This is a genomic window from Sinomonas terrae (assembly GCF_022539255.1).
Taxonomy (GTDB): Bacteria; Actinomycetota; Actinomycetes; order Actinomycetales; family Micrococcaceae; genus Sinomonas; species Sinomonas terrae.
The window spans coordinates 167973-221533 of the sequence record NZ_JAKZBV010000001.1; the positions used below are offsets into that span (position 1 = coordinate 167973).

The 53561-nt window shown below is 67.5% G+C and carries 66 protein-coding genes (1 of these 66 only partly in view); 42 read left to right on the plus strand and 24 right to left on the minus strand.

Going from position 1 to position 53561, the window contains the following annotated elements:
• Nucleotides 1-135 precede the first annotated feature (135 nt).
• Both L0M17_RS00810 and L0M17_RS00815 read left to right on the plus strand, forming a co-directional pair.
• Entirely contained in the window at nt 136-306 is a 171-nt protein-coding gene (locus L0M17_RS00810; RefSeq protein ID WP_241050334.1) for a hypothetical protein, read from the plus strand.
• Between the two features lie 510 nt (nt 307-816).
• Nucleotides 817-2490 (plus strand): HNH endonuclease, encoded by a 1674-nt coding sequence (locus L0M17_RS00815; RefSeq protein WP_241050336.1) that lies wholly within the window; start codon nt 817-819, stop codon nt 2488-2490.
• A gap of 108 nt (nt 2491-2598) precedes the next feature.
• Here L0M17_RS00815 and L0M17_RS00820 read toward each other — a convergent pair whose 3' ends face one another.
• A complete protein-coding gene (locus L0M17_RS00820; RefSeq protein WP_241050338.1) occupies nt 2599-2778 on the minus strand; it encodes a hypothetical protein in 180 nt (59 codons plus the stop codon).
• A gap of 143 nt (nt 2779-2921) precedes the next feature.
• On the opposite strand from L0M17_RS00820, the gene L0M17_RS00825 reads away from it, so the two are divergent.
• Both L0M17_RS00825 and L0M17_RS00830 read left to right on the plus strand, forming a co-directional pair.
• On the plus strand, nt 2922-3233 hold the full coding sequence (locus L0M17_RS00825; RefSeq protein WP_241050339.1) for a sigma-70 family RNA polymerase sigma factor: 312 nt from the start codon (nt 2922-2924) through the stop codon (nt 3231-3233).
• 46 nt (nt 3234-3279) lie between these two features.
• Nucleotides 3280-3522 carry a hypothetical protein gene (locus L0M17_RS00830; RefSeq protein ID WP_241050341.1) on the plus strand — a complete coding sequence of 81 codons (243 nt, stop codon included), beginning with the start codon at nt 3280-3282 and terminating at the stop codon, nt 3520-3522.
• A 17-nt stretch (nt 3523-3539) separates the two neighbouring features.
• Here the strand turns inward: L0M17_RS00830 and L0M17_RS00835 are convergent, their stop codons facing one another.
• Entirely contained in the window at nt 3540-5426 is a 1887-nt protein-coding gene (locus L0M17_RS00835) for a transketolase (protein WP_241050343.1), read from the minus strand.
• Nucleotides 5427-5610: 184 nt separating this feature from the next.
• Here L0M17_RS00835 and L0M17_RS00840 point away from each other — a divergent pair, with 184 nt between their 5' ends.
• Genes L0M17_RS00840 through L0M17_RS00850 form a run of 3 tightly spaced genes read left to right on the plus strand, consistent with a single transcriptional unit; the run spans nt 5611 to nt 7510 of the window.
• Nucleotides 5611-5901, plus strand: a complete 291-nt coding sequence (locus L0M17_RS00840; RefSeq protein WP_241050345.1) for a flagellar FlbD family protein — start codon at nt 5611-5613, stop codon at nt 5899-5901.
• A gap of 11 nt (nt 5902-5912) precedes the next feature.
• A complete protein-coding gene (locus tag L0M17_RS00845; RefSeq protein ID WP_241050347.1) occupies nt 5913-6713 on the plus strand; it encodes a motility protein A in 801 nt (266 codons plus the stop codon).
• The gene (locus tag L0M17_RS00850) at nt 6710-7510 is read left to right on the plus strand and encodes an OmpA/MotB family protein (protein WP_241050349.1); all 801 of its coding nucleotides are present in this window, start codon (nt 6710-6712) and stop codon (nt 7508-7510) included. The genes L0M17_RS00845 and L0M17_RS00850 overlap by 4 nt, the downstream gene beginning before the upstream one ends.
• Nucleotides 7511-7537: 27 nt before the next feature.
• Here the strand turns inward: L0M17_RS00850 and L0M17_RS00855 are convergent, their stop codons facing one another.
• From L0M17_RS00855 to L0M17_RS00885, 7 genes are all read right to left on the minus strand, one after another.
• A complete protein-coding gene (locus tag L0M17_RS00855) occupies nt 7538-8242 on the minus strand; it encodes an alpha/beta fold hydrolase (protein ID WP_241050351.1) in 705 nt (234 codons plus the stop codon).
• A gap of 7 nt (nt 8243-8249) precedes the next feature.
• Nucleotides 8250-8450: a tautomerase family protein gene (locus L0M17_RS00860; RefSeq protein WP_241056265.1), complete on the minus strand. Its 201-nt coding sequence runs from the start codon at nt 8448-8450 to the stop codon at nt 8250-8252.
• Between the two features lie 102 nt (nt 8451-8552).
• The gene (locus tag L0M17_RS00865; protein ID WP_241050358.1) at nt 8553-10958 is read right to left on the minus strand and encodes a beta-xylosidase/alpha-l-arabinosidase; all 2406 of its coding nucleotides are present in this window, start codon (nt 10956-10958) and stop codon (nt 8553-8555) included.
• A 23-nt stretch (nt 10959-10981) separates the two neighbouring features.
• Entirely contained in the window at nt 10982-11968 is a 987-nt protein-coding gene (locus tag L0M17_RS00870) for a Gfo/Idh/MocA family protein (protein WP_241050360.1), read from the minus strand.
• Nucleotides 11953-12900, minus strand: coding sequence for an aldo/keto reductase (locus L0M17_RS00875; RefSeq protein ID WP_241050362.1), 948 nt, complete (start codon nt 12898-12900; stop codon nt 11953-11955). Before L0M17_RS00875 ends, L0M17_RS00870 begins: the two co-directional genes overlap by 16 nt.
• Nucleotides 12897-13982 (minus strand): NAD-dependent epimerase/dehydratase family protein, encoded by a 1086-nt coding sequence (locus L0M17_RS00880; RefSeq protein ID WP_241050364.1) that lies wholly within the window; start codon nt 13980-13982, stop codon nt 12897-12899. Before L0M17_RS00880 ends, L0M17_RS00875 begins: the two co-directional genes overlap by 4 nt.
• A 97-nt stretch (nt 13983-14079) precedes the next feature.
• On the minus strand, nt 14080-15111 hold the full coding sequence (locus L0M17_RS00885) for a LacI family DNA-binding transcriptional regulator (RefSeq protein WP_241050366.1): 1032 nt from the start codon (nt 15109-15111) through the stop codon (nt 14080-14082).
• A 140-nt stretch (nt 15112-15251) separates the two neighbouring features.
• Between L0M17_RS00885 and L0M17_RS00890 the strand changes: the two genes are divergently transcribed.
• On the plus strand, nt 15252-15995 hold the full coding sequence (locus tag L0M17_RS00890; RefSeq protein WP_241050368.1) for a GolD/DthD family dehydrogenase: 744 nt from the start codon (nt 15252-15254) through the stop codon (nt 15993-15995).
• A 28-nt stretch (nt 15996-16023) separates the two neighbouring features.
• Here the strand turns inward: L0M17_RS00890 and L0M17_RS00895 are convergent, their stop codons facing one another.
• Nucleotides 16024-16275 carry a hypothetical protein gene (locus L0M17_RS00895; protein ID WP_241050369.1) on the minus strand — a complete coding sequence of 84 codons (252 nt, stop codon included), beginning with the start codon at nt 16273-16275 and terminating at the stop codon, nt 16024-16026.
• Nucleotides 16276-16279: 4 nt separating this feature from the next.
• Nucleotides 16280-16438 carry an NmrA family NAD(P)-binding protein gene (locus L0M17_RS00900; RefSeq protein ID WP_308196782.1) on the minus strand — a complete coding sequence of 53 codons (159 nt, stop codon included), beginning with the start codon at nt 16436-16438 and terminating at the stop codon, nt 16280-16282.
• A 148-nt stretch (nt 16439-16586) separates the two neighbouring features.
• Here L0M17_RS00900 and L0M17_RS22095 point away from each other — a divergent pair, with 148 nt between their 5' ends.
• Nucleotides 16587-16721 carry a hypothetical protein gene (locus tag L0M17_RS22095; protein WP_255731691.1) on the plus strand — a complete coding sequence of 45 codons (135 nt, stop codon included), beginning with the start codon at nt 16587-16589 and terminating at the stop codon, nt 16719-16721.
• A gap of 15 nt (nt 16722-16736) precedes the next feature.
• Here L0M17_RS22095 and L0M17_RS00905 read toward each other — a convergent pair whose 3' ends face one another.
• From L0M17_RS00905 to L0M17_RS00915, 3 genes are all read right to left on the minus strand, one after another.
• Complete coding sequence (locus tag L0M17_RS00905) at nt 16737-17030, minus strand: DUF4193 family protein (protein WP_241050370.1); 294 nt, start codon at nt 17028-17030, stop codon at nt 16737-16739.
• 108 nt (nt 17031-17138) lie between these two features.
• Nucleotides 17139-17720 (minus strand): carboxymuconolactone decarboxylase family protein, encoded by a 582-nt coding sequence (locus L0M17_RS00910; RefSeq protein WP_241050372.1) that lies wholly within the window; start codon nt 17718-17720, stop codon nt 17139-17141.
• Nucleotides 17707-18039: a hypothetical protein gene (locus L0M17_RS00915; RefSeq protein ID WP_241050374.1), complete on the minus strand. Its 333-nt coding sequence runs from the start codon at nt 18037-18039 to the stop codon at nt 17707-17709. The genes L0M17_RS00910 and L0M17_RS00915 overlap by 14 nt, the downstream gene beginning before the upstream one ends.
• Nucleotides 18040-18272: 233 nt before the next feature.
• Here L0M17_RS00915 and L0M17_RS00920 point away from each other — a divergent pair, with 233 nt between their 5' ends.
• From L0M17_RS00920 to L0M17_RS00980, 13 genes are all read left to right on the plus strand, one after another.
• The gene (locus L0M17_RS00920; RefSeq protein ID WP_241050376.1) at nt 18273-19199 is read left to right on the plus strand and encodes a flagellar motor switch protein FliM; all 927 of its coding nucleotides are present in this window, start codon (nt 18273-18275) and stop codon (nt 19197-19199) included.
• On the plus strand, nt 19196-19888 hold the full coding sequence (fliN, locus tag L0M17_RS00925; protein WP_241050378.1) for a flagellar motor switch protein FliN: 693 nt from the start codon (nt 19196-19198) through the stop codon (nt 19886-19888). The genes L0M17_RS00920 and fliN overlap by 4 nt, the downstream gene beginning before the upstream one ends.
• A complete protein-coding gene (gene fliO, locus L0M17_RS00930; RefSeq protein WP_241050380.1) occupies nt 19889-20344 on the plus strand; it encodes a flagellar biosynthetic protein FliO in 456 nt (151 codons plus the stop codon).
• Complete coding sequence (gene fliP, locus L0M17_RS00935) at nt 20341-21231, plus strand: flagellar type III secretion system pore protein FliP (RefSeq protein WP_372497975.1); 891 nt, start codon at nt 20341-20343, stop codon at nt 21229-21231. Before fliO ends, fliP begins: the two co-directional genes overlap by 4 nt.
• 1 nt (nt 21232) lies before the next feature.
• The gene (gene fliQ / locus L0M17_RS00940) at nt 21233-21508 is read left to right on the plus strand and encodes a flagellar biosynthesis protein FliQ (RefSeq protein ID WP_241050382.1); all 276 of its coding nucleotides are present in this window, start codon (nt 21233-21235) and stop codon (nt 21506-21508) included.
• Between the two features lie 30 nt (nt 21509-21538).
• A complete protein-coding gene (locus L0M17_RS00945; RefSeq protein WP_241056268.1) occupies nt 21539-22297 on the plus strand; it encodes a flagellar biosynthetic protein FliR in 759 nt (252 codons plus the stop codon).
• The gene (locus L0M17_RS00950) at nt 22297-23391 is read left to right on the plus strand and encodes an EscU/YscU/HrcU family type III secretion system export apparatus switch protein (RefSeq protein ID WP_241050384.1); all 1095 of its coding nucleotides are present in this window, start codon (nt 22297-22299) and stop codon (nt 23389-23391) included. The genes L0M17_RS00945 and L0M17_RS00950 overlap by 1 nt, the downstream gene beginning before the upstream one ends.
• The gene (locus L0M17_RS00955; protein WP_241050386.1) at nt 23388-25451 is read left to right on the plus strand and encodes a flagellar biosynthesis protein FlhA; all 2064 of its coding nucleotides are present in this window, start codon (nt 23388-23390) and stop codon (nt 25449-25451) included. Before L0M17_RS00950 ends, L0M17_RS00955 begins: the two co-directional genes overlap by 4 nt.
• A 19-nt stretch (nt 25452-25470) precedes the next feature.
• Complete coding sequence (locus L0M17_RS00960; protein WP_241050388.1) at nt 25471-26316, plus strand: hypothetical protein; 846 nt, start codon at nt 25471-25473, stop codon at nt 26314-26316.
• A gap of 25 nt (nt 26317-26341) precedes the next feature.
• Nucleotides 26342-26578: a carbon storage regulator gene (locus tag L0M17_RS00965; RefSeq protein WP_241050390.1), complete on the plus strand. Its 237-nt coding sequence runs from the start codon at nt 26342-26344 to the stop codon at nt 26576-26578.
• A gap of 69 nt (nt 26579-26647) precedes the next feature.
• Nucleotides 26648-27160 carry a hemerythrin domain-containing protein gene (locus tag L0M17_RS00970; RefSeq protein WP_241050392.1) on the plus strand — a complete coding sequence of 171 codons (513 nt, stop codon included), beginning with the start codon at nt 26648-26650 and terminating at the stop codon, nt 27158-27160.
• 52 nt (nt 27161-27212) lie between these two features.
• Complete coding sequence (locus L0M17_RS00975) at nt 27213-27512, plus strand: HigA family addiction module antitoxin (RefSeq protein ID WP_241050394.1); 300 nt, start codon at nt 27213-27215, stop codon at nt 27510-27512.
• Nucleotides 27513-27577: 65 nt separating this feature from the next.
• A complete protein-coding gene (locus L0M17_RS00980; protein ID WP_241050402.1) occupies nt 27578-28306 on the plus strand; it encodes an MBL fold metallo-hydrolase in 729 nt (242 codons plus the stop codon).
• On the opposite strand, the gene L0M17_RS00985 is transcribed toward L0M17_RS00980, so the two are convergent.
• Genes L0M17_RS00985 through L0M17_RS01000 form a run of 5 tightly spaced genes read right to left on the minus strand, consistent with a single transcriptional unit; the run spans nt 28260 to nt 31178 of the window.
• Entirely contained in the window at nt 28260-29132 is an 873-nt protein-coding gene (locus L0M17_RS00985; protein ID WP_241050404.1) for a phosphotransferase family protein, read from the minus strand. The two genes, L0M17_RS00980 and L0M17_RS00985, sit on opposite strands and share 47 nt — an antisense overlap.
• Before the next feature lie 15 nt (nt 29133-29147).
• Entirely contained in the window at nt 29148-29555 is a 408-nt protein-coding gene (locus tag L0M17_RS00990; RefSeq protein WP_241050406.1) for a VOC family protein, read from the minus strand.
• A 34-nt stretch (nt 29556-29589) separates the two neighbouring features.
• On the minus strand, nt 29590-30129 hold the full coding sequence (locus tag L0M17_RS22100) for an SDR family NAD(P)-dependent oxidoreductase (protein ID WP_308196906.1): 540 nt from the start codon (nt 30127-30129) through the stop codon (nt 29590-29592).
• Nucleotides 30038-30448 carry an SDR family NAD(P)-dependent oxidoreductase gene (locus L0M17_RS22105; RefSeq protein WP_255731693.1) on the minus strand — a complete coding sequence of 137 codons (411 nt, stop codon included), beginning with the start codon at nt 30446-30448 and terminating at the stop codon, nt 30038-30040. The genes L0M17_RS22100 and L0M17_RS22105 overlap by 92 nt, the downstream gene beginning before the upstream one ends.
• Nucleotides 30387-31178 carry a hypothetical protein gene (locus tag L0M17_RS01000; RefSeq protein WP_241050408.1) on the minus strand — a complete coding sequence of 264 codons (792 nt, stop codon included), beginning with the start codon at nt 31176-31178 and terminating at the stop codon, nt 30387-30389. Before L0M17_RS01000 ends, L0M17_RS22105 begins: the two co-directional genes overlap by 62 nt.
• A gap of 35 nt (nt 31179-31213) precedes the next feature.
• Here L0M17_RS01000 and L0M17_RS01005 point away from each other — a divergent pair, with 35 nt between their 5' ends.
• Nucleotides 31214-31732: a MarR family winged helix-turn-helix transcriptional regulator gene (locus L0M17_RS01005; protein WP_241050410.1), complete on the plus strand. Its 519-nt coding sequence runs from the start codon at nt 31214-31216 to the stop codon at nt 31730-31732.
• Between the two features lie 18 nt (nt 31733-31750).
• On the opposite strand, the gene L0M17_RS01010 is transcribed toward L0M17_RS01005, so the two are convergent.
• Nucleotides 31751-32173, minus strand: coding sequence for a ChaB family protein (locus L0M17_RS01010; protein ID WP_241050412.1), 423 nt, complete (start codon nt 32171-32173; stop codon nt 31751-31753).
• A 165-nt stretch (nt 32174-32338) separates the two neighbouring features.
• On the opposite strand from L0M17_RS01010, the gene L0M17_RS01015 reads away from it, so the two are divergent.
• From L0M17_RS01015 to L0M17_RS01060, 11 genes are all read left to right on the plus strand, one after another.
• Nucleotides 32339-32668 (plus strand): hydrogenase maturation nickel metallochaperone HypA/HybF, encoded by a 330-nt coding sequence (locus tag L0M17_RS01015; RefSeq protein WP_241050414.1) that lies wholly within the window; start codon nt 32339-32341, stop codon nt 32666-32668.
• Between the two features lie 2 nt (nt 32669-32670).
• Entirely contained in the window at nt 32671-33555 is an 885-nt protein-coding gene (gene hypB, locus L0M17_RS01020) for a hydrogenase nickel incorporation protein HypB (protein WP_241050416.1), read from the plus strand.
• Between the two features lie 75 nt (nt 33556-33630).
• The gene (locus tag L0M17_RS01025; protein WP_241050418.1) at nt 33631-34686 is read left to right on the plus strand and encodes an NADH-quinone oxidoreductase subunit B family protein; all 1056 of its coding nucleotides are present in this window, start codon (nt 33631-33633) and stop codon (nt 34684-34686) included.
• 21 nt (nt 34687-34707) lie between these two features.
• The gene (locus L0M17_RS01030; protein WP_241050420.1) at nt 34708-36498 is read left to right on the plus strand and encodes a nickel-dependent hydrogenase large subunit; all 1791 of its coding nucleotides are present in this window, start codon (nt 34708-34710) and stop codon (nt 36496-36498) included.
• Between the two features lie 6 nt (nt 36499-36504).
• Complete coding sequence (locus L0M17_RS01035; RefSeq protein ID WP_241050422.1) at nt 36505-37488, plus strand: NifU family protein; 984 nt, start codon at nt 36505-36507, stop codon at nt 37486-37488.
• Between the two features lie 2 nt (nt 37489-37490).
• Nucleotides 37491-38147, plus strand: coding sequence for a DUF5947 family protein (locus L0M17_RS01040; protein WP_241050424.1), 657 nt, complete (start codon nt 37491-37493; stop codon nt 38145-38147).
• Complete coding sequence (locus tag L0M17_RS01045) at nt 38140-38781, plus strand: DUF6084 family protein (protein ID WP_241050426.1); 642 nt, start codon at nt 38140-38142, stop codon at nt 38779-38781. Before L0M17_RS01040 ends, L0M17_RS01045 begins: the two co-directional genes overlap by 8 nt.
• The gene (locus L0M17_RS01050; protein WP_241050428.1) at nt 38778-40175 is read left to right on the plus strand and encodes a hypothetical protein; all 1398 of its coding nucleotides are present in this window, start codon (nt 38778-38780) and stop codon (nt 40173-40175) included. The genes L0M17_RS01045 and L0M17_RS01050 overlap by 4 nt, the downstream gene beginning before the upstream one ends.
• A gap of 5 nt (nt 40176-40180) precedes the next feature.
• Complete coding sequence (locus tag L0M17_RS22845) at nt 40181-40300, plus strand: DUF6893 family small protein (RefSeq protein ID WP_372497976.1); 120 nt, start codon at nt 40181-40183, stop codon at nt 40298-40300.
• Nucleotides 40297-40788, plus strand: a complete 492-nt coding sequence (locus tag L0M17_RS01055) for a hydrogenase maturation protease (RefSeq protein WP_241050430.1) — start codon at nt 40297-40299, stop codon at nt 40786-40788. The genes L0M17_RS22845 and L0M17_RS01055 overlap by 4 nt, the downstream gene beginning before the upstream one ends.
• Before the next feature lie 27 nt (nt 40789-40815).
• A complete protein-coding gene (locus tag L0M17_RS01060; RefSeq protein ID WP_241050432.1) occupies nt 40816-41058 on the plus strand; it encodes a HypC/HybG/HupF family hydrogenase formation chaperone in 243 nt (80 codons plus the stop codon).
• Nucleotides 41059-41069: 11 nt separating this feature from the next.
• Here the strand turns inward: L0M17_RS01060 and L0M17_RS01065 are convergent, their stop codons facing one another.
• On the minus strand, nt 41070-41840 hold the full coding sequence (locus L0M17_RS01065) for a DUF6390 family protein (protein ID WP_241050434.1): 771 nt from the start codon (nt 41838-41840) through the stop codon (nt 41070-41072).
• Between the two features lie 170 nt (nt 41841-42010).
• Between L0M17_RS01065 and L0M17_RS01070 the strand changes: the two genes are divergently transcribed.
• Genes L0M17_RS01070 through nicT form a run of 4 tightly spaced genes read left to right on the plus strand, consistent with a single transcriptional unit; the run spans nt 42011 to nt 46187 of the window.
• Nucleotides 42011-43165 carry an ABC transporter substrate-binding protein gene (locus L0M17_RS01070; protein WP_241050437.1) on the plus strand — a complete coding sequence of 385 codons (1155 nt, stop codon included), beginning with the start codon at nt 42011-42013 and terminating at the stop codon, nt 43163-43165.
• 7 nt (nt 43166-43172) lie between these two features.
• Nucleotides 43173-44261 carry a FecCD family ABC transporter permease gene (locus L0M17_RS01075; protein ID WP_241050439.1) on the plus strand — a complete coding sequence of 363 codons (1089 nt, stop codon included), beginning with the start codon at nt 43173-43175 and terminating at the stop codon, nt 44259-44261.
• Nucleotides 44254-45060 (plus strand): ABC transporter ATP-binding protein, encoded by an 807-nt coding sequence (locus tag L0M17_RS01080; RefSeq protein ID WP_241050441.1) that lies wholly within the window; start codon nt 44254-44256, stop codon nt 45058-45060. Before L0M17_RS01075 ends, L0M17_RS01080 begins: the two co-directional genes overlap by 8 nt.
• Before the next feature lie 2 nt (nt 45061-45062).
• Complete coding sequence (nicT, locus tag L0M17_RS01085; RefSeq protein WP_241050443.1) at nt 45063-46187, plus strand: Nickel transporter NicT; 1125 nt, start codon at nt 45063-45065, stop codon at nt 46185-46187.
• 4 nt (nt 46188-46191) lie between these two features.
• Here the strand turns inward: nicT and L0M17_RS01090 are convergent, their stop codons facing one another.
• Nucleotides 46192-47199 carry a homoserine dehydrogenase gene (locus L0M17_RS01090; protein WP_241050444.1) on the minus strand — a complete coding sequence of 336 codons (1008 nt, stop codon included), beginning with the start codon at nt 47197-47199 and terminating at the stop codon, nt 46192-46194.
• A 201-nt stretch (nt 47200-47400) separates the two neighbouring features.
• On the opposite strand from L0M17_RS01090, the gene L0M17_RS01095 reads away from it, so the two are divergent.
• Genes L0M17_RS01095 through L0M17_RS01110 form a run of 4 tightly spaced genes read left to right on the plus strand, consistent with a single transcriptional unit; the run spans nt 47401 to nt 51172 of the window.
• Nucleotides 47401-48207 (plus strand): sigma-70 family RNA polymerase sigma factor, encoded by an 807-nt coding sequence (locus L0M17_RS01095; RefSeq protein WP_241050446.1) that lies wholly within the window; start codon nt 47401-47403, stop codon nt 48205-48207.
• Nucleotides 48208-48261: 54 nt separating this feature from the next.
• Nucleotides 48262-49479, plus strand: a complete 1218-nt coding sequence (locus L0M17_RS01100) for a Re/Si-specific NAD(P)(+) transhydrogenase subunit alpha (protein ID WP_241050448.1) — start codon at nt 48262-48264, stop codon at nt 49477-49479.
• Entirely contained in the window at nt 49479-49802 is a 324-nt protein-coding gene (locus tag L0M17_RS01105; protein WP_241050450.1) for an NAD(P) transhydrogenase subunit alpha part 2, read from the plus strand. The genes L0M17_RS01100 and L0M17_RS01105 overlap by 1 nt, the downstream gene beginning before the upstream one ends.
• Nucleotides 49799-51172 (plus strand): NAD(P)(+) transhydrogenase (Re/Si-specific) subunit beta, encoded by a 1374-nt coding sequence (locus L0M17_RS01110; protein WP_241050453.1) that lies wholly within the window; start codon nt 49799-49801, stop codon nt 51170-51172. The genes L0M17_RS01105 and L0M17_RS01110 overlap by 4 nt, the downstream gene beginning before the upstream one ends.
• A gap of 119 nt (nt 51173-51291) precedes the next feature.
• On the opposite strand, the gene L0M17_RS01115 is transcribed toward L0M17_RS01110, so the two are convergent.
• Nucleotides 51292-52629 (minus strand): LLM class flavin-dependent oxidoreductase, encoded by a 1338-nt coding sequence (locus L0M17_RS01115; RefSeq protein ID WP_308196783.1) that lies wholly within the window; start codon nt 52627-52629, stop codon nt 51292-51294.
• Nucleotides 52630-52631: 2 nt separating this feature from the next.
• Nucleotides 52632-53561, minus strand: the 3' portion of a protein-coding gene (locus L0M17_RS01120) for a TauD/TfdA dioxygenase family protein (RefSeq protein WP_241050455.1). It continues 24 nt past the right edge of the window; the window shows 930 of its 954 coding nt (coding positions 25-954); the start codon falls outside the window, past its right edge; it ends in the stop codon at nt 52632-52634.

Sequence of the window (53561 nt, forward strand, 5' to 3'; positions counted from 1 at the left end):
ACGGTTGGTTCGCTGGGAGCAGGCTGGGTAAGCCATTGGGGAAGGAGGTACGTCGACGTGCCAGAGTTTCATTTGACCGTTCTCCGCACCACAGGTGCGGATGCAGGAAAATCAGCTGCCCCTGAGATCACTTTCATGGCAAGAGATCTCTCCTCCGCCAAGACGCTCGCGGAGTGCATCATCAAGCAAGATCGCTTCAAGGGGCCGGCCGCGGATGAGGCGACGCTCGTCGGCCCGGCCACAGCACCCGCGGCCAGGTGGACGAGCAGCTCCGGGTGGGACGAGGCGCTCGAGCCAGTGAACTGACCCCACTGGGCGAGCGGCCAGTCTGGCTCCCACCCTCTGCTCGAATATTTGTTTGGGCACATGTTCGCTTTTCGAATAGGTCTTCGATAGGCTGAGGCCATGGTTGGGGTGGGGGACTGGCTTCGTGGAGGCGATCCGACCTGTTCGGGCGGCTCGGCTCGTTCGGGCGGTTCGGCGGCCCCTGGTGCTTCCACGTCTACGGCTCCCTCGGATACACGCGATTCCACCGCTTTGCGTGGTTCCCCTCGTCTTCCCTCCTCGGAAACACAGCTCGTTCCATCCTCGGAAACACCGCCCTCCCTCGAGGCGTCTCTTGATTCCGCCGCGGCGCCGACCCGCGCCGCGGAGGCACGCGCCGAGTCTCCCGCACCCGCTGCGCGTGCCGGACTTCCGGGTGCTCCTTTGGACGATGGTGCGCTCGTTGAGGGCAGTGCTCCTGTGGAGGATTGGCGGAGCGCGCTGGGTGCTCTGGTGGCCCGTCCGGTGGGTGGGCCGTCGAATTCGGAGGTCGTGTCGTTCCTCGCCCGGCTGGGGCTGCCCGGCCTGTTGGGGGATCTGGATGGTCCGGGGCTGATCGACCGGCTGGATGCGCTGGAGCGGCTCAAGGCGGCCGCGGCGGCGGAGCAGGCCAGGGTGCAGGTGGAGTTCGCGCTCCTGTGCGAGGCGGGGATGGACCCCCGGGCCGCGGCCCTGGAGTCCCGGACGGGGCGGGCCGCGGCGAGGGCGGGGGAGCGTTCGGCGTCGGCGCAGATCGCCCTGGCCCGGAGGGTCTCCCCGGCCCGGGGGGCCAGGCTGCTGGCCGCGGCGAGGCGGCTCGTGGCCGACCTGCCGTGCACGCTGGGGGCCCTGTCCGCCGGGCAGCTGAGCGAGGACCGTGCGGTGTGGGTCGCGGAGGGGGTCGAGGTCCTCTCCCCGGCGGAGCGGGCGGCGGTGGACGAGGCCCTGGCCGGGCACCCGCGCCGGCTGGAGGGCCTGGGCGACCGGGGGGTCCAGGACGCGGTGCGCGCCGCGGTCGACGCGGTGGACGACCGGGCCGCCGCGGCCCGGGCGAGGCGGGCGGGGCAGGGTCGGCGGGTGACCCTGCGGCGGCTGCCGGACGCGATGGCCCAGCTCACCGCGATCCTCCCCGCCGCCCAAGCCGCCGCCGTCGCCGGGGCCCTGCGCGCGGCGGGGGCCGGCGCACGCGCGGCCGGGGACTCGAGGACGGCGGGGCAGGTCGCCGCGGACACCCTGGTCGAGCGCGTCACCGGGCAGGAGCACGCCGACGCGGTGCCGCTGCGGGTGGGGCTGGTCATGACCGACTCCTCCCTCTTCGGCGCCGGACGGGAGCCGGCCCTGCTCCAGGGCTACGGCAGGATCCCCGCCGGGCACGCCCGCGCGATGGTCGCCGCCACCGCGACCGGAACTGCCCGGACGGCCGCGGCCGGAACCACAGCCGGGACCGCCCGGATGCCCGCGGGCGCAGCCGCGGACGGCACGCTGAGCTCGGCGGCCGGCGCCTCCCGGAACGGTCCGGCGGGTGCGCCTCCGACGGGCACGGCCGCCGACCCTTCGGAGAGCGCGGCGGCCGTCGCTTCGGGGATGCCTCGGGGTCCGGCGGCGGTTCCTGCCGACGGCCCTGGTGGCCTGCCTGCCGGTGGTGGGCGTTCTGGGGGTGCTGCGTCGTTGGCGGGGGTGTGGCTGCGGCGTCTCTACCTCGATCCCGGCACGGGGGAGCTCGCGGCGATGGACTCCCGGCTGCGCCGCTTCCCGAGGGCCCTGGCGGAGTTCATCCAGACCCGGGACCAGGCCTGCCGGACCCCGTACTGCGAGGCCCCGATCCGGCACATCGACCACGTGGTCCCGGTCGCCTCGGGCGGGGAGACGAGCGTGGAGAACGGGCAGGGCCTGTGCGAGGCGTGCAACCACGCCAAGGAATCCCCCGGCTGGGAACGGCACGTCGTCGGGTGCGAGGACCCCGACGGCACCAGGACCGAGGGGACCCGGGGCGACATCCTCACCGTCACCCCGACCGGCCACGAATACTACTCACCACCACCCAAACTCCCCGGCTCCGACCCGTACGCCCGGCGCCGAGAGCACGCCCCGGCCCAGTGGGAGCACGCCCCGCCCCAGTGGGAAAGCGTGCCCCAGTTGGAATACTCGCCGCAGTGGTGGCAAACGCCCAGGCGTCAGCATGGCTAGGCGTCAGCATGCTAAGCACCGGGAACGCGCTCCGACCCAGTGGGAAAACGCGTCTCCGCAGTAAGAGCATGCCGCAGAGAAAGGTTGCGCCGGCTAGGCCTAGTTTCCTTAGCCTGGCAGTGGGACGTCGGGGGCGTCGTCGTCGCCCCCGTAGGCCTCTTTCTCCAGTTCCTCGGCCCGCTCCGGGTCCTTCTCTGGCGCGATGCTGCCCTTCTCCTGCTGAGGCTCGGGTACCTGATCCTCAGCGCGCTCGAGATCGTCGTCGGGCTGATCGATAGGTGAGGTCACGGCCCTCTCCTTCCCCGTCGTCTTCTGGATGGGCTTAACATACCCCTCAGTCGAAAGCTGAATCGGCTTCTAGACAGAACAGTCTGTCTACTTCTAGCGTGACGAGTACATGGGGCTTCCAGCCCTGCCGAGAGGAGTCAGCGATGGAGGAGAGCGCATTCTGTGCCGGAGCCTTGGGAGCTGACCCGCCAGAGGGGGCATGTCCTGACGTCGTCGTCCATGCGGCAGCGGCCGGGCAGCTCGCTATCGAGTGTTATCGCGACCGGGCTTGGGCGACCTGCCCGCCCCGGAGCCTCACGGCGATTCGGATCCAGGCCCATGATCTGCGGGATGTGCTCGCGCAGATGCTGGGACGTGAGCCCTCGATCGAAGAAGTGGCCGAAGCCCTGCGGATTGACGGGGATGCCGCCCGGGCCGAGACTCCGGGCCTCCCGACTCCAGCCCCTATGATGTAGAGGCGTAATTGGACAGACCGGTCTGTCTACTCCTAGCATTCCAGACATGTTGGATATGAGTGGCGCTGCAACGGCGCAGAAGCCGCAGGACGCGTCGCCTGATTCTGGTCTTCCCGTGGAGCCCGAGCAGCATTACCGCTCGCTCTGGATTCTGCAGCATCTCCTCGAAGGCTCCGAGCTGGCAGCCGAGACCAAGACCCGCCTGAAGGAGCTCGTCGAGGAGCATGCCGCCGATCCTGACCAAGCCCTCCTGGAACACCTCCGTGAAGTCCGGGCACCACTATCCTGATCCGCGCAGCGCTGGGGCTATCCCCGGCCCGCCAAGCGCCGGGCCGCCTCTGCGATCGCCGCGGCGTCGATCTTCGCCCAGGCCATGAGTTCCGGACCCGTGCCCGAGCCGGGCATGCCACGCACCGCGAGGTGCTCGAGGTCGAGGCTTCTACGTCCTCCCGAGAGGAGGCTCTCGGCCACGGCGGAGCCAAGCCCACCTTCGGGGTGGTGGTCCTCGACGACGACGAACTTGCCGCCAGTTGCGTCCGCGGCTGAGCGCAGGGTCGCCTCGTCGATCGGCTTGATCGAGTAGCAGTCGATCACCCGGGCATGGATGCCGTCCTTCTCGAGCTGTTCCGCGGCCTCAAGACACGCGTGCAGGGTGACGCCGGCGCCCACGAGGGTGACGTCGTCGCCCTCCCGTAGCGTCTTCGAGCCGCCCACGGCGAAGTCCTCGTCCGCCCCGTACAGGACGGGGTAAGCCCCGCGTGTCGTACGGAGATAGCTGATCCCGCTTGTCTCCGCCATGCGCTCGACGAGTGCAGCTGTGCTTGTCGCGTCGCTTGGATAGAGCACCGTTGAGCCGTGGACGGAGCGCATCATGGCGAGGTCTTCGAGGGCCATCTGTGAAGGGCCGTCGGCCCCGATCTCGATCCCGGCGTGCGACCCCACGAGCCGCAAGTCGGTCCTTGAGACGGCACCCATGCGGACGAAATCGTGAGCCCTCGTGAGGAAGGCGGCGAACGTTGATGCGAAGGGGATGTAGCCGCGAACGCCGATTCCAGTCGCCGCCGCGACGAGCTGCTGCTCCGCGATGTACATCTCGAAGAAGCGGTCCGGGATCTCCTTCGCGAACTGGTTCGCGTACGTCGAATTGCTCACCTCGGCATCAAGGGCGACGACGGCGGGATTCGCGGCTCCCAGCGCGGCGAGCGCCTGGCCGTAGGCCTTCCGCGTGGCAACCTTCTCGCCGACTTCGTACTGCGGGAGTTCGACCTTGCCTGCCTGGCCGCGAGCCCCGCCGTCGGACGCCCCGTCTGAGCCCCCGCCCTCGGGTACCGGGCCGCGCACGCGGACGTCGCGCTCGCCGCCGAGTTCCTTGATGGCCCTCTCCGCCATGTCTTCGGGGAAAGGCTTCCCGTGCCAGTCCGGGCTGTCCTCGACCTCTGAGAAGCCCTTGCCCTTGATCGTCTTCGCGATGATCACTGTGGGGCGCTCGTCCGAGTCGTCCTCCGCCTCGGTCAGAGCCTCGTCGATTGCGGTCAGATTATGGCCGTCAATCCTGATGACTCGGGCGCCGAACGCCTCCGCCCGCCGCGCGTAGGCCACGGTGTCCCAGCCGAGATCGGTCTCGCCGCGCTGCCCGAGCCGGTTCACGTCGACGATTGCGACGAGGTTCGAGAGCTTGTAGTGGGAGGCCTTGTCGAGCGCTTCCCAGATCGAGCCCTCCGCGAACTCGCTGTCGCCGCACAGGACCCACACCCGGTAGGGGATCTTGTCGAGGTACTTGCCGGCGAGGGCGATGCCGACGCCGTCGGGGAGGCCTTGGCCGAGCGAGCCGGTGGCGACGTCGACCCACGGCAGCACGGGCGTCGGGTGGCCCTCGAGGCGCTCGCCGAAGCGGCGGTAGCCGTTGAGGAGTTCGTCTTCTGAGACCACGCCGGCTGCGCGGAAGACTGAGTACACGAGGGGCGAGGCGTGGCCCTTCGAGAAGACGAGGTGATCGTTGCGGGGGTCGTCGGGGTTGTCCCAGTCGTAGCGCAGGTGCCGGCTGATGAGCACGGCCAGCAGGTCCGCGGCGGACATGGACGACGTCGGGTGGCCGGATCCAGCGCTCGTGCTCGCGCGGACTGAGTCCACCCGCAGCTGAGCTGCTACTTCGGCGACGGTCTCGAGGTCGGGCTTCGTGAGTGTCTCTGTCATCGTGTGACCTTTGCCTTCTTCGACGGGTTCATCGACGTTACCGGTAGCACCATTACCCTCCAGCCCACTCCGGCAAGCAAGGGTTTGTGAGGACGCTGCTCGTTCCTCGGCTTACGGGAGGGTGCGCGCAGCCGATAAAGGAAGGGGAAAGCGTCACCGCACCCGTCCCACCAGAAATGGCCCCATGATCGTTGTCACCCGGCTCAACGGGTCCCGCTTTGCGGTCAATCCCGATCTCATCGAGCGCGTTCAGGAGAATCCTGACACGACGCTCGTCATGGTCGGGGGCACGACGTATGTGGTGCGGGAGAGCCTCGCCGACGTCATCGAGCTTGTCGCGGGCTACCGGGCTCTCGTCCTCGCGACGGCCCGCGGGCTGCCGACCTTCGAAGGCCAGCATCTGAGCCTTGTTCCGCCTCCCGAGGACGAGCCTGGGCCAACGACCGCTACACCCCTGCGGCCCGGACAGCATTAGGAGAGGGCCTCATGGATCCTTCAATCGTCATCGGCCTCGTCTTGGCCTTCGGCTCGGTGGTCGCGATCGTGACCATGGAGGGAGCGAGCGTCACGGCGCTCCTCCTCCCGCCGCCCATGATCCTCGTCTTCGGCGCGACGCTCGCCGTCGGCCTCGCCGGCAACACGCTCAAGGACACGTTCCAAGCGTTCAAAGCCATGCCGAAGGCGCTCATGTGCAAGGCCCCGAAGCCGCAGGAGAGCATCGACCGCATCATCGCCCTCGCGGAGAAGGCTCGTGCCGAGGGGCTTCTCTCGCTCGAGTCGGAAGCGACCGACGCGAAGGACCCGTTCCTCGCGCGCGCCCTGCAGAACGTCGCGGATGGCACCGACGGCGAGGAACTCCGCATCATGATGGAGGACGAGATCGGCACGCGCTCGCGGGCGGATCAGGCGAACGCCCGCTTCTTCGCCGCGCTCGGCGGGTACGCACCGACCATCGGCATCATCGGCACCGTGGTCTCCCTCACCCACGTACTCGAGAACCTCTCCGACCCCACGAGCCTCGGCCCGATGATCGCGAGTGCCTTCGTCGCGACGCTCTGGGGACTCCTCTCCGCCAACTTCATCTGGCTGCCGTTCTCCTCCCGCATCGCGCGACTGTCCGAACTTGAGATCGAGCGGATGACGCTCGTGATGGAGGGCATTCTCGCCGTGCAGGAAGGCGCGCAGCCGATGCTTCTCGCCGACCGTCTCCGCGCGATGGTCCCCGACCACCATTTCAAAGGCAAGGGGAAAGCCGACGCGAAGGAGAACGTGAGGGCTGCAGCGTGAGCCCGCGTCGTCGTCGTCCGCTCAAGAAGCCCGCTCCCTTCCACGTCGATGAGCGCTGGGCCATTTCCTATATGGACATGATCACGGTCCTCTTCTGCCTCTTTGTGGTGCTGTTCGCGATGTCCACGGTGGATCAGAACAAATTCGACAAGCTGAGGAATTCGCTCGCGACGGGATTTGGAACAACGGTCACCCAGAAGATCGACACGGCGACCGGAACAGTCGTCCCTCCGGATCAGGTGAACAAGGACGCGCAGGGCTTCACGAATCTCGATCTTGCGATCAAGGAAGTAGACCGGCTCACAGCCCTCGAGAAGCAGATGAACGATCGCCTTACCACCGAAGGTCTCGCCCAGGACGTGCAGTTCCAGATCGACCAGCGTGGCCTGACCGTCAAGCTCGTCGGGTCTGAAACGTTCTTCCAGCCCGACAGTTCAGAACTCACCCAACGCGCCCATCAGGTGCTCGACGCCGTCACCCCAGTCATGGTGCCGACGAACCTCGAGGTCTCGATCGAGGGGCATGCCGCGAATGCGATCACTGCCTACCCGTCCGTGTGGGAACTTTCCGCAGAGCGCGCCACGAAGGTGCTGCGCTACATGGTCGAGCAAGACGGGCTCCCCGGTCCCCGCGTGGGCGCTACCGGGTACGGCTCGTCCCGGCCGGTCAACGCGGACAAGACCGAGGCGGAGCACGAGCAGAACAGACGGGTCGACATTGTCGTCCTGTCCGACCAGCCGGAGACGGTGCGCGCGCTAATTCCCGAGGCGCTCAAGGCCCGGGTGAGTCAGAAGTAGGGCGCCCAGAAGTAACCGCCGAAGGGATCATTCGGACAGGAAGGCATTGATCCGGTCGATGAATTCCTTCTGGCGCGGCATCAGCGAGAACGCGTGGCCGCCGTCGAACGCCTCGAATTCGGAGCCGCCGATTCCTGCGTGCAATTGTTCCGCGCGCTCAATTGGAATGGTGCGGTCCCTCCGGCCGTGCACGACGAGCGTCGGGGCGTGTATACGCGGCAATTGTGCTGTGCCGTCATATCCCGTTGCCGCTTCCCGCTGTCGAAGGTGCGCATAGCGCGGCTGGGGGTCGAGCCTCCGCAAACCGGGGAGCCGGATCAGGGCGCTCATGAGCCGCATCGGCAGCGACATCCTGATCCGGCCGGTCCCGGCTGCAGAGGTGCTGACGAGGACGAGCTTGCGCACCCTTCCCGGATGGTCGGCTGCGAGTTCCAGCGCGATTCTCCCGCCCATGGAGATGCCGACGACGTCGGCCTGCTCGATTTCGAGCGCCTCCATCAAGGCGAGTGCGTCGAGCGCCATCATGGGGATGGAATATGGAACATCCGGCTTGTCGCTCTGCCCGGCCCCGCGGTTGTCGAACGCGATGACCTGGTGTGCGGCTGAGAACCCGGCGATGAGTTCCTTGTGCAGCGCGACCGACGCGCCGAGCCCTCCGATGAGCAGGAGCGGATAGCCGCTCCCATGTACCTCGTAGTACAGGTTCAGGCCGCGCACGTGGGCAATGGGCACGGGACGCCTAACGCTCGTGCGAAGCGTTCCTCAGAGCATCACGCTCCGCGATAGTCACGTCCGCTTTCGACCAGTGCTCCGTAGCAACCTCCCGAATGATCACAGTCATATTCTCGCGTAAGGCCTCGACGCTTCCTTGCGCCGCTTTGTGGAGTGCGGAGATGAGGGCTCGCAACTGCAGTCTCGCTCGTTCCCGACCTTCTTTCATTTGGCCAAATCGCGACTCGCCGTCCGACACGCCGACAGGGGCGTGAATCGGCGTCGAAACAAGGTCGGGAACGGACGCGGTCCAGCGCCTCCCGCCAAGGGCTCAGGCGAAATCGCTCTCCTCGTGAGCGCGGGCGGCTGTCGGGTCACTGGTTGAGACAGTGCAAAGCGGGTGGAGCGCGCGCGTATGGTCGACCACCCTGGTTGGCCCGGTCAGGGTCACACTGCGGCGGAGCACGATATCGGCACTGGACCGGCCCAACCCCAGGACGATCTCGCCGGGTTCAACGATCCGCCTCCCGTCCCGGCCTGTGAACGAGACGAGATCAGCAGGCACCGTGAACGTGAGCAGGGCTTCTTCCGCTGTGTCCAGATCGATCCGCTGATAGCCGATGAGTCGCTGGAGGGGCCGCACGACCGAGGCGACCGGATCATGCAGGTAGAGCTGGACGACGTCGGACCCACTCCGCGCGCCCGCATTCCGGACCCGAACCGTGAGCCGCACGTTTCCGTCGGTGGACATGGTGTCGGCGTCCGCCTCGAGGTCGCTCCATTCGAAGCTCGTGTAGCTGAGTCCGTGCCCGAAGGCGAAAGCAGGGGTCGGGTCGATGTTCGAGACGGAGGTCTTCCGGCCCAGAGCGGGGGCGAGGTAGGTGGCGGGCTGGGCGTCGGGGTGGCCGGGAACGCTGACGGGGAGACGTCCGGAAGGATTCACCCTTCCGCTGAGGACACCCGCGATGGCGGCCGTACCCTCCTCTCCCGGGAAGAAGGCCTGGACGATCGCCCCGGCTTCGGAGCGCGTCTGGCGACTCAGCGCGTAGGGTCGCCCTGAGAGAAGCACGACGACGGCGGGTGTCCCAGCCGCGAGGACCTGGTCCAGGAGCGCCTGCTGAGCCCCGGGCAGAGCCAGCGAACCGGCGTCACAGCCTTCACCGCTGGTCCCTCTTCCGAACAGGCCAGCGCGGTCGCCCAAGGCGAGGACGACGAGATCGGCGTCGGCCGCCGCTTGAGCGGCGTCCGCCAGTTCATCAAGCTCACCGCCGTCGATGCTCGTGCCCTGAAGGAAGGTGATCTCGCTTGCCGGGAACTCCTCCTTGAGGGACTCGAGAAGGGTCGGCAGCCGCAGTCCGATGGGTGTCTCGGGGTGCTGCGCCCCAACGTGTGCGGGGAACGAGTAGCAGCCGAGGACGGCCATGGGGTCGTTCGCGGTCGGGCCGATCACCGCGATCTGCTTCGGAGCCGCCAGCGGCAGGATCCCGTCATTGGCGAGCAGCACAACCGCCTGCTCGGCCAGTTCCCGGGCAAGCGCGCGGTTCCGCGGGCTGTCCAGATCGATGGTCTCCCGGAGGGCCGACGGGTCGGAGAGGTCAGCGTTCTGCAGCGCCTCCGGGACCGGCGACCACTCGGGGTCCAGCATGCCGAGCTGGATCTTCTGGATGAGCACCCGCTCGAGAGCCCGGTCGAGGAGTTCTTCCTTGATCCGGCCTGCACGTACGGCCTCGGCGAGAGGTGCACCGTACGCCTTCACGGTGGGCAGTTCGACGTCGACTCCTGCGCTCAGGGCCTGTTCGGCGGCCTCCTCCCAGGAGCCGGCGACCGCGTGCAGGGTCCGGAGGAAGGCGATGCCGAAGTAGTCCGCGACAACCGTCCCCTCGAAGTCCCAAGTCTCCCGAAGCAGCCCGGTGAGCAAGTCTCTGTCGGCAGCGGAAGGAACGCCATCGATGTCGGTGTACGCATGCATGACCGACCGGACTCCTGATTCCCGGACCGCCATCTCGAAGGGCGGCAGCAGGACGTCGGCGAGCTCGCGGCGGCCTATCGAGACGGGCGCGAGATTCCGGCCGGCCTTCGACGCCGAGTATCCAACAAAATGCTTGAGGGTGGCGACGATGCCCGAGCTCTCGAGGCCCTTGATGTAGGCGGTGGCGATGCTTCCAACCAGATAGGGGTCCTCACCGATGGTTTCCTCGACGCGGCCCCAGCGCGGATCCCGCACGACATCGAGGACGGGGGCGAGCCCCTGATGGACGCCGACGGAGCGCATGTCGTGCCCAATGCTCGAACTCATCTGCTGGACGAGCTCCGGGTTGAAGGTGGCACCCCATGAGAGCGGAACGGGGTATGCCGTTGCGCCCCACGTGGCGAAGCCCGCGAGGCACTCTTCGTGCGCGAGGGCGGGGATCCCAAACCGGTTCTCAGCCACGATCCGCCGCTGGGTCCGCATGAGTGAGAGCGCGCCGAGCGCCGGGTCGACGGGTGCGGTCCCGAACGGCCGGGTCAGCTGGCCGAGCCCAGAAGGCAGGAGTTCGTCGAAATCGACCCCCTCTTCCATCTCGTGCTGGTGGGGAGCGACCTCGCCGCCCTGATCGGAGGCGCCGACCCACACGCCGTAGAGCTGGGCCACCTTTTCCTCGATGGTCAATTCGGCGATCAAGGCGGCCGCCCGCTCGGCAGCAGGCCGGGCAGGGTCGCTCCAAGGGCCCGCCAGGGCAGTACTTGACGTGGACATGCAGTGCTTCCTTCCGAGGGCCCTTAACGAATTCCTGCGGCAGCGTAAATCGCGTCGATGGCTGCCATATTGCCAAGATAGTCGGGCCCCTCTGTTGCGAGCGGTTTCCCCGAACGGAGGCCGTCAATCACCGCGGCGAGTTGATGGTCGTAGGTATCCAGACCAGCGACAGTCGAAATGTGTGTGACACCATCACGTTCAATTTGAATTGAATGCCCGCGGGCTGGAAAGACGAGGTTGTCGACGCGCAGGCTCCCCGCCTCGCCAATGACAGTGAGGCTGGACTCGAGCGTGGCATCCGGTTTCATGCTCGCGCTCACAACCCCGTGCACCCCGCCGTCGAACTCGGCAAGCGCCTCAATCCACACGTCCACCCCCAGGCGATTACGTTCCGCTGTTGCGTGGGCAATCCGGGGTTCGCCGAACAGAGTCCGCACCCAGTGCACCGGATAGCAGCCGAGATCCATGAGCGCTCCGCCGCCCAGTTCGGGCACGTGGCGGATCGAGGTGGGATCGAAGGGATTCGCGCCGTTGAATGTTGCCTTGACTGAAACCGGCGAGCCCAGCGCACCCGATTCGAGAAAATCGCGGACCCATGCTTGGAGCGGGTGGTAGTAGTCGTGGAACGCTTCGAATGCCCTTTTGCCCGTGCTCTGCGTCGCCGCCAGAACCTTCTCCGCCTCCGCCGCGTTCATGGCCATCGGCTTCTCGCAGAGGACGTCCTTTCCGGCCTCGAGCGCAGCAATTGTCCACCGCGCGTGCTCCGAGGGCGGCAGCGCGATATAGACGAGTCCGATCGAATCGTCGGCGAGGAGTTCTTCGTAGTGAGAGTAGGCGGTTGGAATTCGGTGCCGCTCGGCAAATTCCCCCGCACGACGGCGGGAGGCGACGGCGACGAGCTCGACGTCGTTTCGGCGTCGTGCGGGATTGATCATTGCGGCCGGTGCAATGCCGGCGGCGCCCAACAGGCCGACCCGGAGAGGGGCCCTCTCCATCAGTTCAGCCAGCATTCGCTCGGCGGGACCAGGGTCTCCAGCTCGGCCCACAGCGCTTCCGGAATCTCCAGAGCCGCGTACTCGAGGGTCTGGCCTACGCGCTCAGGAGAGGAGACGCCGACAACAGTCGCATCGATGAAAGGCGCCCGGAGCGAGAACTGCAGCGCGGCCGCTGCGAGCGGGAAGCCATGCCGAGCGCAGGCCGCGCCCATCGCGCGAGCGGCATCGGCAATCTGCTCGTCGCGCTCGCCGTAGCCGTATTTGCTCTGCACGTCCGGCCCCTTCGCGAGCATGCCCCCACCGAAGGGGGCGGCATTGACGACGCCGATACCCCGCTCGTGCGCGGAGGCGAAGAGCGGCTCCGCCGAGCGGTCGAGCAGCGTGTAGCGGTTGTGGCTCAGCAGGACATCGAAGTTGCCCGTGTCGAGGTACTGGGCGAGCAATTGCACAGGTCCTCCCGCAACCCCGATCTGGTCGACCCTTCCCTCCTGGCGTAGCTGTACGAGGGCCTCCACCGCGCCCCCAGGGGCGACGGCCTCCTCGAAGGGGATCCGCTCCGGGTCATGCAGGTACAGGAGCGGCACCCGGTCGACGCCGAGCCGCACGAGGCTCTCCTCGTAGGAGGCGAATACCCGTTTGCCCGAGAAATCGCCCGTGATCGGGTCCGGGTCGACCTTTGTTGCAAGCACGACGTCGGCCGGGAGCCCGCCGCTCTTGGCGAGGGCGAGCCCGATGCGCTTCTCTGCCTCGCCGTGCTCGCCATAACCGTTGGAGGTGTCGATGAAGCGGATCGGGCTGGCGAGGACAGCCTCGATGGTCGCAACCGCCCGCTCGTCGCTCACGTCGTAGCCGTAGAGCCGCGCCATGCTGGCCAGCGGGCTCGTGCCCACGCAGAGCTCGGTGACCTTGAGGCCGGTGGAGCCGAGGGGCCGGGTGGCGAGGGTCACGATGCATCCTCCGCGAGTGCCGGCGCCCGATCGGCGAACGCCTGGTGGGCTGCGTGGTACGCGTCGACGATGCGGTCGAGGATTGCCTCCGTGGCGGCGTCGCCCGCCGCCGTCTCGGGGTGGGCCTCGCGCCACTCGAGCATTCGCCGTACGGCCCGCTCGAACGTGAGCCGTGGGGTGAAGCCCGGGACGAAGCGGCGGATCTTCGAGTTGTCGAAAACCGCGGAATGGCCGAGGTCGCCGACGAACTCGCCGGACCAGAACCATTCGGGCGCCACGACCGGGTAGAGCTCGCTTGCCACATGCACGAGGCGAGGCTCAACGCCGAGGGCCGTGGCGAACAAGGTGTAGATCTGGTCCCACGTGAGGACGTCGTCCCCAGTGATGTGGAACGTTTCGCCGATGGCCCGATCGCTTCCGAGCAGCCCGACGAGTCCCTGCGCGAAATCCTCCGCGTGCGTGAGCGTCCAGAGCGAGGTGCCATCGCCGTGTACGGGGATCTCAGCCCCGCGCGCGATGCGGTCGATGACCGTCCAGCCGCCCGGCAGCGGCGGGTTGGCGTCGTCGTACGTGTAGGAGGGACGGACCACGGTGACGGGAAAGCCCTGCTCACGGTACGCGCGGGCGAGCGCGAGCTCGGCGCGCCATTTCGCAGTCGCGTACGGCAGCGGTGGGTTGGGGCCGACTGGCGTCGATTCGGTGATGGGGGTGACGAGGACCGGCTTGGCGTAGATCGAGCCGGAGCTGATGTGGACGTACTGCCGCGTGCGCCCGGCGAACAGCGCGACCCACCGGGCGACGTCGTCCTCGTCATAGGAAAGGAAGTTGACGACGGCGTCGAACTTGCGGCCGCCGAGCGCGGCGCGCACCGACTCGTTGTCGGTCACGTCTCCGGTGAGCTGCTCGACCTCCGGTGGGAGGGAGCGCCCTGCCCGGTTGGCGCCCCGGTTGAGTACCGTAATCGCCATGCCGTGGGCGGCGGCGAGCCGCACGCAGGAAGCGCTGATGGTCCCCGTGCCGCCGAGGAACAGCACCTTGAGGGGCGCCGCGTCGTAGCTGAGGATTTGATCTTCGTTAGGCATCTGATCTTCTTCCTTGGTCCGAGGCGACGAACTTAACAAGTTCGAAAACTCAGCGTCAAGGTTTATAGGAAGGATCGAAACTTTTCGTGCTCTAGGCCTAAGCGCGGGGCGCGGTGCTGCTCTCGCGCACTACGAGTGAGGTCGCCATGTCGACACGGCTGAACGCAAGCTCGGGCTCGTCACGAAGCCGTAGGACGAGGTGCATCGCCTGCTCGGCCATTTCGGCGAGCGGGACCCTCACAGTTGTCAGGGTCGGCCCGACCCACTGGGCGATCGCAAGGTCGTCGTAACCGACCACGGAGAGGTCGTCGGGAATGCGGAGGCCGAGCGAGCGGGCAGCCTCGTAGACGCCGAGGGCCTGAAGGTCGCTCGACGCGAAGATCGCCGTGGGCGGCTCGGCAGCGGAGAGGAGCTCCCGTCCTTCGACCACGCCGTCGTCCCGGTGGAACGTACCAGGACGGATGTAGTCCCGGCGAACCGCGATGCCGGCGGCCTCGAGCGCTGCTCGGTAGCCTGAGAGCCGGGCAGTCGAGGCCATCATGCTTTCCGGGCCGGTGATGATGGCAATTCGCTTGTGCCCCAGTTGGATCAGGTGCTGTGTGGCGAGGAATCCGCCGTTCCAGTCAGCCGATCCGATGGACGGGGCATCCGTTGCAGGCGCGCCGTAAGGGTCCATCATCACGATCGGGATCGCACGGCTCCTTAGCCGCGCCAGATCCTTGTCGGGCAGCAATGCGGCGACCAGGATGACGCCTAGCGGCTGGCGTCGGAGCACTCCGTCAACCCATCCCGGGCCTGGCAGATGCGATTCCTCGGCGCTCGCGAGGACGATGCCGATGCCCTGTTCGCGGGCGGCATGCTCGATCCCCGAAATGGCGGCGCCGGCGAATGGGCTGTCAATCTCGAAGCAGAGCACCTCGATCAGCGGCGCAGTGCTCTGGGCGCTCAGCCGACGGTTGTAGTTGCGTTCCTCGAGCAGTGACTCGATGCGGCTGCGAGTTTCGTCGGATACGCCGCTGCGTCCGTTCAGGACCTTCGAGACGGTTGCAACCGACACATTCGCAAGCGCGGCGACCTCTGAAAGCGTTGCCCGTGTGCCCGGCATGTCGCGGGTCGCCTCGTTCACCATGCGATTCATGCTATCGGCGCGAGACGATCGACGAACACGAAATTTTCTACTTGACTACGACCGTTTTCGCAGGCCTTTAGGCTATGAAGGCGGTGGGACGGAGTCATGCAAGCCGGAACGAGGCACGAGGAGTGAGATGAATGGATGAATCGTTCGCGGGGAAGACCGCTGTCGTCACAGGAGCTGCCAGCGGGATCGGGTACACAGTGGCCCGCCACTTTGCGGAGCGCGGGGCGCGCGTGGTGGGGGTGGACTTGGCGGAGCGCGTTGTAGAACTCATGGGGGAGCTCGCGGGCTCGGGGCACCATGGGATAGTCAAGGACCTGACGGAGCCGACGGCGGCCACGCAGGTCTTCGAAGAGGTCCAGCAATTCGTGGGGACGCCGCACATTCTGGTCAACTCAGCGGGCATTGCCCTGCTCGACTCCGCTACTGATGTCTCCGCCGAGCGGTGGAAGGCCACTTTGGATGTCAATCTCAGCGCAAGCTTCTACATGGCTCAAGCAGCCGGGCGGATCATGCTCGAAGCCGGGTACGGGCGCATCATCAATCTCGCTTCCCAAGCGGCGGTAGTCGGGCTCGATCAGCACGCTGCCTATTGCGCGAGCAAGGCCGCCATCGTCGGGCTGACGCGGGTCCTCTCGCTTGAATGGGCGCGTCGGGGGATCACCGTGAACGCCGTCTCGCCCACCGTCGTCGAGACGCCGTTGGGCAAGGCTGCCTGGGCGGGGGAGAAAGGCGAGAAGGCCAAGGCTGAAATCCCAGTGGGCCGCTTCGCCCAGCCGGAGGAGGTCGCCGCCCTCATCGGGTTCCTCGCGAGCGACGCGGCGGCGATGATCACGGGCGAAAATGTGCTCATCGACGGCGGATTCACCTCGGTCTGAGCCGTCAGATCTAACAGTGGCGGCGCTACTACTCCCGGATACGATGTCCGAGGCTCGTGATGAACCGGCCGACGGCGTCTTCGGCTGTGGGAACTCCAAAGACTTCTTGCTGGCGTTTGGTGTCCGCCACGTAGCGGCCAGTCGCGAACCACTCGAACGTGGCAGCCATGTCTTGGGGGACACGGGCGCCTCCAGCGGCGGCTTTGCCAGGTCTGGGCGCAACTCGAATTTCCCTGCCGAGGAGACTGCTGGAAATGTCGGCGGTGTCCTGCATGCTCACGGTATCAATGTCGGAGGTGTCGCCCTGCTGCCTGCAGCCGGGAAGCGTCGGAAGCCGGGCGAACAAGGGCTCGGACCGAGTTGCCACGCTCGAGCAGGGCCGTGACGACTTGGCCGCCGAGATGCCCTGTGCCGCCCACAACCAAATCCGGGGATGTACTCACGATCCGACTCGTTGCCTCGACGAGCGAGCATGCAGGGCCTGCGGCGAATATAGCGGGCTATCCGGAGTTGTTCCATGGAACGCGGCCTGCAGCCGTGGGCCAGCGAGGCTCCCGCACGTCTCAGCCGCGAACGCCTATCTTGAGGGGCATGGACATCAGCGAGGCCCCGCAAGTCCTCAACGGGCAGACCTCGATCGAGGACCTGCTCGGCGAGCTAGCGGCCTGCAGGACTGATGTTCTCCCCCTCCAGGGCTTCTTGCCGGGCCTCGAAGACGTGTCGTAAGCCCGAGGTGACGCTTCAGGCCTCGCAGTCGGCGCAGTACGCCGCCTCGCCGTCCACTCTGGCGATCTGCGAGCGATGGCGGACCAGGAAGCAGGACTGGCAGACGAACTCGTCCTCGCCCTGCGGGACGAGCCGGACGGTGAGCTCTGCGTCCACGAGCTCCCCACCTGGGACGCCCTCCCCCTCGTCGTCGCCGTCGAGGTCGCGGACGACGCTGCGCGGATCAGGTGCGTTGGCGGACTTGACCGCCTCGAGCGAGTCCTCCTGGGACTCCTTGACGTCCGGGCGGAGCTCGTCGTAGTCAGCCAACTTGGTCTTCTCCTTGGGTTCGTCTCGGACAAATTGCGTCTCGAAGTGCGAACCAGCAACCGTACACTACCCGCGGTCGTAACCCGAGCCAGCCTGAGAAGGCGAAAGCTATCCGTAGCCGCGCTTGAGGAGCATTCGAGCGGCCTTGCCGAACTCGGCATCGCTTGGAATCGCGAAACCCAGAGCGTCGGAGTATCTGGTGATGATGTTGAACAAGGCCCCAATCGCGGCCGCGTCCGCGAGCTGCTCTCGGGTTACCCCAACAGCCATTGCCGCGGCTGCATCGGCTGGCCCGAGTTCGGCGGGGCGCAGGGTCATGGTCTCAAGGAAGGCCAGCGTTGCCCGAAGGGGCTCCGGGATCGGGGCGGAGCGGTAGTCCGACAGACACGCGTCCACGGTTTCAGCCCCGATACCGTGCACCGCGGTGGCCCGGTGGGCGCCGATGCAGAACGTGCATGAGTTCCACTTGGCCACCATCGCCGCCATCAACTCCCGCTCCCCAACAGTCCAGGCACTGGTCCCGCGCATCGCGGCCTGGGTCCAAGATCCGAGGGCCGGCGCGACGAAGTTCCGGTGGTAGAAGGCGACGCGCGCTGCGTCCGGGAGTCGCATGCGTGAAACGGCCGATATGAGCCGGATCAGAGATCTGCTCCGGAGGTCCTCGCCGCGCTCCACCTCAGGCAGACGCATCGGTAACACCCTCAATGGCGCGTATGGCTGCGTCCCAGCGGGCCAATCCCGCTCCAATGCTCGCGGACATGATGATCTCGAAGGCACCCTTGTCGCTCCCCAAGGCCTCCCGGACAGCAGCGACTTGCTCAGTCGTCACGCGGTAGGCGGCCTCGCCGATCTGCCGGGCCAAAGAGTCGTAGGGCTCGGCGATCGAAGCTCCTGCCGCTGCCCTGGCTTGGACGGCTGTGCGGAGGAACGGCGGCGTTCTTCCGGCTTCGGAGGCGACGGCGGTGCGCAGGGCATCCGAGTGATGGCGGTGCTCGTTGATTGGGTCCATCTGAAATGTCTCCATTCAATGCCTCGGCAGCATTGCCTCGGGGTCCGTTCCCGGCGTCAGAGGCCCCTCCGCTGCCGGAATTGTCCCACGCCTCCTCGGGCCCCTCCAGATGGTGGTCGACCCGTCGTAGGACGACGACGAGCACGCGCGGTTGCACGTTCCCCAGTAGGTGTCCGCTGCCTGTGCATTCCCTTCTCCTTATCTCCCTCCGGCACCTGCCGATAGTCGTCCCCGTGACCGTGCAGGACCGCGAAGCGATCGCCCCGAGAATCGTCGAGGCCTACGACTTCCGCCGTCCCACGACGCTGGCGCGCGAGCACAGCCGCATCCTCGAAGCGGGATTCGAGAGCTTCTCAAGGCAGTGGGGCACGCAGTTGACGGCGAAGGTGCGTGCCAAATCGACGGTCGCGGCCGAATCAGTGGTGATGCAGACGTACGACGAATACGTCGCAACGCTTCCAGGTACGACATCAATGGTCCTGTGCGCCGTCGAGGGCACCGCAGCCAAGGCCGTCCTCCAGTTCCCAACGGCAGCCGCGCTCGGCTGGGTCGCACGCATGCTCGGGGGCCACAGCGACAAGAGCGGCCTCGAGCGCAAATTCACGCCCCTCGAATACGCGCTCATCAAGAGCCTCGTCGACGAGGGCCTCGAGGTCCTCGCCTACTCGCTCGGAGGCCTCCTCGCGGGAACGCCCCGTTTGGAAGCAATCCAGTACAACTCCCAATTCGCCCAGGCCGCCGCGACGACGGACCTCATGATCGTCGTCGCCTTCACCGTCGTCGTCGGCGACTCCGCGACCCAGACCACGCTCGCGATCCCCGCCGATGCGCTCCTTCCGCAGCTCGGTGCCGTCAACCCCATGGCGAGCAGCGCGAATGCGGCCGAGCTCGTGGGCGGCCAGATCGCAGAGGTCCCGATCGACGTCGCCGTCCGGCTCGAGCCCGTCGCGGTCACGCCGGCTCAGGTCCTGAATCTCGCAGTCGGGGACACCCTCGCTCTCCCGCACCCCGAGCACCACCCGTTCCACGTCGCCGTCGCGGGCAAGAATCTCGCGCGGGCGATGGTCGTCCGCAAGGGGTCTCGCGTCGCCGCGCGCATCGTCCCGTCCGCAAGGGACGCGGTGCAGGACAGGCCGTCCATGAAGGAGAAGCACTCTTGAGCAATCTCGCCCTCCACGCTGCCGCCGCAGACCGCCTCGCGGCGGCCCTCCCGGTCCCCGGGCTCGCGGTGACCGGGACGGTGGCACCAGCCGTCGCAGCCCCGCACACCGCGCTCGCAGTCTCGGCGTCGTTCGTGGGAGCGCTCACCGCTGACTTCGCGCTCGCACTCGCGAGCACGGACTTCGTCGCCGAGGCTGGCGGCGGCCCTGAAGCAAGCACGACGGCGGTGCTGCGGCCCGCGTTCGAGCGGGCCGCCGAGGCGCTCCAGGGAGGCGTCCTCTCCGAGCTGGCCGAGGGGGACGCGAGCGAGCTCTTCGCAGACCCGGAGGCCGCGGTGTACGAGATCTCCGATGGTGCTGCACCCTTCGGCTGGTTCGCGGTCCGAGTGCACGACGCCGACGCCGCACCTTCCGCTCTGGCCGACACCTCCGGCTTCGTGTCACGGCTCGGACGGATCCACGACGTCGAGATGGCCCTCACCGTCGAGATCGGCCGCACCCGGATGAGCATCCGGGACGCGCTCTCGATGGAACCGGGAAAGGTGATCGAACTCGACCGCTCGGCCGGGGCGCCCGTGGACGTGCTGCTCAACGGGCGCAAGATCGCCCTCGGTGAGGTCGTCGTCGTCGATCAGGACTACGGGGTGAGGATCACGCGCATCCTCGACGTGGCCGAGGCGCCCCGCTGAATGGACTCGCTCATCCTGGGCCTGCGGGTCCTCGTCTCGCTCGGCGCCGTGCTGGGGCTCATGTGGCTCCTTCACCGGCGCCTTCGCCGTGGGAGCAGTCCCACGAAGGCGAAGGCGCTCACCGTGGTGTCACGGCAGACGGTGGGGCCGAAGGCATCGGTCGTCCTCGTGGACACCGACGGGCGGCGCTTTCTGCTCGGGGTGACGGAGCACGGCATCAACGTCCTGCACAGTACTGAGGTCCCAGAGCCTGTTGTCCTCACGGAAGCGCCGCTCACCCGCCGCGCGGCGCTTCGGGGCGGGCATCAAGAGGCCGGCGGGCCGGCGTTTGACCGAGAGCTGAGGCGCCAGCTGGGAGCGGGCCGGTCTCAGGTGCAGCCGCTTGCGGGTTCGGCTCTCGACCCGGCGACGTGGCGGATGGCGCTTGATGCGCTCCGCGGCGGGCGCCGGCAGTGACGGGCAACGGTCTCGCAGTCAGGGCCGGCCGGATCGCCGTCGTCGTTCTCCTCGCTGCCGTGACGGTCTATGCGGTGCTGCTCCTCGCCTCCCCGGCGAGCCACGCGGCGGCACTCCATGCCCCGCTCCATGCCCCCCTCGATCCAACCGCTCCCGTGGGACCGGCCGCACCGACCGCGCCGGCGACCCCGTCGCCCGCCCCGACCGGCTCTGGAACGGGCACGCTCAACCTGCAGATCAACTCGCCTGACAACGGGCCGTCGTCGGCCGTCGTGACCCTCATCGGGATCACGCTGCTCTCGGTCGCGCCCGCGCTCCTGCTCATGATGACCTCGTTCACCAAGATCTTCGTGGTGCTGTCCATGACGCGGAACGCCCTCGGGCTGCAGGCGGTCCCGCCGAACCAAGTGATCGCGGGCCTCGCCCTCTTCCTCTCGCTGTTCATCATGTGGCCTGTCGTGAGCGACATCAGCACGCACGCCGTCCAGCCGTACCTCAATGGGCACCTTGACTTCGCGGGCGCGTTCAACGCCGCCACCGGCCCGCTCTCGAAGTTCATGATTGCCCACACGCGGCAGGAGGACATTGCGCTCATGACGCGCGCAGCCGGCCTGCCCAACCCGGCCTCCCCGGCGGCGACCCCGCTCCAGACGCTCATCCCCGCGTTCATGATCTCGGAGCTCCGCGCCGCGTTCATCATCGGCTTCGTCATCTTCGTGCCGTTCCTCATCATCGACCTCGTCGTCTCCGCGGCGCTCATGTCGATGGGCATGATGATGCTCCCGCCGGTCATGATCTCGCTGCCGTTCAAGATCCTGCTGTTCGTCCTCGTGGACGGCTGGGACCTCATCATCACGTCGCTGATCCAGAGCTATCAGGGAGGCTGACGTGAACACGGCCGCCATTCTCGACATCTGCCTGCAGGCACTCATCGCCGCCGCGAAGCTCGCCGCGCCCGTGCTCGTGACGAGCCTCGTGGTGGGGCTCGCGATCTCCCTCGTCCAGTCGATCACCCAGCTCCAGGAGGCCACCCTCTCGTTCGTGCCCAAGGCGGTTGCGGTCGCGATCGCACTCATCGTCTGCGGGAACTGGATGATCTCGGAGATGGTGAGCTTCACGAACGACCTGTTCGCCCGCATCCCGTCACTCCTCGCCTCGCACTGATGCGGCTGACATGAATATTCCGGCGTGGGCATGAACATTCCGATCGACCAGACCTGGATCGAGGCCGTCATCCTAGCGGCCGTGCGCATGACCGCGTTCCTGTTCATCGCGCCTCCGTTCTCGCACAACGCGTTCCCCGCCCAGATCAAGGGGATGCTCGGCGTCGGCCTCGGGCTCGCGGTCGCGAACCGGGCGCAGACCGGCTACAGCGCACGCGACACGGCTGGCTTCGTCACGGGCCTCGTGCTCGAGCTCGTCACGGGCCTCGCGCTCGGCTTCCTCGTCTATCTCGTGTTCGCGGCGATCCAGTCCGCCGGCTCGCTCATCGACCTCTCGGGCGGCTTCCAGATGGCACAGGGGTATGACCCGCAGAGCCTCGTCAACGGCGCCCAGTTCACGCGGCTCCTCCAGATGGCGGCCCTCGCACTCCTGTTCTCCTCCGACGGGTACCAACTCGTGCTCGGCGGGCTCACCGAGTCTTTTCAGGCGCTCCCGCTCGCCGGCGGCCTCGACCTCTCCCACCCCGTGCAGGCCATGACCGCCGCGACCACCGGCATGTTCGTCTCTGCCCTCCAGATCGCGGGGCCCCTTATGGTGGTGCTGTTCCTCGCGGACCTCGGCCTCGGGCTGCTCACACGCGTCGCCCCAGCGCTCAACGCGTTCCAGATGGGCTTCCCCCTCAAGGTCCTCATCACGCTGAGCCTCGCGGGCGTCCTGTTCCTCGGACTCCCGAGCATCGTCTCGTCGCTCGTGCAGCAGGCAGTCAACACTGTTCTGGGGGTGGGCTAGTGGCCGAGGCCCAGGAGCGCACCGAGAAGGCCACCGACAAGCGGCTGCGCGAAGTCCGCTCGAAAGGCCAGCTCTCACGCTCGCAGGATCTCACCGCGTGGCTCGCCGTCGGGGCGGGGGCAGCCATGCTGCCCGCGACGATCGACGCCGCCTCGAAAGCCGGGACGGCCCAGCTCTTCACGGTCACCTCGGTCATTTCCAGCCCCGATCCGGGGAAGGCCGTGCACGCGCTCACCGACGGCCTCGGTTCGATGGCCGCGACGCTCGGGCCGCTTGCCGCCGTCGTCTTCCTCGCCGTGCTCCTCGGATCCGCGGCCCAAGGAGGCGTCCACCCCAAGCGGCTCACGCCGTCGTTCGAGCATTTCAACTTCGCTGCCGGGATCAAGCGCATGTTCGGCACCCAGGCGCTCTGGGGCGGGGTCAAGGCGCTCCTCAAGACGGCCGTCGTGGGGCTCGTGCTCTGGAGCGTCGTGCAGGGGCTCGTCCCGGTGCTCATGTCCGCGGGCGGCCTGCCGATCTCGGGCGTCCTCGCCGCAGCGAACGACGGCGCGGCCTCGCTCGTCCGCTTCGCCGTCGCCGCGGGGCTTCTGCTCGCCGCGGCGGACGTGTTCGTCGTCGTCCGGCGGAATCGCACCAAGACCCGCATGACCAAACGCGAAGTCAAGGACGAGAACAAGAACAGCGAAGGCGATCCGCTCATCCGCTCCCAGCGGCGCTCCCGGCAGCTCGCGATGTCCCGCAACCGCATGATCGGCGCGGTGGGCGGGGCCGACGTCGTCCTCGTCAACCCCACGCACGTGGCCGTCGCGCTCAAGTACGAGCCGGGGAAGTCTGCCCCGCGGATCGTCGCGAAGGGGGCCGGCACCATCGCCGCGCGGATTCGCGAGGAGGCCGAGAAGGAGCGCGTCCCCATGGTGCAGGACGTCCCGCTCGCGCGCGCCCTGCACGGGGCGTGCGAACTCGGCCAGGAGATCCCCGTCGAGTTCTACACAGCGGTCGCGGGAGTGCTCGCGTTCGTCATGTCGCTCAAGGCGCGCGGCGGATCGGCTGGCGTCCACACCCTTCCACCCGGCCTGAGAGGAATCCACGCGTGAACCGCAATCTGGCACGGCTCGCCGTCCCGGTAGGGATCGTCGGCATCGTCCTGCTGCTCGTCGTGCCTGTCCCGGCGGCGCTCCTCGACGTGCTCATCGTGTGCAACGTCCTGCTCGCGCTCGTGATCCTGCTGACGAGCATGTTCGTCAAGAAGCCTCTCGACTTCTCGGTCTTCCCATCGCTTCTGCTCGTCGCGACGCTCTTCAGGCTGGGGCTCAACGTTGCGTCGACGCGGCTCGTGCTCGGCCAGGGGTACGCGGGGCAGGTGATCGAGGCGTTCGGCAAGGTCACGGTGGGCGGCTCGCTCATCATCGGCGCGGTCGTGTTCGTGATCCTCGTGGTGATCCAGTTCGTCGTCGTGACGAAGGGCGCCGAGCGCGTCGCAGAGGTCGGGGCGCGCTTCACCCTCGACGCGATGCCGGGCAAGCAGATGGCGATCGACGCCGACCTGAACGCGGGCTTGATCACCGACGTGGTGGCGCGGCAACGGCGGGCCGAGGTCTCTGCGGAGGCCGACTTCTACGGTGCGATGGACGGCGCCTCCAAGTTCGTCAAGGGCGATGCGATCGCGGGCATCGTCATCATCATCGTCAACATTGTGGGCGGCCTCGGCGTCGGGATGCTGCAGCGTGGGCTCTCGATCACGGACGCCCTCAACACCTACTCCCTCCTCACCATGGGCGACGGCCTCGTCTCCCAGATCCCGGCCCTGCTCATGGCCGTTTCCACCGGCATGATCGTCACCCGCTCGAACGCCGAAGCCGACCTCGGCCAGGCAGCCTCGACGCAGCTTTCGCAGTCCCGCACGGCGCTCCTCATCGCCGGCCTCGCCGCCGTCGTCATGGCGCTCATGCCGGGCATGCCGCCGCTGCCGTTCCTGGGCGTGGGGGCGGGGTTGATCATTGTGTCTCGGCGGATACGAGCCTCAGAGGACGGAAGAGGCGATGGCGGCGCCTCCTCTGATTCGAGCGGCGCGAGGGGCGGGGGAGGGGCCGAGCAGGACCCCACGCAGCGGCTCATGGAGGAGATGCGCGTGCACCCGCTCGAGATCATGCTGGCACCCGACCTCGTGGACCTCGTCAGCGGCTCGGCGGACGATCTGCTCGCCCGCGTGAAGTCGCTCCGCCACAAGATCGCGATGGACCTCGGCGTCGTCATCCCGCCCGTGCGGACGAGGGACTCGGTGGAACTCCCGCCGTCGACCTATGCGATCCGCATCGCCGGCGTCGAAGCCGGGCGCGGAACCGCGCCGTCGGGCAAGCTCCTCGCCCTCGGCGACTTCCTCGACGCGCTGCCGGGGGCCGCCGTCGTCGAACCTGTCTTCGGGCTCGCCGGCAAGTGGATCCCGGCGGAGATGCGGCACAGCGCGGAGCTGACCGGGGCGACCGTGATCGACCGCGTGAGCGTGCTGATCACGCACCTCTCCTCGATCGTGGTGGCCAACGCGGCCCGCCTGCTTTCCCGCGAGGACGTCCGCGTGCTCACCGAGGGAGTCAAGACCCTGAGCCCGGCTGCGGTCGAGGAGCTCACGCCCGCGCTCCTCTCGCTCGCCGAGATCCACCGGGTGCTTCAGGGCCTCCTCACGGAGCAGGTGCCGGTCAACGACCTCACCCGCATCTACGAAGCGCTCACCCTCCGCGCCAAGGCGTCCACGGATCCCGAGGGGCTTATCGAGTCGGCTCGGCTTGCGATTGGGCCCGCGCTCGTGCGGCGGCTCATGGACGGGGAGCGACTCACGGTCATCACGATCGAACCGGTCCTCGAGCAGAGCCTCGTCCAGGACCTCCGACCGGCCGAAGGCGGGACGCAGCTCGTTATGGAGCAGTCGAAGCTCGACGCGATCATGTCATCTCTCAGTTCTGCCGTCGCCGCGGCCGAGTCCGCAGGGAAGAGCCCTGCCCTCGTGTGCGCGCCGATGCTGCGGCCCGCCGTGCGGAAGCTCGTGGCGCTGCCGCCCGCGGGGGTCCCCGTGCTCTCGTATGCCGAGGTCACCTCGACGTCCGTGAACATCGAGACGATCGGGGTGGTGCGCCTTGGCGCCGCAACAGTATCTGCTTAGGGGCTCGAACCTCGAGGACGTGACCCGCCGGGCCGTCGATCTGTACGGCCCCGAGGCGCGCATCGTGAGCGCCGACAGCGTGCTGGACCCTGGACTCGGTGGGCTGCTGGGCCGCCGCCACGTCGAGGCGACCGTGATGGTCCCGGCCCCGATCGTGAGGCTCGCGCCGTCGGTGGATCCTGCCGGTCCGCACACTCTGGGCGCCAGGGCGGGCATCGCGGCGCTGCTCGACGACGCCGACACCGCTGAGGATCGGATCCACGCTTTCCAGGCCGCCGCGCCCGGACCGCGACCCTCCGGGCCCCCCGTTTCTACTGAGGCCGAGGACTTCGACGCGCTCCTCGAACGGCTGCGCAGCCAGACGGATGCGCCCGAGGAGCGGGTCCCCGTGCTCCTTGACGGCCCCGGTGACCTCGTCCTCGTCCTCGGAACAAGCGATACGGCATTCGCGGTGGTGCAATCGATGGCGGCGCGCCTGCCTGAGGCGTTCTCGCTGACGAGCGCGGGCGAGCTTTCGGAATGGCCTCATCTCGAGGATGTCCGGGACGCGACGGCTGCTCGGGCCGAGGGCGTCGAATCCGGGACCGCCGTGCTCGCGGCCCTCGGCCTGCGGGCGTTCGACCGGCTCGGCCCGCAGCTCGGGCGCGCTGCAGCGCTGAGGGCTGATCAGGTGTGGCTCGCCGTGGACGCGCGGCACAAGGCTGAGGAGACAGCGGAATGGGTGGAGGCCGCGAAGGCGCGCCTCACGGTGAGCGCGCTCGCCGTCGTGGGCGCACGCGAAACTCGCACGCCGGAGACCGTCAACACTCTGGGAATCCCCTTAGGCTGGGTGGACGGTTCGCACGCACCACGGACGGTGCTCTGATACGTCATTCCACGGAAGGAAAGCCATGCTCGTACTCACTCGGAAGCCCGGCGAGAAGATCATGATCGGCGACGAGATCGTTATCACGTTCCTTGAGAGCAGGGGGAGCGAGGGCATTCGGATCGGCATCGAGGCGCCACGGCATCTCGCGATCAAGCGCGAGGAGATCTTCGAGGCCGTCGCCGACGCGAACCGCGAAGCTGCCCACGCGCCGTCGGACGCCGAGGCCATCCTGAAGGGGCTGCTGCGGCCGGAGGGCTGAGGATTGCTCTTTTCGCGGTTGCCCCCTACGGGCAGACTGTCAGAGTAGGCGGAGAGAAGGAGAGGGACGATGGATATCACCGAGGTCATCTTGAACGATCATCACGAGCAGCGCCGCATGTTCGGCATCCTCGAAGAGGTCTCCCCGGCCGACACTGAGGCGCTCGGATCAGTGTGGAAGCGCCTGCGCATCCTGCTGGAGGTGCACGCCGCCGCCGAGGAGAAGCTCTTCTACCCGCGACTGTTGAAGCTGCAGAAGGACCTCATCGCTCAGGAGTCGCCCGGCGAGGAGACCGAGGATGCCGTTCACGATCACAACGAGATCCGCGACGCGATCGCCGCGGTCGAGGGCCACGAGGTGGGCTCGGTCGAATGGCTGCGCGCGGTAGCAGAGGTCAACGAAGTCAACGGCGATCACATGGCCGAGGAAGAGCGCCAGGGCTTGACCGACTTCCGCCGCCACGTCGGTCTTGAAGAACGCCACACGATGGCCGTCGCGTTCGCGGCGTTCGAGGCCGAGCACGCAGGCGGTATCTCGGCACACGACGTGGATCCGAAGCAATACCTGCGCGAGCACGGCTGAGGGCAACATTTCCTAGGGGTGATTTTTGATTGGGACGGAGGGGAAGCGAACAATGTCGGATTCGTCGACTATCACTGATGATCTTTCCACGCCCGGGGAGATCCTTCTCGAGGAGTTCCTCGAGCCGTTCGGGGTGAGCCAATACGAGCTCGCAAAGCGCATCGGCGTCGATCAGTCGCGCATTTCGCGGATCATTCGTGGCAAGCAGGCCATCACCGCCGACACAGCTCTTCGCCTCAGCGTCTTCTTCGGCACGTCGCCACAGTTCTGGCTCCGACTGCAGGAAGGCTACGACCTCGCTCACGCCCGGGTCGACACGCCGCTCAGCGCTATCCAGCCGCTGAGTGCCTGACGCTCCACCTGGACGCAGGAATTAGTTGTAGGAGTTACGGTCGATAGCTGACTATCGTGGCCCTCGTGGAACTTGCTCCCAAGCTTCGCCGCATCGGCAACGACATCATCGCTTGCCACATCGTCGTCGGCGACGATGGCCTAACGGTCATCGACACCGGTCTTCCAGGGCACTACCGCGACCTCGTGCGCGAGCTGCAGGAACTCGGCCGACCGCCCACCGACATCAAAGGGATCGTGCTCACGCACGGCGACAGCGACCATATCGGTTTTGCCGAGCGCCTGCGCAGCGAGCTCGGAATCCCGGTCTACGTCGGCGCTGAGGATGCGGAGCGCGCGAAGGGGGCCAAGCCCCCGGCGACGCCGAAGGACCCCCGGCGGATCGGCGCCGTCGTCCGCTTCTTCGCCTACGCAATCGCCAAGGGTGGATTCCGCACACGGCCGCTGCGTGAGGTCATCGCTGTTCACGACGGTGACGTGCTGCCTTTGCCGGGTTCGCCGCGTGTCATCGCGATGCCTGGCCACTCGCCGGGCAGCATCGCGGTCCACGTGCCTTCTGTGCAAGCGGTCTTCGTCGGCGATGAACTCACCACGCGGCACGTGCTGACAGGCGCCGAGGGTCCGCAACCGGCACCCTTCACCGACGACCAGGCGGGATCTTCCGCATCGATCGAGAGGCTGTCCGGCTTGGACGTCGACTGGGTCATCCCCGGTCACGGCGCCCCGTGGCGCGGCGGCACCTCCTCGCTCATCGCCGCTTACCGCTCCGCGGAGGGCCGACCGGCTGCCGGCTGACCAAGGCGGCCGCCCACTCCTCAAGCCTGCTTCGCAGCAACCCGGGGCCAAGTTCGGTATGACCGATTCCAAGGTAGTTCGGCGCCCACTCTTCGACTCTCGGATAGGCGCTCGCGGCAGCCTGGAGGTCCCAACTCAGAAGGTCGGGAATTGTGGTTCCGGCCAATTGTTCATATTCGGCCGCAAACAGATCGGCCGCTGATGCGTCGCCCAAAAGGACGAGGTCCAATCGGCACCAGGCCACATCTACACCTCGAGGTGCATTGCGGGCGCCCGACCAATCCACGACGCCCGCGAGCTTTTCCCCGGACCATAAGGCATTTCCGCACCAGTAGTCGGAATGCGTCAGAACCCGGTCTCTGAGGTCGAGACCGTTCCAGGCGTCTCTGGCAGCCCTTGCCACCGGACTGTCACCCGATGGCGGCCCCTCGGGCGCAGGTCTCAGTCCGTTTCCCGAGAGGCGGTGGATTCGGACAAGGGTCGCCGCCATTTCGTGGGCGATGGCCGTCAGGGATAGCTGGGGATCGGGGTGGCCGCCTTCGACTCTTGTGGTGACGATGAACGGCCAACCCGAACGGGTCGAATGGCAAATATAGCGCGGCACCACATCGCCGAGAGCGTGAAGCCGATCAAGGATCTCCACTTCACGCAAGACGGTGGACGGTTCTTCGGGGAAGCAGCGGATCACGTAATCCGAGAGGCCGTCGCTGGCCAGAATGCTGGTCGCATGCGTCCCGCCTTCGAGGAAAGCCAGGAAAAGAAGCCTCTTCCCCAGCTCGGTGGAGGCCTCGGCAATTAGATGATTTACGAAGGAGCCAGTCAGCATCTCGGGCTGGGCCGCTCAGCTCTCTCCTGATTCGAAGCCGATGAGCCAGTGAAGGCCGAACCGGTCGAGAACCTGGCCGTCGGACGCACCCCAGGGGCGCTTCTGAAGGTCGTCCACAACCTGACCCGCGGCGGCGAGGCGCTCGAACCACCTGCGGAGGTCAGCCTCGCTGGAGGCGCCCAAGAGCGAGAGCATGAGGCCTTCCGTGCGGACGCCCGCCGAGCCGTCGTCGGCGTCGGCTCCGAAGAGGTCGACGACGCCCTTCAGGATGCCGTGGGCGACGCCATCGGGGGACCCGTCCGTGCGCCCGAGCTGGGAGCGCGTGTAGATGGTCAGCTCCCCGCCGAACACCTCCTGATAGAACGTGAGCGCCTCGCGGGCGTTGCCTTGGAACAGGAGATAAGGGGTCGGCGGGGTGGACATGCGGTTCAGAATAGGCCCGGCAATGCGGCGGAGACTAGTGCTCTTTCATCGGCTGGCCCTGGCGATACATCTGCCGAGGCTTGACCCCGGCCGCCTGCCCTCCGTCGATGGGGACAACGGCGCCGTTGATGTATGAGGCTTGCTCCGAGCACAGCCATACGACGAGTCTTGCGACCTCGTCCGCCGTGCCGATTCGGCCCATAGGGCTGGCTAACCCGGCCATCCGTTGGGCCTCGTTGCCCGCCGCCTCGAGATGATGAGTGAGGATCGCCCCCGGAGCGACCGCGTTGACGCGTATTCCTTGACCGGCATAGTCGAGCGCGGCGACCTTGGTCAGACCGATGATCCCCGCCTTCGCGGCCACATAAGCGGCGAGGTTGGCCACCCCGTTGACACCGGCCAGCGAGGCCATGTTCACGATCGCTCCGCCACTGGACGCCAGCATCGCTGGGATCTGGAACTTCATTCCGAGAAGGTGCCCCTTACGTTCGTGGAGATTCCACGATCGAGTCTTCTGGCGCGATGTCCGCGAGGGGAGCTGGCATGGGCCCGTCGCTCGCGTTGTTGAAGGCACAGTCAAGGCGCCCGAATTCCTCGACTGTACGGGAGACGACGTCGCTCATCGACTGCGGGTCCCCGACATCGGCGATGATGGCAGTCGCTGTTTTGCCACGGGCCCTCATTTGTTCCGTGACGGCCTCCAAGGAGGACCTGCTGCGGGAAGCCACTGCAACCGACGCCCCAGCTTCGGAAAAGGCCAGCGCGGTCGCAGCCCAATTCCCTTGCTGGCTCCGACGACCAGCGCCACTTTCCCCGCCATATCGAAGCCAGTCATGATCCCTGCCCTGTTTGGTTCGGCCTTGTGCGGTTTGGCTCTGCGCGGTTCGGCACATCGTGCCGATTCTGCGGCAGGAGGAAACCGACGACGGCGAGCCAACCGAGGCCGGCAAATCGGACCACGGGCAGTAGGTAGGCGGCGCCCGGCACGAGCAGCGTGAAGAACGAGAGTTCGCCCAGGGCGGCGAGCACGAGCCCGGCCCATGCGAGCCACCGCGGCGTGAGCCGGAGGATGAGGGCGGGTACCGCGATCCCCGCGATCAGCAGCCCCAGCCCGGTGGCGAAGCCGACGCCACCTAAGGCGAAGGCGACGACCGCAACGAGGTGGACGACGGCGGCCGGCGCCTCCGCACCCGTCGCACCAAGGGCCCAGACGAGGAGTGCGGACACGGCAAGTGCGATCGAGGCGACGATTCCGCCCGCAAAGCCGATGCTCGGACCGGGCACGCGGATGCCGAGTCGGAGGAGGCGCGAATACAAGGTTGCCGCATAGATGGCGAGGGGAACAGACGCCCCGAAGGCAAGGAATCCGATGAGGGTTGCGGAGAACGCATGGTCCCCGAAGAAGCGTCCGACGACGTCCGACGGCGCCGATGGCGGCGGGTACGGGGCGGCAGAGACGACTCCTGGCGAGCTGACCGTCGGCGAGATGACCATCAGGAGAAGAGCTGCCGCGACCGAGAGGCAGAGCGCCACGACCGCGAGGATTCCAGCATTCGGCCCGTCCGGCCGGCGCCGCAGCCGTGGAGCCTCACGGCTGGGAAGGGAAGCGGAAAGATCGGTCATAGCCAAAATTATTCACTCGGTGAATCATGCAGTCAATGCTGTATTCTGAGGATATGCCACGGGAAGCGATGCAACGGGAAGCTGGGCTCGGGAAGGGGCGGCCGGCCCGCATCGGATTCCTGCTCTCTCAGCTTGGTGCCCACGCGACCGAGCTCTTCGCGGCACAGACCAAGGAACTGGGCATCACCCCGTCGGAGGCCGGCGTCATCCGGATCATTGGCCGGTCTCCTGGTATCAGCCAGCGCGAACTCGCGGACATTCTCGGCTCGGTGCAGAGCCGGGTGGTAGCCCTCATCGACCGGCTCGAGGGCGCTGGGCTTGTCACGCGGACGCGCAGCTCGGCGGATCGCAGGGTCCAGGAGCTGCGGCTGACCGAGTCAGGGGCAGCCACGCTCAAGCTGTTGCGTCGCGCGGCGGAGGCGCAGGAGGCAGCGATCGTCGAGGGCCTGACGCCGCAACAGGCCGACGAGCTCTTCGAGCTCCTGTCAGCGCTGGGTTCTCTGCGCGGCCTCGACTCCGAGATCCACCTCGGCTACCGCGACTCGGCCCGCTGAAAAGATCGCGCCTGAGGCCTACTTCTTCCGGCTCTCCGCCGTCTTCTTGTCGTTGGCCTTCTGCAGCGCGTCGACGAGTTCGTCCTTCGACATGTTGGAGCGGCCCGGAACATCGAGTTTCTGGGCGAGCTCATAGAGGTGCTTCTTGGAGGCGTTCGCGTCCACCCCTCCTGCTGTGGGACGGGACGTCTTCTTTCCGCCCTCGGCCTGTGCGTCCGAAGGACCGTTGCCTTCCTTGGGTTCCCAGTGGTCGCCGACCTTCTCGTGCGTGTGCTTCAGGGCAGAGTACGCCACGCGGTGGGCGCGCTGCTCGTCGCCGTAAGTCTCCTCGGCCGAGTCATGCGCCTTCGCGAAAGTCTGTTGGGCCTTCCGGTCCGAACGCTGGAGCGTCGAGGGGAGTTCGCCCTTCTTCGCCTTCCCGCTCTTATCTGCCTTCGGCATGCTTCCTCCGATCAGGGTTACTGTTCTGAGCTTGCCCTTCCACGCTAGGCCTCGGCCTCTCTGAGAGGCAACCGTTTGCATTCTCGGGTTGCGCGTCTGCATGTTCATCCGGCCATTGCCGTCGCCACAGTGGAGGCTTACATTGAGGCACGAGGCGGCGAGGCCATGCATGAGCTTTCCATTACCCAGAGCCTTATTGGCGCTGTCATTGAACGAGTCGGCGACCGGCAAGTGACGGGCGTCAATCTTTGCATCGGGCGCCTGTCGGGTGTCCTTCCCGATGCAGTTCGGTTCTGTTTCGAGGTGGTCAGCGAAGGGACCTGTTTGGCGGGTGCGGCTCTCAACATCGATGAGCCGAAAGGCAGTGGGCGCTGCCGTGACTGCGGGACTGAATTCGCCCTCGAAGACGCCATTCTGCTCTGCCCCTGCGGAAGTGCTGACGTATTCGTGACCGGAGGCCGCGAGCTGACGGTGACATCAGTGGAAGTGATCTGAAGATGTGTTCAACGTGCGGTTGCAGCGACGATGCGGGAACCCGGATTTCACGAATCGATCTGGATACGAGCATTGGCTCAGAAGCGGGCGGACTTCCCCACCTGCACGACCATGAGCACCTGCACAACCATGAGCATCACGATCACGAGCATCACGAGCATCACGAGCATCACGACCACGCGGCCGAAAGCACGACGATCTCACTCGAGCAGAGCCTCCTGGCACGCAACGATCTCGAGGCGGCGCGGAATCGGGGATGGCTCGAGGGGCGGAAGATCTTCGCACTCAACCTCATGAGCTCTCCGGGGGCCGGGAAGACGACCCTCTTGGTCCGCACCATTAACGAGATGGCCGGGCACTTCGAGAGTTTCGTGATCGAGGGCGATCAGGAAACCACATTTGACGCGGAACGGATCAGGGCCACCGGCAGCACCGTCGTGCAGGTCAACACCGGAGCTGGGTGCCACTTGGACGCATCGATGGTCCACCGTGCGCTCGATTCGCTCGACCCATCGCCCCGCTCCACCGTCTTCATCGAGAACGTGGGGAACCTCGTGTGCCCGGCGCTTTTCGATCTCGGGGAGGCCGCGAAGGTTGTGATTGTGTCCGTGACGGAAGGAGACGACAAGCCCGAGAAATACCCGCACATGTTCCTTGCCGCAGACCTGCTGATCGTCAACAAGGCCGATCTGCTGCCCTACGTTGAGTTCGACGTCGAACGGTTCCTTGAGCGGGCCCGGCGCCTGAATCCCCACGTCGAAGCCATAGTGGTGTCAGCTACGACAGGCGAAGGCCTGACGAGCTGGTTCGACTGGCTGACGCAGAAATCCGGCGCGTCTGGAGAAAACGCAGCCGCCGGGATTCCCGAGCACAGCGTCCACGCCTGAAGACGAGCGGAATTTCCACACAGGATTCCCTCGGCGGGCGGCCATGGCCCTTTGGTGGGCTCTAAGGAGGCAGTGATGCCTACTAGCACTTCCACCGCGGCGGAAGATGCACTCATTCACGTTCTATGGATCAATGCGGGCCTGAGCTGCGACGGCGATTCGGTGGCCCTCACAGCCGCCATGCAGCCTTCGGTCGAGGAGATTGCGCTCGGGGCATTGCCTGGCCTCCCGCAGGTGGCGGTGCACTGGCCGCTCATCGATTTCGAATGCGGCCCTCAGCAGGGGGCGGATGATTTCCTCGAATGGTTCCGCAAGGCAGATCGCGGTGAACTCGAGCCGTTCGTCCTCGTGGTCGAGGGATCTATACCCAACGAGAAACTCCACGGCGACGGCTACTGGAGTGGGTTCGGAAACGACCTGGAAACCGGCCAGCCGATCACGACGAGCGAGTGGCTGGATCGGCTCGCCCCGAAGGCGACCGCAATCATTGCCGCCGGAACCTGTGCGACCTACGGGGGAATCCACGCCATGGCAGGGAACCCGACCGGTGCGATGGGGGTTCCCGACTATCTGGGCTTCGATTGGAAGTCAAAGGCCGGAATTCCGATTGTCTGCGTCCCGGGCTGCCCCATTCAGCCGGATAACCTCTCCGAGACGATCACGTATCTGCTCTATCAGGCCACCGGCCAAGCGCCGATGATCCCCTTGGACGAAGCGCTTCGCCCCACCTGGCTCTTCGGCAAGACGGTCCATGAGGGGTGCGACCGGGCCGGCTACTACGAGCAGGCAGATTTTGCGACCGAGTACGGCTCGCCCAAGTGCATCGTCAAACTCGGCTGCTGGGGGCCGGTCGTCAAATGCAACGTGCCCAAGCGCGGTTGGATGAATGGAATCGGCGGGTGCCCCAACGTCGGCGGCATCTGCATCGGCTGCACCATGCCGGGATTCCCCGACAAGTTCATGCCCTTCATGGATGAGCCGCCGGGCGGAAAGCTCTCCACGACGGCAGTGGGCCTCTACGGAACCACGGTGAAGGCGCTGCGTTCCATCACCACCCGCACTGTCGACAAGGAACCCTCGTGGCGCAAGCCGGGAGGCCAACTGCTGACCGGCGCTACGAGGACTTGGTAACCCACTGAGAGAGGCAGAGCAATGACTTCGACTGTCCCCGCGCCCTCACAGCAAGGGACCAAAGGCAATCTCGTAGAGATGAACTGGGACCCCATCACCCGCATTGTGGGGAGCCTCGGCATCTACACGAAGATCGATTTCGACAACAACGAAGTGGTGGAATGCCACAGCACCTCGTCCATCTTCCGCGGATATTCCATCTTCATGCGTGGAAAGGACCCAAGGGACGCCCATTTCATCACGAGCCGCATCTGCGGAATCTGCGGCGACAACCACGCGACCTGTTCCTGCTATGCGCAGAACATGGCGTATGGGGTGAAGCCCCCGCACCTCGGAGAGTGGATCGTCAACCTCGGTGAAGCCGCCGAGTACATGTTCGACCACAACATCTTCCAGGAGAACCTTGTCGGCGTGGACTACTGCGAGAAGATGGTCTCGGACACCAATCCCTCGGTCCTCGCGAAGGCGGAGAACACTCCGGCGCCGCATGCGGGCGAGCACGGCTACCGCACGATCGCCGACATCATGCGTTCGCTCAACCCCTTCACGGGCGAGTTCTACCGCGAGGCCTTGCAGGTCAGCCGCCTGACGCGCGAGATGTTCTGCCTCATGGAGGGCCGCCACGTCCACCCCTCGACCCTGTATCCCGGAGGCGTCGGGACGGTCGCGACAGTTCAGCTCATGACCGACTACCTGACGCGGCTCATGCGGTATGTGGAGTTCATGAAGAAGGTCGTGCCGATGCACGACGACCTCTTCGACTTCTTCTACGAAGCACTCCCCGGCTACGAGCAGGTTGGCCTCCGCCGGACGCTCCTGGGCTGCTGGGGTTCCTTCCAGGACCCGGAGGTGTGCAACTTCGCGTACCGGGACATGACGGAGTGGGGGCGGCACATGTTCGTGACGCCCGGCGTCGTCGTCGACGGTCAGCTCGTCACCACGGATCTTGTGCGGATCAACCTCGGCCTGCGGATCATGCTCGGCTCCTCGTACTACGAGGACTGGGAGGGCCAGGAGATGTTCGTGACACATGATCCGCTCGGCAACCCTGTGGATCGGCGCCATCCGTGGAACCAGCACACGAACCCGAGGCCGCAGAAGCGAGACCTCGAGGACAAGTACAGCTGGGTCATGTCCCCACGCTGGTTCGACGGGCAGGACAACCTCGCGCTCGACACCGGGGGAGGCCCGCTCGCAAGGCTCTGGAGCACGGCACTCGCGGGCCTCGTCAATACGGACTACATCAAGTCGACGGGACGCAGCGTCGAGATCCATCTGCCGAAGACCGCCCTCAAGGGGCCCGTGACGTTCGAATGGAAGATCCCGCAGTGGAGCAACACGCTCGAGCGGAACCGAGCTCGCACGTACTTCCAGGCCTACGCTGCGGCGGCTGCGCTGACGTTCGCAGAGAAGGCGCTCGCCGAGATCCGGGCGGGGCACACCAAGACCTGGGAGAAGTTCGAGGTGCCGGACGAGGCAGTCAGCTGCGGCTTCACGGAGGCCGTCCGTGGCGTGCTCTCGCACCACATGGTGATCCGGGACGGAAAGATCGCGAACTACCATCCCTACCCGCCGACCCCGTGGAACGCGAGCCCTCGGGACTCGTCCGGGACGCCGGGACCGTACGAGGACGCGGTCCAAGGGCAGCCGATCTTCGAGGAGAACGACAGGGAGCACTTCAAGGGCATCGACATCATGCGCACGGTCCGCAGCTTCGATCCGTGCCTTCCCTGCGGTGTGCACATGTACTTGGGGCAGGGGAAGTCGCTCGAACTCGTCCATTCGCCGACCCAGGCTATGGGAGGCGAGTAGGCGGCGATGGAGATGGTCGAGCACACCGATGGCCTTCAGGCGGGGCAGGACGACCGCCTCCAAGGCGTTGGCGAGACGATCAGCTCCCTTCTGGATTCGCTTTCCGCCTCGGGCCCCGTGGTCCACGAACGCGCCGAGGCGCTGGTCCGCGAGGTCACGGCGCTCTACGGTGCAGGCCTCGAACACCTTCTCGGGATCCTCGAGAGCACGGGCAAGCTCGACGACGCGCTGGTCGCCGAGCTTGCCCGGGACGAGCTAGTCTCCGGCCTCCTCGTGGTGCACGGCCTCCATCCGCAGAACGTGGGAGCCCGCGTGGCCGGGGCGCTCGAGAGCGTGCGCCCATATCTCGGCTCCCATGGGGGCGACGTCGAGCTCGTGGGGATCGAGGACGACGGCGCGGTGAGACTGCGGATGCTCGGCACCTGCCAGGGGTGCCCGTCGTCGTCGGTGACCCTCAAACTCGCCGTGGAAAGCGCCATTACGGCGGCCGCTCCCGAAGTGACCTCGATTCTTGTCGAGGAAGCCAAGAAGCCTTCCGTGATTCCCGTGGAAGCCCTCAGGCTGAGGATCGACCATCCAGACGGGAGCGTCGCCGAAGCGGGCGCGGGCGCGTGGGAAGCCGTTCCCGAGTTCGCGGAGCTGCAGCCGGGCGAAGTGGGCGGCTTCGAGGTGCAGGGGCACTCGCTCATCGTCTGTAGGACCAATCAAGGCCTCTACGCCTTCCGAGCCCGGTGCCCGCGCTGCACCGGTGATCTCACGGGCGCGTCGCTCCAGCGCGCTCTCGCCTCGCCCGCTGACGGGGCCCTGCTGCGCTGCCCGGCCTGCCGCAGCCATTACGACGTGCGGCAGGCCGGACTCTGCGTCGAAGACCACGAGCTCCATCTGGATCCCTTCCCCCTGCTAGTGCGCAAGGGCGTGCTCTCCATCGCCCTGCCAGCCGGAGCCGGGCCGAAGGAGCCAGCCGGTAGCGGTCGAGAGGAGATGGTGTAGCAGTGCCGGCGAGCGGGGCAGGCTCGGACGTGTTCTCGGTCCTGCGGAGGATCTCGACAGCGAGGCCCGTAGCGGCAGGCCCGCGCTGCGAGATGTGCTCCGAGCCGATCGACGACGGGCACCCGCACGTCGTCGATCTCGAGAGCCGGGGCCTCCTGTGCACGTGCCGCCCGTGCTACCTCCTCTTCACCGATGAATCGGCCGCGCTGCGTTACCGGGCCATCCCCGATCGGTACGCAACCCTCGACGAGGTCGAGCTGGGTCAAGGCGCCTGGGATGAGCTTGAGATCCCGATCGGCATGGCGTTCTTCTTCTTCAATTCACGCCTGGGCCGCACCGTGGTGTTCTACCCCGGGCCGGCGGGGGCCACAGAGTCCGAGCTGCCCCTCGGCGCGTGGGAGACCCTCGTGGAGCAGCACCCGAGCCTCGGCTCGGCCGCCGCGGATACGGAGGCCGTCCTGATCCGCATGGAGCCGGACGCAGGGGCCGTGGAGTGCTACATCGTGCCCATCGACGCGTGCTACGAGCTCGTAGGGCGCCTGCGGTCCTCGTGGCGCGGCTTCGACGGCGGGAGTGACGCCCGGGCCGAGCTCGATGCCTTCTTCGGGAAGGTGCGGCGGCTGAGCCGACCCGTGCGGACGGAGCGACAGCATGGCTGACGTGTCCTTCGAGGTCCTGGACATCCTCCCCGAACGCTTCTCCACAGTGCCGCAGCTCGTCGCGCGGCTGCGCATCACCGAGTCGACGGGGACGCCGATCCACGCGATGGCGCTGCGCTGCCAAGTGCGGATCGAGGCGCAGCGGCGGAAGTACGACGACGACGAGGTGCCCGGGCTGCTCGACCTCTTCGGCTCGCGCATGCGCTGGAGCTCGACGCTCAAGCCGTTCCTCTGGCTCAACGCGAGCACGATGGTCCAAGGATTTAGCGAGAGCACCGAGACCGACCTCGTCATCCCCTGCACCTACGACTTCGACGTGACGGCCTCGAAGTACCTCCACGCCCTCCGCGAGGGTGCCGTTCCGCTCGCGCTGCTGTTCTCCGGGACGATCTTCGAAGCAGGCGGGACAGGCTTCCGAGTCGAACAGGTCCCGTGGGACCGCGAGGCCGCGTACCAGATGCCGGTGGCCGTCTGGCGCGAGCTCATGGAGACCCACTACCCGAACGCGGGATGGCTCCGCCTCCACCACGAGACGCTCCGCGCCCTCGCCCACTACAAGGCAGCGAAGGCACTGCCGACGTGGGAGGCGGCCATCGAGGCGCTCCTGGCACGCGCCGAGGAGGAGGTCAAGTGAACACGAACCTCAGTCTGGCCCGCGCCATCGCGGATGCCGTTCTGTACGAGGGCTACCTCCTCTACCCCTATCGGGCCTCCTCCCAGAAGAACCGCACCCGGTGGCAGTTCGGGATCCTGGGGCCGTCTGGCGCGTCCGAGGCCGGGCTCGGCGAGGACGCGCGAATGTCCGCGGAGTGCCTCCTGCGCACGACGGCGGGCACGCGGCTCGAGGTGCACGTGCGGTTCCTGCAGCTGCAGTCCCGGACGGTGGAGAGGCTCGACGAGGGCCGCTACACCTCTGTCGAGGAGCTCACCGCGGGCGCGGAGCGGTGGCTGAGCTGGGACGAGGCGACCGAGCGCGAGCTCAGTTTCGGGCCCTTCGAGACGGGTGAGCTCGCCGCGGGACACACGGTCACCATCGAGGTCGACGGCGGCGAGGACATCGAGCCGCTGACGGCGGGAGGCCGCGCCATCGGACGCCTTGTGCGCCGCCGTCGCCCGCTGTGCGCAGAGCTCTCGATCACCACCTCGCCGACGGCAGAGCCCGAGCTGCTCCGCCTGAGCACAGAGCTGCGGAACACGGCTTTGGGCGCCCAGGGGGACAAGCACGACGCCGAAGCCTCCTCATTCCTCGGCACGCACCTCCTGCTGCACGCCACCGACGGTGACTTTGTCTCGCTCGTCGACCCGCCGTCGTCGGCCGCCGAGGCTGCCGCAGCCTGCACGCAGCACCGATGCTGGCCCGTCCTCGCGGGCCCCGAAGGGCAGGCCGACGTCGTCCTCGTCTCACCGATCATCCTCGAGGACCACCCAGCGGTGGCGCCCGAGAGCTCGGTTGCCCTCTTCGACGCGACCGAGATCGACGAGATCCTCACGCTGCGCGTCCTCACGCTCACGGAGGAGGAGAAGGCCGAGGCGCGGGCGACCGATCCGAGGGCCGCTGCGATCATCGACGCGTGCGAGGCCCTGACGCCGGAGCAGCTCGGGGGCCTCCACGGGGCGCTTCGGGCTGGATCAGATGGAGTTGTATCAGCCGGCGTTGTCCCCGACGGGGTTGTACCAGCCGGGGTTGTACCAGCCGGGGACGACGTTCCCTGGTGGGACCCAGAGGCGGACGCGAGCGTGAACCCGGGGGAGGACAGCATCAACATCGGGGGAGTGGCTGTCTCGCGGGGAAGCCGGGTGCGCGTCGTTCCGCGGAGGCGCTCGGACGCCCAGGACTTCTTCTACGAGGGGCAGTGCGGCCAGGTCATGGGCGTGCACTTCGACGTAGACGGGAGCGCGTACGTCTCGCTCGTGCTCGAAGACGATCCGGCTGCGGACCTGCACGAATGGTATGGACGCTACCTCTACTTCTCCCCGGATGAGCTCGAGCCGTTGGGGCCCGAGCAAGGCGAACCGCGAAAGGACTGAATCCCATGAAGACCGTAGGCGTCATGACCACCGTTCTGGGAGCGCTCGCGGGGGTCGCGCTGCTTGTCGTCGGCGTGCGGTCGATCCCCGACATCATGCGCTACCTCAAGATCAGGCAGCTGTGAACGACGTCCTCGTCGCGGGAATCGGCAACATCTTCCTGGGGGACGACGGGTTCGGGAGCGAGGTCGCCCGGGCCCTTTCAGCGAAGCCGCTCGGGGAAGGGGTACGGGTCGTGGACTACGGCATCCGCGGGCTGCACCTCACGTTCGACCTCTTGGACGGCGTCGACTGCCTCATCATGGTCGACGCCGTACCGCCCCGCGCGGGGGAACCTCCCGGCTCATTGCGCCTCCTCGAGGTCCGAGCAGACGACCTCGAGACAGCTTCCGCCGTGCCGGACGCCCACGGCATGGAGCCGCTCGCCGCGCTGCGGCACCTCGTGCAGCTCGGCGGAGACCTGCCGCTGACATTCCTGGTCGGGTGTGCTGCGGCGAGCGTCGAGGAGGGGATCGGCCTGTCGGAGCCTGTCGCGCAGTGCGTCCCGGGAGCGGTCGACGCCGTGCGCAGGCTCGTCGCTGAGAATCTCGGCGCCCAGAAGAGATTGGCCTGAACAGATCGGCCTGAGGAGGGCATCCCTATGTGCCTCGGAATTCCGGGAAGAGTCGTCGAAGTCCTCGAGGGCTACGGCGGCCAGCTCGCGCTCGTCGATGTCTCGGGCGTGCAGCGGAAGATCAACATCGGCCTTCTCGACTCGCCGCCCCAGCCTTCGGAATGGGTCATCATCCACATGGGCTTCGCGCTCGAGCAGGTCGACGAGGCGACCGCACATGAGGCGTTCGTCGGCCTGCAGATCCTCGGCCGCCCGGCCGAGGCCGAGTAGTGCCCGCGAGGCTAGTGATCCAGCGCGATCGCCGCGCCGCGATGGTCGAGGCCGCTGTTGGCGATCTCGAGGTGCCGCGCGGTGAAGTGGCGCAGCTGGGCGAGCTGCGCCGTCGTCAGTCTGTCGCACACCCAGTCCCAGTGGAGGGACACGACGTCGCCCACAGTGAGGTCGGAGACGAAGGCCGTGCCTGCGACGGCGTACTTCGCCGTCTCGACCACGTCCGGCCCGACGGCCAGGACCGAGCCGTCCCATGCGAGGGTCCGCGACCGCACAACCACTTCGTCGCCGGTCACGGCCAGGACCTCGCCCCAGCGGATGCTGCAGCGGTCCAGGACCTCGAGCGCCGTCGTCGAACGCCGATCATCCTGAAGAAGGCCCAGCCACGGGTAGATCTCGAAGACATGGAAGCTGTGGTGCGGGACGCCGCCCGCCAGGACGCCCTCGATCAGATGCGGGAATTGGAGCCCGGTCCTGGCCCGGAACCTCTCCTCCATCGAATTCCCGATGTTCGTCACGCCCACCCGGTCCAGGAGGCGGTTTCCGACCCAGTACGCCTCGACCACCCGGTGGTCGAGGGGATCGCGGATGCCGGTCGCGGTGGCGATGAGCTCGAGATAGGGCCAAGCGCCCGCAAACCCCTTGGCGAGCTCGCGCAGGCCACTGTCCGTCACGCCCGACTGCCCGTACTGCAGGAGGGCGTCGCTGTCCGGAGGCCCGCAGCTCCCACGGGCATTGGGCGGATAGGCGTAGCGGACGAAAAGCTGGGCCCCGTCGATCATGGTGCCAACCTCGTTCCAACGAGGGATTTGTATCGACAAGCTAGCACCGCCTCCATGGGCGGACAAGGATTCGACGATCCATTGACAGCCCCCGGGGCCGGACGGATGCTGGGGGCACTCTCGGCACCGCAAGACTCAGTGGATTCCTTTGACGGGCGGAGGTCAGCCAAATGACGAGCTTCCCTGAGATGTCGCGACGCTCGCTCATCAAGGGCATTCTCGTCGGCGGCTCAGCGGCGGTGCTGGTCGGCTGCGGGGACACGGGGACAACCTCGGGTAGTTCGCCATCGGCCTCGGGGGAAGCGGGCGGAGGATCTGGCCCGATCACCATCAAGGACCAGCGCGGCAAGACGCTCACCTTCGAGCGGCCCGTCACGAGCGTCGTCACGATCCCTATGCCGGCGGCCTCGCTCCTCGTCGCTGTCGACGAGAGCGCGGCGCACCTCTCCGCGATGCACAGCGCCTCGTGGACGGCCATGCGCACGGGCATCATGGGCACGATGTTCCCCAACGCCCTCAAGGTTCCCCACGACATCGCCGCCCAGGACTTCACCCCGAACGTGGAGAGCATCCGCGCACTCAACCCCGACGTCGTCATCCAGTGGAGCGACGCGCAGCTCACCGCACCGCTCGAGGACGCAGGGCTGAAGGTCGTCGGGTTCAACAACACGGGGAGCGAACAGGACGTCGAGGCCTGGACCGCCCTCTTCGCCCAGATGCTCGGCAAGCCCCAGAGGGCCGCGCAGCTTCAGGCCCGCAGCAACGACGAACTCCACCAAGTCCAGTCGCTCGCCAAGGGCCGCACCGCGGGCCCGCGTGTCCTCTACTTCAACCGATTTGTCGGCGGCCTCAAAGTAGCGGCCGCAGGCACCTACAACGACTTCTACATCCGCCTGGTCGGCGCCCAGAACGCCGCGGTCGGGCCACACGGCGCGGGTGCTGCGGGACTCGTCGGGGTCGACGTCGAGCAGGTCCTGGGGTGGGATCCCGAGATCATCCTGCTCGGCAACTTCGACGCCGCCCTCCCGAAGGACGTCTACGCGAACTCCGTCTGGCAGAGCGTATCCGCGGTCCGGAACCGGAGGGTCTACAAGGTCCCGCTCGGCGGCTATCGGTGGGACCCGCCCGGCCAGGAGTCTCCGCTCATGTGGCACTGGCTCTCGGACGTCAGCTACCCCCAGCCGCACTCCGACCTCAGGGCGAAGATGGTCGACTACTACCGATTGCTCTATTCCTACGAACCAACAGCGGCGCAGATGGACGGCATCCTCTGGCGCGATGCGAATGCGTCCTCGGCCGACTACGCGCAGTTCCTCACGACCTGAGCCGCCGATGCTGCCCAAGACGAGCCGATCGCAGCGCGAACCCCTTCTCGCGACAGACGCCGTTCGCATCGAACGTCGCCCAGTACGCGCGGCCCCCGCCGTCGTCGTCGGCGCCGTCCTCCTGTTCGTCGTCGCGGTCGCAGCGCTCGCCGTCGGCCGCTACACCGTCTCGATGTCCGACGTCCTGCGGATCCTGTTCCCGTTCGCCGCCCCCGGAAGCGACGATGTCTCCGACGCCGCGCGCAGCGTCGTGCTGCTCGTGAGGCTGCCGCGGATCCTGCTCGCGCTGCTCGTGGGCGGGGGCCTCTCCATCGGCGGCGCCGCCCTGCAGGCCACTTTCCGCAACCCCCTCGTCAGTCCCGAGATCATCGGCGTCTCTTCCGGTGCGTCGTTCGGCGGCGCACTCGCTCTCCTGCTCGGGGCGGGTGCGGCCGTGCTCGTGGGCTCGTCGTTCGTCTTCGGGATCATCGCGCTCGTCCTGCTCTTCGCGATCACGGCCGGGCGGGAGGGCGCCCCGCTGCTCATGGTGGTCCTGGGAGGCGTGGTCACGGGCTCCTTCTTCTCCGCGCTCGTAGCCCTGATCACGTACATCGCGGACCCGTACACGACGCTCCCGGCGATCGTCTTCTGGCTTCTGGGGAGCGTCGCCTCGGCGACTTACGCCAAGGTGCTCGTTGCCCTCATCCCGGTGCTCCTCGGAACGGCGACGCTCCTTGCGGTGCGGTGGCGGATCAACATCCTCTCGCTAGGCGACGAGGACGCCAAGGCGCTGGGAATCCGGCCCTCGCCCCTGCGCTGGACGGTGCTCGTCGCGGTGGCACTGATCGTCGCCGGTGCGGTAGCGGTGAGCGGAGCCGTCAGCTGGGTGGGCCTGGTCGTGCCGCACCTCGCTCGCATGTGGGTCGGCCCGGACCATCGCGTGCTGCTGCCCGTCTCCTTCCTCATGGGCGCGGCCTACATCATCGTGGTCGACACCCTCGCGCGAACCCTGACCCCCGGGGAGATTCCCCTCGGCGTCCTGACCGCCCTCATCGGGGCGCCCGCGTTCTTCGTCCTCCTCAGGCGCAACCGTACGAGGATCTGGGACGATGCCTAGTCGCGGTGAGACGATGCTGAGCTTCGCCGCGGTGGGGTGCCGCTACTCGCGGGCCCGGTGGGTCTTCCGGAATGCGAGCTTCAGCATCGCGGCGGGCAGCACGATGGCCATTCTCGGGCCCAACGGGAGTGGCAAGACAACCCTCATCCGCTGCGCCGCCGGTCTCCTGTCCCCGCGGGAAGGCTCCGTCACGCGTAACGCCCCGCCCGGCTATGTGCCCCAGTCCCATGGGAGCGCGTTCGCGTACACGGCGTTCGACATGGTGCTCATGGGACGAGCCCAGGGCAAGGGGTGGTTCCAGCAGCCCAACTCGTCCGATCGGGCGGCGGCCGGCGCCGCGATGGAACGTGTCGGGATCTCCGGACTCGCCGACAGGCTACTTCCCACACTGAGCGGAGGGGAGCGGCAGCTCGTCCTCATCGCCCGCGCGATGGCCACGGGTTCCCCTCTTCTCATCCTCGACGAGCCGTCCACAGGGCTCGACCTCAAGAATCAGGCCCGTGTCCTGGGCCTCCTCCGGGACCTCAGGCAGGCGGGAATGTCCCTCCTGCTGAGCACGCACCATCCCGACCACGCGAGGGCAGTCGCCGACCAAGTCGCGATTGTCCAGAACGGCGGCGTGGAGTGTGGGAGCGCGCCCGAGATGCTCACGGAGTCTCGGCTTTCCGCCCTGTACGGCGTGCCGGTCTCCGCCGTCGACTATCTCGATGCTGCCGGCCGTCCCGTCCAGACGATCGTCACTGGGCTCGGCGAACCCACGAACCCGGTCGTGCACCGGCCTGTCGGGGGAGGCGGGTGACCGTGCCGGCGTCGCGGACCGCTCGGGAAGGCCTCCCTCGGGCTCGGCGCCTCGCCGAGGGCGAATGGGCTTCGATCGTTGCGATGGCGGGCGTGGTGCTGGGCCTGCATCTGATCGGCTGGGGTGCGCTGCTCTGGATCACGGCGGGGCAGAACCTTCCCTCGGGCTCCGTCAGTGTCTTCGGCGTCGGGCTGGGGGCCTCGGCCTACGTCCTCGGCGTCCGGCACGCGTTCGACGCCGACCACATCGCCGCGATCGACAACACCACCCGGAGGCTCATGCACGGTGGTGCGCGGCCCGTCTCGGTCGGGTTCTGGTTCTCCTTGGGTCATTCGAGCATCGTGTTCGGGCTGTGCGCCCTGCTCGCCTCGGGCGTCCGGGTCTTCCTGCAGCAGACAGGGGCGGACGGTTCGGGCGTGCATCAACTGCTCGCCCTCGTCGGAGCCGGGATCTCGGGACTGTTCCTGTGGATCATCGGCATCCTCAACCTGATCGTCCTGATCCGAATGGGCGCCGTGCTCCTCCACATGCGCCGTGGCGGGAAGGAGGAGGCGGCCCTCGAGCAGCTGCTCGGCCAGCGCGGCCTCATGAACCGGTTCTTCGGGCGTGCGGCGAAGGTGGCCAGGCCCTGGCAGATGTACTTCGTGGGGCTCTTGTTCGGGCTCGGCTTCGACACGGCGACCGAGGTGGGTCTCCTGGTTCTGGCCGGCGGGGCCGCGGCCTTTGCCCTGCCTTGGTACGCCATCCTGACCCTGCCCGTGCTCTTCGCCGCGGGAATGAGCCTCTTCGATTCCCTCGACGGGTGCTTCATGAACTTCGCGTACGGCTGGGCTCTCGCCCGTCCCGCCCGAAAGGTCTTCTACAACCTCCTCGTCACGGCCCTCTCGGTGGCCGTGGCTCTGGGAGTCGGCACCGTCGAGCTAGCCTCCGTCCTCGATGCGAGGGCAGGGATCACGGACGGACCGCTTGCGGCGATCGGTCGGATCGACCTCGCTACGGCCGGCTATGCCGTCACGGGCCTGTTCCTCTTCACGTGGGCCGTTGCGATCAGCATTTGGAAGTTCGCCCGGATCGAGGAACGGGAGGGCGCCCCGCGCAAGGGCGGGCGAGACAGGCTCGCGAGGTGATGCTTCAGCGCGCTGCGAGGATGTGTTCGAAGTCCTTGAGCGCTGCGGCGGCCGTGGCACGGGGGTCGGAGGCGCCTCCGATAACGGTCAGCGGGCCCATCTCATCGGTCACCGCGGTGAGGCCCTTCATGCTCCCGCGCAGATGGGCGAAGGGGTGGTCCTGCCCGTAGGTCCGGAGTTCGACGCCGGCCCGGAAGCCGCCGTCGTCGCGCTCGACGAAACCGACCAGCCGCGGCGACTGGCCCTCGCTACGCCACCGAGCGACGTCGTCCGCGCCTACGTGCCTGATTCCCTCCCGCGGGAGGGCGTCCAGACGTAGGCCGGCCCCGAGCGCCGCATTGGCGATGATGACGAGCTTCGCCGCGGTGTCCCAGCCCTCGACGTCGAAGCTCGGGTCAGGTTCGGCGATGCCGCGCTCCTGGGCGAGGGCCACCGCATCGCCGAAGCCGAGGCCGTTCATCATTTCCTCGAGGACGAGGTTCGCGGTGCCCGTGAGGACCGCTTCGAAGGAAAGGACGCGGCAGCCGGCCAGACTGTGCCGAAGGAAATCGACTGTGGGCAGGCCGGACGCTGCGGCTGCGCTGAGCCGGAGGCTTCCACCGTGGGCGTCGGCGAGGCGGAGAAGCCCGCGAAGGTCGACGACGAGCGCCCCCTTCGAGACGGCGATCGCCTGCATGCCGCGTTCGAGGGCGCCGCGGAGGTAGAGGAGCGAGGCCCCTCCGGTGCGGTAGTCGCTCGGGCCAGCCTCGATGAGGACGTCGGCATCCATCTGACGGAGGAACGTCTCACCGGTGAGACCCTGGGCGACGCGCTCCCGGTCATCCAGCCGGGCGGGCTCGAGCCCTGCGAGGTCGATGAGGCCAGCGGCAGAGCCGCAGACTCCGGTGATCCGCACGTCGGCGCCGTAGCGCTCCCTGTAAGCCTCACGCCGGGCGAGCAGCATCTGGGCGATCCGGCGTCCGATGCTCCCAAAGCCCGTGATGGCGACGGCGATGTTCCGCTCGGTCTTCATGGCGGGCCCCAGCGTAGCATTTTCGATTTGCCGCTGACCCTGTGACTCCAGCTGTCATGCTCGCGACACGCCATCAAATAGACATGTCTAAAGGCTGTTGTACACGCACAATTGACATGTCCAACGGAAGCCCTGACGCGCGGGGGAAAGCGGGTCTCACGCTTGGGCTCCATTGACGACATTCGTCTCGCAGGAGTGTAGGTGAAGATCGAAGAACGCAACCGCCTGGTGGTGGAGCATCTCCCGCTCGTGGGCTATCTGGTCTCAGACCTGTGCGCCCGAGCCACCCACCTCTCCCGCGAGGACATGGCATCCGCTGGCTCGCTCGGCCTCGTGCTTGCGGCCGAGTCGTTCGACCCGAGCACAGGGGTTCCCTTCGGGGCCTTCGCCCGGCGCCGCATCACCGGGGCACTCATGGATGAGCTCCGGTCCCTGGACTGGGCGGGCCGAGGGGCGCGCAAGCGCATGAAGGCGGTCGGCGCCGTGACGGAGACCCTCACGAGCAGCCTTGGCCGGAAGCCCTCCCATGATGAGATCGCGGCTGCCCTCGGAGTGAGCCGTGAGACCGTCGACGAGGCCGCCGCCGACGCGGCCCGCACGGTGAGTCCCCTCGACGAGACCGTCTCCGACACGCTCGTGGCCGACGCGGTCGCCCCCGAGGAAGCGACCTTGGCGGGCGAGCGAACGCGCTACCTGCGCGCCGCCGTGGACTCGCTTCCCGAGCGGCTGCGGCTCGTGGTGACGGCGATCTACCTCGAGGGCGGCTCGGTCAAGGACGTCGCCGAGAGGCTCGGTATCAGCTCATCCGCCGTGTCCCAGCAGAGGAGCGAGGCGATCCGCCTCCTCCGCGAAGGCCTCGCCGTGCACTACGCGGACGGTCCCGAGGCGGCCCCGGCCGTCGAATCCCGGTCCATGTCGCCACGCCGCGCCGCCTATCTCGAAAGCTTCGCGGAGGCAGTCCGGGGCGCGGCCTCCGGTCATCGTCTCGTATCCCCGGCGGCGTCGTAAGTTTCTGCAAGCCGCAATACACTGCACCCAAGACTCAGCGTTGAGGGAGGCCCAGTGGACGTCGGCGTCGCGCGTGAAAGCATCCTTGGGGAGAAGCGCGTCGCGGTCACTCCGGAATCGGCGAGGCAGCTCATCGGGCTGGGGCTCGGCGTCGTCGTCGAAGCGGGCGCGGGTGCGGCGGCAGGCTACCCAGACGCCGCGTACGCTGCGGAGGGCGCGCGGATCGTCCCGTCCCTCGATGTGGCGACGGTCGACGTCATCGCCCACGTCCGCCCGCTCGATCCCCCAGCAGCGGCCCGCCTGAAGCCAGCGACGGTCACGGTTGGTCTCGCCTCGCCGTCGTCCGAATTGCCCACCGTCCGCGCGCTCGCGGAGGGGCGCGTCACGGCTTTCGCGCTCGAACTCGTGCCGCGGATCTCCCGCGCGCAGTCGATGGACGCGCTCACCTCGCAGGCCCTCGTGACGGGTTATCGCTGCGTGCTCGAGGCGGCGATACGGCTTCCGCGGTTCTTCCCCCTCTACATGACGGCTGCCGGGACGATTCCGCCCGCCCGCGTCCTCGTCCTCGGCGCCGGTGTCGCCGGCTTGCAAGCCATCGGCACTGCGAAGCGGCTCGGGGCGCGCGTCTCCGCGAACGATATCCGCCCGGCCTCGGCCGACGAGGTCGCGTCGATGGGTGGGACGTTCATCCGGCTGGACCTGGAATCGGCCGAGGCCGCGGGCGGTTACGCGCGAGAGCTCGGTGCGGACCGGGCAGTGCTCCAGCGTCAGCTCCTCGCGCCCCACGTCGCGGAGGCGGACGTCCTCATCACCACCGCAGCCGTGCCGGGCCGCCCCGCACCGCTCCTCGTGACGAGGGATATGGTCGCCGCCATGCGCCCGGGGTCAGTCGTCGTGGACATGGCCGCGGAGTCGGGAGGCAACGTCGAGGGCTCGGTCGCGGGGGTGGACGTCGTCGTCCCGACGGCCGACGGTTCCGGCGAGGTCACGGTCGTCGGCCTCAAGGACGCCGCCTCGGCCATGGCCTCCGACGCATCGCGCCTCTATGCGAAGAACGTCGCCAACTTCATTGCGCTCCTGACGCGGGAGGGGGAGGTTCACCCCGACTTCGACGACGAGGTCGTCGCCGGAGCATGCCTGACGCACGACGGCGGCGTCCTGCACGAGCCCACCGCGCAGGCTCTCGCGGCGCTCGCCGCGGCGACGGGATCGCCGGTGCTGAGGGCAGGCGAGGGGCGGGAGGACGAGGAGATCGAGGGAGGGGCAGGCTGATGGGCGGAGTTCAGCTTCTCACGATCACGGTTTTGGCCGTGTTCGTGGGGTTCGAGGTGGTCTCGAAGGTCTCGAGCATCCTGCACACCCCGCTCATGTCGGGGGCGAACGCGATCCACGGCATCATCCTCGTCGGTGCCATCACGGTGGCCGGCCAGGCGACGGACGGGTGGGTGCTCGCGGTGGCGCTGCTCGCCGTCGTCCTCGCGACGGCCAATCTCGTGGGCGGGTTCGTCGTCACCGACCGGATGCTGGAGATGTTCCGCGGCCTGAAGTCCGCGGGGCAGGAAACGGTTCAGGGCCCGGGGCGGGAGGCGAAGTGACGCTCATCGCCCCGACGTGGACGGCCCTGCTGTACCTCGTCTCTGCCGTCTGCTTCATCCTCGCCCTCAAGGGGCTCAGCTCGCCCAAGCACGCGCGCCGGGGGAATCTGGTCGGTGCATTCGGCGCCTTGATCGCGCTCGTGACGGTCTTCCTCTCCAGCCGGCTCGAGAACCTGCCGTGGATCCTCGCCGCGATGGTGCTTGGTACCGCGATAGCTGCTCCCGTGGCCCGCCGGGTCAAGATGACCCAGATGCCGCAACTCGTCGCGATGTTCAACGGCGTGGGCGGCGGAGCGGCCGCGCTCGTCGCGCTGCTCGAACTCCCGCACGCCGAGGACGGCTGGCTACGGGTCGCGATCGTGTTCACGCTGCTCGTGGGGGCGATCTCGTTCGCCGGCTCTGGCGTGACGTTCGCCAAGCTCCAGGAGCTCATGACCACTCGGCCCGTCGTGTTCCTTGGCCTGCCCGTGCTCATGGGGGCAGTGCTCGTTGCCGCGGTGGGCACCGCCGCGCTCGTTGTGGCGACGGGTTCGGTGGGACTCGCCGTCGTCGTCCTCGCGGTGGGGCTCGTCGCTGGGCTTCTCTTGGTCCTGCCCGTCGGCGGCGCCGACGTGCCGATCGTGATCTCGCTGCTCAACGCGTTCACGGGCCTCGCCGTCGCCGCGTCGGGGCTCGTGCTCGGCAACGTGCTGCTCGTCGTCGCCGGCACGCTCGTGGGTGCATCGGGCACGATCCTCACCCGGCTCATGGCCGCCGCGATGGGCCGGAGCGTCTCTGGGATCATGTTCGGCGCGTTCAAGGGAGGCTCGACCGCGGGGTCGACCGTGGCGAGCGAGAGGCCTGTCCGCTCCTCGAATCCCGAGGACGTCGCGGTGCTGCTCGGGTATGCGCAGCGGGTGATCATCGTTCCCGGGTATGGGCTCGCCGTCGCGCAGGGCCAGCACACGGCTGCTGAGCTCGCGCAGACCCTCGAATCGCGTGGCGTGGACGTCGAGTTCGCGATCCATCCCGTGGCGGGGCGGATGCCCGGGCACATGAACGTGCTGCTCGCCGAGGCCAATGTGCCGTACGAGTCGCTCAAGGAGATGAGCGAGGTCAACGGGGACTTCAAGCAGGCCGACGTGGCTCTCGTAGTGGGCGCCAACGACGTGGTCAATCCCGCGGCCAAGACCACGCCGGGGTCTCCGATCTACGGAATGCCGATCCTTGAGGCAGGGGACGCGCGCCAGGTCGTGTTCCTCAAGAGGTCGATGAGGCCCGGGTTCGCCGGGATCGAGAACGAGCTTCTGTACGAACCGCAGACGACGCTTCTGTTCGGCGACGCGAAGGAGTCGCTCGCGAAGGTGCTTTCGGCGGTCAAGGCCCTCTAACGCCTTGGGGCCTCGCTCCGGCCCACTTCTGCCCGCGCGACACTCGGGATCCGCGCGACTCGCCGCGCTCCCGACCGATTGGGAAAACACAACCGGGCGGGAGCGCGGGGAGGTGCGGGTCAGACGCCTGCCAGGCGCCCGGCCTCGTACTGGTTCGCTGGACGCGGCAGCCCGTAGTGCTCCCGGAGCGTGCTGCCGGTGTACTCCTCCCGGAACAGGCCGCGGGCCTGGAGCAGCGGCACCACGTGGTCCACGAACTCCTCGAGCCCGGACGGCAGAGCGGCAGCCATGATGTTGAACCCGTCGGCTGCCCCGCCCAAGAACCAGGACTCGATCTCATCCGCGACCTGCTCGGGCGTGCCCGCCAATGTCCGATGCCCGCGGCCCCCGCCGAGACGCCCGATGAGCTCGCGCACGGTGAGCCGCTCGCGCCGAGCGAGCGCGACGATGAGCGTGTACCGGCTCTTCGCACCCTCGATCTCGTCCTCGTCCGGCAGGTCGGCAGGAAGCTCCCGGTCGAGCGGCAGGTCCTCCGGGGCAACGCGCAGGGTCTTCGCTAGCTCATTCCGCGCGTACTCAGGACGGATGAGCTCGTCGAGTTCGCGCTCGCGCCGCAGCGCCTCGGCCACTGTCCCGCCAAGCACTGGCACGATCCCGGGCAGGATCTTGATGCCCTCCGGATTGCGGCCGACGACTGCGGTTCGCACCTTGAGGTCGTTGTAGAACGCCTGTGCTTCTTCGAGGGTCTGCTGGGCGGTGAACACTGCCTCGGCGTACCACGCGGCCAGGACCTTCCCGTCCTCGGACGAGCCCGCCTGGACGATCACGGGCCGGCCTTGCGGGGAGCGGGGCACGTCGAGCGGTCCGCGCACCGAGAAGTGCTCTCCCGCGTGGTCGACGGCCCGCACCCGCTCCGCGTCCGCCCAGACGCCGGCCGCCTTGTCGGCCAGGACGGCGTCGTCGTCCCATGAATCCCACAGCTTGAAGGCGACTTCGAGGAACTCGGCTGCGCGTTCGTATCTCGCACGGTGCAGGGGCTGGTCCTCGAGACCGAAGTTTCGCGCGGCGTCTGCCCCCGCCGTTGTCACGACGTTCCAGCCCGCGCGGCCACCGGAAAGGTGGTCGATCGAGGCGAACCGCCGCGCGAGGTTGTACGGCGAGTTGTAGCTCGTCGAGGCGGTCGCAATCAGCCCGATCTGCTCCGTCGCCGCTGCGAGGGCGGCGAGCAGCACGGTGGGTTCGACAGCCCCCACGGGCCGTCGGCCAACGGAACCGAACAGGACGGGTGAGTCGGCGAAGAAGACGGAATCGAACTTGCCGCGCTCCGCGGTCTGAGCCAGCCGCGTGAAGTGGGCGAGGCTCGTTCCGGCGTGTGGATCGCTTTCGGGCAGCCGCCACGACGCCTCGTGGTGGCCTGTGCTCATGAGGAACGCATTGAGATGCAGCTTCTTCGCCACGGTCAACCACCCGTCCCGACGGAGGCAACCTCGGACCCGACGGCGACAATCTGGGAGTAGTGCGAGGAATCGCCCTCGATGGCCTGGCTCTGGGTCCCCTCCACCCCTCTGGGAATGTCTCCGGCGACGGTCACTCGATTGAGCTTGCGCGGCTGGTCGTCGTAGTTGGACGGCGCATAGTGCTGAGTGATCCGGTTGTCGAAGAGGACGAGCTGGTTCGGCTCCCAGCTCACGCGCACCACGTTCTCGGGCCGCGTGATGTAGGCCTGCAGGAGGCGCAGGATGTCCCTCGATTCCGTGTTGGAGAGCCCCACTATCCGCAGCCGCTGGGCGAAGCCGCCGATGAACAGGCCTCGCTCGCCGGTCAGGGGATGCACGCGGACCACGGGGTGCGCGGTCTGGTACTTGACGCGTGTGAAGACCTTGCGGCGCTCCTCGGCCCCCGCGTGCTCGAGGTTCTTCGGCACGGCGTAGTCGTAGTCGTTGGTGTGGATGGCCCAGAGGGTGTCGGCGAAGTTCCGCAGCTCGGTGGGAAGGTCCTGGTAGGCGCCGGCGGAGGAGGCGATGAGCGTCTCGCCGCCGTACGCGGGCACGATAACGCTCCGCAAGGTCGAGGCCTGCGGCGGGTTCAGCACAAACGTGACATCGGTGTGCCATGTGTTGGCCGAGCCGTCCTCGCTGTCGACGGGCAGCACGTTCTCGGCGCCGTCGACGGAGGCAACCGTCGGGTGTGCCTTGGTGAGCGGACCGAATCGCGAGGCGAAGCGGACCTGCTCCTCGTCCGTGCGGATGTTGGCCTCGCGGAACACGAGGGCCTTGTGCTGGTTGAGGGCATGGCGGATCTGGGCGACTACCTCGTCCGGGAGGTCCTGGCTGAGGTCGAGACCCCGGATTTCCGCTCCGATGCGTGAGCCGAGCTTGGTGAATTCGAG

Coding starts and splice junctions, on each gene's coding strand:
- L0M17_RS00885 (WP_241050366.1), bottom strand. CDS start 15,111: ATGGTGAACGAGGCGACCCGCGACATGCCGGGCACACGGGCAACGCTT.
- L0M17_RS00915 (WP_241050374.1), bottom strand. CDS start 18,039: ATGGACCCAATCAACGAGCACCGCCATCACTCGGATGCCCTGCGCACC.
- L0M17_RS00945 (WP_241056268.1), top strand. CDS start 21,539: ATGAACATTCCGATCGACCAGACCTGGATCGAGGCCGTCATCCTAGCG.
- L0M17_RS01065 (WP_241050434.1), bottom strand. CDS start 41,840: ATGATCGACGGGGCCCAGCTTTTCGTCCGCTACGCCTATCCGCCCAAT.
- L0M17_RS00870 (WP_241050360.1), bottom strand. CDS start 11,968: ATGCTGGCTGAACTGATGGAGAGGGCCCCTCTCCGGGTCGGCCTGTTG.
- L0M17_RS01015 (WP_241050414.1), top strand. CDS start 32,339: ATGCATGAGCTTTCCATTACCCAGAGCCTTATTGGCGCTGTCATTGAA.
- L0M17_RS00880 (WP_241050364.1), bottom strand. CDS start 13,982: ATGCCTAACGAAGATCAAATCCTCAGCTACGACGCGGCGCCCCTCAAG.
- L0M17_RS00990 (WP_241050406.1), bottom strand. CDS start 29,555: ATGTCCACCCCGCCGACCCCTTATCTCCTGTTCCAAGGCAACGCCCGC.
- fliO (WP_241050380.1), top strand. CDS start 19,889: ATGGACTCGCTCATCCTGGGCCTGCGGGTCCTCGTCTCGCTCGGCGCC.
- L0M17_RS22095 (WP_255731691.1), top strand. CDS start 16,587: ATGGACATCAGCGAGGCCCCGCAAGTCCTCAACGGGCAGACCTCGATC.
- L0M17_RS01105 (WP_241050450.1), top strand. CDS start 49,479: ATGGGCGGAGTTCAGCTTCTCACGATCACGGTTTTGGCCGTGTTCGTG.
- L0M17_RS00840 (WP_241050345.1), top strand. CDS start 5,611: ATGATCGTTGTCACCCGGCTCAACGGGTCCCGCTTTGCGGTCAATCCC.
- L0M17_RS00845 (WP_241050347.1), top strand. CDS start 5,913: ATGGATCCTTCAATCGTCATCGGCCTCGTCTTGGCCTTCGGCTCGGTG.
- L0M17_RS00970 (WP_241050392.1), top strand. CDS start 26,648: ATGGATATCACCGAGGTCATCTTGAACGATCATCACGAGCAGCGCCGC.
- hypB (WP_241050416.1), top strand. CDS start 32,671: ATGTGTTCAACGTGCGGTTGCAGCGACGATGCGGGAACCCGGATTTCA.
- L0M17_RS00825 (WP_241050339.1), top strand. CDS start 2,922: ATGGAGGAGAGCGCATTCTGTGCCGGAGCCTTGGGAGCTGACCCGCCA.
- L0M17_RS00890 (WP_241050368.1), top strand. CDS start 15,252: ATGGATGAATCGTTCGCGGGGAAGACCGCTGTCGTCACAGGAGCTGCC.
- L0M17_RS00975 (WP_241050394.1), top strand. CDS start 27,213: ATGTCGGATTCGTCGACTATCACTGATGATCTTTCCACGCCCGGGGAG.
- L0M17_RS01000 (WP_241050408.1), bottom strand. CDS start 31,178: ATGACCGATCTTTCCGCTTCCCTTCCCAGCCGTGAGGCTCCACGGCTG.
- L0M17_RS01090 (WP_241050444.1), bottom strand. CDS start 47,199: ATGAAGACCGAGCGGAACATCGCCGTCGCCATCACGGGCTTTGGGAGC.
- L0M17_RS01070 (WP_241050437.1), top strand. CDS start 42,011: ATGACGAGCTTCCCTGAGATGTCGCGACGCTCGCTCATCAAGGGCATT.
- L0M17_RS01030 (WP_241050420.1), top strand. CDS start 34,708: ATGACTTCGACTGTCCCCGCGCCCTCACAGCAAGGGACCAAAGGCAAT.
- L0M17_RS01025 (WP_241050418.1), top strand. CDS start 33,631: ATGCCTACTAGCACTTCCACCGCGGCGGAAGATGCACTCATTCACGTT.
- L0M17_RS22105 (WP_255731693.1), bottom strand. CDS start 30,448: ATGTGCCGAACCGCGCAGAGCCAAACCGCACAAGGCCGAACCAAACAG.
- L0M17_RS01075 (WP_241050439.1), top strand. CDS start 43,173: ATGCTGCCCAAGACGAGCCGATCGCAGCGCGAACCCCTTCTCGCGACA.
- L0M17_RS00835 (WP_241050343.1), bottom strand. CDS start 5,426: ATGACAGAGACACTCACGAAGCCCGACCTCGAGACCGTCGCCGAAGTA.
- L0M17_RS00860 (WP_241056265.1), bottom strand. CDS start 8,450: ATGAAAGAAGGTCGGGAACGAGCGAGACTGCAGTTGCGAGCCCTCATC.
- L0M17_RS01010 (WP_241050412.1), bottom strand. CDS start 32,173: ATGCCGAAGGCAGATAAGAGCGGGAAGGCGAAGAAGGGCGAACTCCCC.
- L0M17_RS00865 (WP_241050358.1), bottom strand. CDS start 10,958: ATGTCCACGTCAAGTACTGCCCTGGCGGGCCCTTGGAGCGACCCTGCC.
- L0M17_RS01080 (WP_241050441.1), top strand. CDS start 44,254: ATGCCTAGTCGCGGTGAGACGATGCTGAGCTTCGCCGCGGTGGGGTGC.
- L0M17_RS00965 (WP_241050390.1), top strand. CDS start 26,342: ATGCTCGTACTCACTCGGAAGCCCGGCGAGAAGATCATGATCGGCGAC.
- L0M17_RS00810 (WP_241050334.1), top strand. CDS start 136: ATGGCAAGAGATCTCTCCTCCGCCAAGACGCTCGCGGAGTGCATCATC.
- L0M17_RS00830 (WP_241050341.1), top strand. CDS start 3,280: ATGTTGGATATGAGTGGCGCTGCAACGGCGCAGAAGCCGCAGGACGCG.
- L0M17_RS01045 (WP_241050426.1), top strand. CDS start 38,140: ATGGCTGACGTGTCCTTCGAGGTCCTGGACATCCTCCCCGAACGCTTC.
- L0M17_RS00910 (WP_241050372.1), bottom strand. CDS start 17,720: ATGCGTCTGCCTGAGGTGGAGCGCGGCGAGGACCTCCGGAGCAGATCT.
- L0M17_RS01035 (WP_241050422.1), top strand. CDS start 36,505: ATGGAGATGGTCGAGCACACCGATGGCCTTCAGGCGGGGCAGGACGAC.
- L0M17_RS01060 (WP_241050432.1), top strand. CDS start 40,816: ATGTGCCTCGGAATTCCGGGAAGAGTCGTCGAAGTCCTCGAGGGCTAC.
- L0M17_RS22845 (WP_372497976.1), top strand. CDS start 40,181: ATGAAGACCGTAGGCGTCATGACCACCGTTCTGGGAGCGCTCGCGGGG.
- L0M17_RS00985 (WP_241050404.1), bottom strand. CDS start 29,132: ATGCTGACTGGCTCCTTCGTAAATCATCTAATTGCCGAGGCCTCCACC.
- L0M17_RS01005 (WP_241050410.1), top strand. CDS start 31,214: ATGCTGTATTCTGAGGATATGCCACGGGAAGCGATGCAACGGGAAGCT.